This window comes from Weizmannia acidilactici (assembly GCF_008974225.1).
Classification (GTDB): Bacteria; Bacillota; Bacilli; order Bacillales; family Bacillaceae_C; genus Weizmannia; species Weizmannia acidilactici.
On the sequence record NZ_BKZR01000012.1, the window covers coordinates 1 to 56,538 of the forward strand.

General features: G+C 46.8%; 59 protein-coding genes and 3 pseudogenes (1 of these 62 only partly in view). 15 read left to right on the top strand and 47 right to left on the bottom strand.

Translation table 11 applies throughout. The features are described from left to right. Positions 1 to 35 precede the first annotated feature (35 nt). The 4 genes and pseudogenes from GBH70_RS06060 to GBH70_RS06075 all read right to left on the bottom strand — a co-directional run bounded on the left by GBH70_RS06060 (position 36) and on the right by GBH70_RS06075 (position 2,737). A complete protein-coding gene (locus tag GBH70_RS06060; RefSeq protein ID WP_151680198.1) occupies positions 36 to 1,286 on the bottom strand; it encodes a L,D-transpeptidase family protein in 1,251 nt (416 codons plus the stop codon). 213 nt (positions 1,287 to 1,499) lie between these two features. Beyond that, positions 1,500 to 1,727 (bottom strand): annotated as a pseudogene (locus GBH70_RS17120) (DUF1871 family protein); the annotation flags it as partial. A 103-nt stretch (positions 1,728 to 1,830) separates the two neighbouring features. Beyond that, positions 1,831 to 2,031, bottom strand: coding sequence for a hypothetical protein (locus GBH70_RS06070; RefSeq protein ID WP_151680199.1), 201 nt, complete (start codon positions 2,029 to 2,031; stop codon positions 1,831 to 1,833). Positions 2,032 to 2,137: 106 nt separating this feature from the next. Next, positions 2,138 to 2,737: a peptidylprolyl isomerase gene (locus tag GBH70_RS06075; protein WP_151680200.1), complete on the bottom strand. Its 600-nt coding sequence runs from the start codon at positions 2,735 to 2,737 to the stop codon at positions 2,138 to 2,140. Positions 2,738 to 2,893: 156 nt separating this feature from the next. Between GBH70_RS06075 and kapB the strand changes: the two genes are divergently transcribed. Together kapB and GBH70_RS06085 are read left to right on the top strand one after the other, a co-directional pair. Then, the gene (gene kapB / locus GBH70_RS06080) at positions 2,894 to 3,265 is read left to right on the top strand and encodes a kinase-associated lipoprotein KapB (protein ID WP_151680201.1); all 372 of its coding nucleotides are present in this window, start codon (positions 2,894 to 2,896) and stop codon (positions 3,263 to 3,265) included. 237 nt (positions 3,266 to 3,502) lie between these two features. Beyond that, complete coding sequence (locus GBH70_RS06085; protein WP_151680202.1) at positions 3,503 to 4,720, top strand: MFS transporter; 1,218 nt, start codon at positions 3,503 to 3,505, stop codon at positions 4,718 to 4,720. 59 nt (positions 4,721 to 4,779) lie between these two features. Here GBH70_RS06085 and GBH70_RS06090 read toward each other — a convergent pair whose 3' ends face one another. Beyond that, positions 4,780 to 5,169, bottom strand: a complete 390-nt coding sequence (locus GBH70_RS06090) for a hotdog fold thioesterase (protein WP_151680203.1) — start codon at positions 5,167 to 5,169, stop codon at positions 4,780 to 4,782. Between the two features lie 102 nt (positions 5,170 to 5,271). Between GBH70_RS06090 and GBH70_RS06095 the strand changes: the two genes are divergently transcribed. Next, positions 5,272 to 5,637, top strand: a complete 366-nt coding sequence (locus GBH70_RS06095; protein WP_151680204.1) for a YuzC family spore coat inner layer protein — start codon at positions 5,272 to 5,274, stop codon at positions 5,635 to 5,637. Positions 5,638 to 5,678: 41 nt separating this feature from the next. Here the strand turns inward: GBH70_RS06095 and ymaG are convergent, their stop codons facing one another. Genes ymaG through GBH70_RS06110 form a run of 4 tightly spaced genes read right to left on the bottom strand, consistent with a single transcriptional unit; the run spans position 5,679 to position 9,881 of the window. Beyond that, positions 5,679 to 5,849, bottom strand: a complete 171-nt coding sequence (ymaG, locus tag GBH70_RS16685; protein WP_172967512.1) for an inner spore coat protein YmaG — start codon at positions 5,847 to 5,849, stop codon at positions 5,679 to 5,681. Positions 5,850 to 5,909: 60 nt separating this feature from the next. Next, on the bottom strand, positions 5,910 to 7,031 hold the full coding sequence (locus tag GBH70_RS06100) for a GerAB/ArcD/ProY family transporter (RefSeq protein ID WP_151680205.1): 1,122 nt from the start codon (positions 7,029 to 7,031) through the stop codon (positions 5,910 to 5,912). A 16-nt stretch (positions 7,032 to 7,047) separates the two neighbouring features. Beyond that, a complete protein-coding gene (locus GBH70_RS06105) occupies positions 7,048 to 8,259 on the bottom strand; it encodes a Ger(x)C family spore germination protein (protein ID WP_151680206.1) in 1,212 nt (403 codons plus the stop codon). Further along, positions 8,256 to 9,881, bottom strand: a complete 1,626-nt coding sequence (locus tag GBH70_RS06110; RefSeq protein ID WP_151680207.1) for a spore germination protein — start codon at positions 9,879 to 9,881, stop codon at positions 8,256 to 8,258. The genes GBH70_RS06105 and GBH70_RS06110 overlap by 4 nt, the downstream gene beginning before the upstream one ends. A 131-nt stretch (positions 9,882 to 10,012) precedes the next feature. Between GBH70_RS06110 and GBH70_RS06115 the strand changes: the two genes are divergently transcribed. Continuing rightward, positions 10,013 to 10,249 (top strand): hypothetical protein, encoded by a 237-nt coding sequence (locus GBH70_RS06115; RefSeq protein ID WP_151680208.1) that lies wholly within the window; start codon positions 10,013 to 10,015, stop codon positions 10,247 to 10,249. Positions 10,250 to 10,358: 109 nt separating this feature from the next. Here the strand turns inward: GBH70_RS06115 and GBH70_RS06120 are convergent, their stop codons facing one another. The 4 genes from GBH70_RS06120 to GBH70_RS06135 all read right to left on the bottom strand — a co-directional run bounded on the left by GBH70_RS06120 (position 10,359) and on the right by GBH70_RS06135 (position 14,532). Continuing rightward, complete coding sequence (locus GBH70_RS06120; RefSeq protein ID WP_151680209.1) at positions 10,359 to 11,861, bottom strand: leucyl aminopeptidase; 1,503 nt, start codon at positions 11,859 to 11,861, stop codon at positions 10,359 to 10,361. Positions 11,862 to 11,934: 73 nt separating this feature from the next. Further along, on the bottom strand, positions 11,935 to 12,573 hold the full coding sequence (spsC, locus tag GBH70_RS06125; protein ID WP_151680210.1) for a stationary phase survival protein SpsC: 639 nt from the start codon (positions 12,571 to 12,573) through the stop codon (positions 11,935 to 11,937). A gap of 245 nt (positions 12,574 to 12,818) precedes the next feature. Beyond that, positions 12,819 to 13,136 carry a YuiB family protein gene (locus GBH70_RS06130; protein WP_151680211.1) on the bottom strand — a complete coding sequence of 106 codons (318 nt, stop codon included), beginning with the start codon at positions 13,134 to 13,136 and terminating at the stop codon, positions 12,819 to 12,821. Positions 13,137 to 13,311: 175 nt separating this feature from the next. After that, positions 13,312 to 14,532 (bottom strand): NAD(P)/FAD-dependent oxidoreductase, encoded by a 1,221-nt coding sequence (locus GBH70_RS06135; RefSeq protein WP_151680212.1) that lies wholly within the window; start codon positions 14,530 to 14,532, stop codon positions 13,312 to 13,314. A gap of 358 nt (positions 14,533 to 14,890) precedes the next feature. Between GBH70_RS06135 and GBH70_RS06140 the strand changes: the two genes are divergently transcribed. Next, positions 14,891 to 15,886, top strand: a complete 996-nt coding sequence (locus GBH70_RS06140) for an NAD(P)/FAD-dependent oxidoreductase (RefSeq protein ID WP_151680213.1) — start codon at positions 14,891 to 14,893, stop codon at positions 15,884 to 15,886. A 266-nt stretch (positions 15,887 to 16,152) separates the two neighbouring features. Here GBH70_RS06140 and GBH70_RS06145 read toward each other — a convergent pair whose 3' ends face one another. Both GBH70_RS06145 and GBH70_RS06150 read right to left on the bottom strand, forming a co-directional pair. After that, positions 16,153 to 16,515 carry a HesB/IscA family protein gene (locus GBH70_RS06145; RefSeq protein ID WP_151680214.1) on the bottom strand — a complete coding sequence of 121 codons (363 nt, stop codon included), beginning with the start codon at positions 16,513 to 16,515 and terminating at the stop codon, positions 16,153 to 16,155. 33 nt (positions 16,516 to 16,548) lie between these two features. Continuing rightward, entirely contained in the window at positions 16,549 to 16,899 is a 351-nt protein-coding gene (locus GBH70_RS06150; RefSeq protein ID WP_151680215.1) for a YuzD family protein, read from the bottom strand. A gap of 182 nt (positions 16,900 to 17,081) precedes the next feature. Between GBH70_RS06150 and GBH70_RS06155 the strand changes: the two are divergent. Further along, positions 17,082 to 17,300, top strand: a pseudogene (locus GBH70_RS06155) (NifU family protein); the annotation flags it as partial. Between the two features lie 54 nt (positions 17,301 to 17,354). On the opposite strand, the gene yutH reads toward GBH70_RS06155, so the two are convergent. Next, positions 17,355 to 18,362: a spore coat putative kinase YutH gene (gene yutH / locus GBH70_RS06160; RefSeq protein ID WP_151680217.1), complete on the bottom strand. Its 1,008-nt coding sequence runs from the start codon at positions 18,360 to 18,362 to the stop codon at positions 17,355 to 17,357. A 152-nt stretch (positions 18,363 to 18,514) separates the two neighbouring features. Between yutH and GBH70_RS06165 the strand changes: the two genes are divergently transcribed. After that, positions 18,515 to 19,018, top strand: a complete 504-nt coding sequence (locus GBH70_RS06165; RefSeq protein WP_151680218.1) for a phosphatidylglycerophosphatase A family protein — start codon at positions 18,515 to 18,517, stop codon at positions 19,016 to 19,018. A gap of 152 nt (positions 19,019 to 19,170) precedes the next feature. Here the strand turns inward: GBH70_RS06165 and GBH70_RS06170 are convergent, their stop codons facing one another. From GBH70_RS06170 to lipA, 4 genes are all read right to left on the bottom strand, one after another. After that, positions 19,171 to 19,935 carry a TIGR01457 family HAD-type hydrolase gene (locus tag GBH70_RS06170; RefSeq protein WP_151680219.1) on the bottom strand — a complete coding sequence of 255 codons (765 nt, stop codon included), beginning with the start codon at positions 19,933 to 19,935 and terminating at the stop codon, positions 19,171 to 19,173. A 37-nt stretch (positions 19,936 to 19,972) separates the two neighbouring features. After that, positions 19,973 to 20,413, bottom strand: a complete 441-nt coding sequence (locus GBH70_RS06175) for a DUF86 domain-containing protein (protein WP_151680220.1) — start codon at positions 20,411 to 20,413, stop codon at positions 19,973 to 19,975. 213 nt (positions 20,414 to 20,626) lie between these two features. Then, positions 20,627 to 20,911 (bottom strand): YutD family protein, encoded by a 285-nt coding sequence (locus GBH70_RS06180; RefSeq protein ID WP_371862175.1) that lies wholly within the window; start codon positions 20,909 to 20,911, stop codon positions 20,627 to 20,629. 154 nt (positions 20,912 to 21,065) lie between these two features. Then, positions 21,066 to 21,983, bottom strand: coding sequence for a lipoyl synthase (gene lipA / locus GBH70_RS06185; protein ID WP_151680222.1), 918 nt, complete (start codon positions 21,981 to 21,983; stop codon positions 21,066 to 21,068). 167 nt (positions 21,984 to 22,150) lie between these two features. Here lipA and GBH70_RS06190 point away from each other — a divergent pair. Further along, positions 22,151 to 23,131: pseudogene (locus GBH70_RS06190) on the top strand (M23 family metallopeptidase); the annotation flags it as partial. A gap of 202 nt (positions 23,132 to 23,333) precedes the next feature. Here GBH70_RS06190 and yunB read toward each other — a convergent pair. The 18 genes from yunB to GBH70_RS06280 all read right to left on the bottom strand — a co-directional run bounded on the left by yunB (position 23,334) and on the right by GBH70_RS06280 (position 40,851). Beyond that, on the bottom strand, positions 23,334 to 24,062 hold the full coding sequence (yunB, locus tag GBH70_RS06195; protein WP_151680223.1) for a sporulation protein YunB: 729 nt from the start codon (positions 24,060 to 24,062) through the stop codon (positions 23,334 to 23,336). A 153-nt stretch (positions 24,063 to 24,215) separates the two neighbouring features. Next, on the bottom strand, positions 24,216 to 24,524 hold the full coding sequence (locus GBH70_RS06200; protein WP_151680224.1) for a YunC family protein: 309 nt from the start codon (positions 24,522 to 24,524) through the stop codon (positions 24,216 to 24,218). Between the two features lie 55 nt (positions 24,525 to 24,579). After that, entirely contained in the window at positions 24,580 to 25,956 is a 1,377-nt protein-coding gene (locus GBH70_RS06205; RefSeq protein WP_151680225.1) for a bifunctional metallophosphatase/5'-nucleotidase, read from the bottom strand. Between the two features lie 217 nt (positions 25,957 to 26,173). Next, positions 26,174 to 27,571 (bottom strand): Fe-S cluster assembly protein SufB, encoded by a 1,398-nt coding sequence (gene sufB, locus GBH70_RS06210; protein WP_151680226.1) that lies wholly within the window; start codon positions 27,569 to 27,571, stop codon positions 26,174 to 26,176. Between the two features lie 6 nt (positions 27,572 to 27,577). After that, positions 27,578 to 28,024, bottom strand: coding sequence for a Fe-S cluster assembly sulfur transfer protein SufU (gene sufU, locus GBH70_RS06215; protein ID WP_151680227.1), 447 nt, complete (start codon positions 28,022 to 28,024; stop codon positions 27,578 to 27,580). After that, positions 28,014 to 29,243: a cysteine desulfurase gene (locus tag GBH70_RS06220; RefSeq protein WP_151680228.1), complete on the bottom strand. Its 1,230-nt coding sequence runs from the start codon at positions 29,241 to 29,243 to the stop codon at positions 28,014 to 28,016. The genes sufU and GBH70_RS06220 overlap by 11 nt, the downstream gene beginning before the upstream one ends. Beyond that, on the bottom strand, positions 29,243 to 30,553 hold the full coding sequence (gene sufD / locus GBH70_RS06225; RefSeq protein WP_151680229.1) for a Fe-S cluster assembly protein SufD: 1,311 nt from the start codon (positions 30,551 to 30,553) through the stop codon (positions 29,243 to 29,245). Before sufD ends, GBH70_RS06220 begins: the two co-directional genes overlap by 1 nt. Before the next feature lie 19 nt (positions 30,554 to 30,572). Then, on the bottom strand, positions 30,573 to 31,358 hold the full coding sequence (sufC, locus tag GBH70_RS06230) for a Fe-S cluster assembly ATPase SufC (RefSeq protein ID WP_151680230.1): 786 nt from the start codon (positions 31,356 to 31,358) through the stop codon (positions 30,573 to 30,575). A gap of 323 nt (positions 31,359 to 31,681) precedes the next feature. Beyond that, entirely contained in the window at positions 31,682 to 32,053 is a 372-nt protein-coding gene (locus tag GBH70_RS06235; protein ID WP_151680231.1) for an SCP2 sterol-binding domain-containing protein, read from the bottom strand. 135 nt (positions 32,054 to 32,188) lie between these two features. After that, complete coding sequence (locus GBH70_RS06240; RefSeq protein WP_151680232.1) at positions 32,189 to 32,503, bottom strand: thioredoxin family protein; 315 nt, start codon at positions 32,501 to 32,503, stop codon at positions 32,189 to 32,191. A 65-nt stretch (positions 32,504 to 32,568) separates the two neighbouring features. Then, positions 32,569 to 32,952, bottom strand: a complete 384-nt coding sequence (gene gcvH / locus GBH70_RS06245) for a glycine cleavage system protein GcvH (protein ID WP_151680233.1) — start codon at positions 32,950 to 32,952, stop codon at positions 32,569 to 32,571. 87 nt (positions 32,953 to 33,039) lie between these two features. Next, positions 33,040 to 33,393, bottom strand: a complete 354-nt coding sequence (locus tag GBH70_RS06250; RefSeq protein ID WP_151680234.1) for an arsenate reductase family protein — start codon at positions 33,391 to 33,393, stop codon at positions 33,040 to 33,042. A gap of 290 nt (positions 33,394 to 33,683) precedes the next feature. Further along, positions 33,684 to 34,544, bottom strand: a complete 861-nt coding sequence (locus GBH70_RS06255) for a DUF421 domain-containing protein (protein WP_151680235.1) — start codon at positions 34,542 to 34,544, stop codon at positions 33,684 to 33,686. A gap of 14 nt (positions 34,545 to 34,558) precedes the next feature. After that, positions 34,559 to 34,765 (bottom strand): DUF1657 domain-containing protein, encoded by a 207-nt coding sequence (locus GBH70_RS06260; RefSeq protein WP_151680236.1) that lies wholly within the window; start codon positions 34,763 to 34,765, stop codon positions 34,559 to 34,561. A 102-nt stretch (positions 34,766 to 34,867) separates the two neighbouring features. Then, positions 34,868 to 35,074, bottom strand: a complete 207-nt coding sequence (locus tag GBH70_RS06265; protein ID WP_151680237.1) for a DUF1657 domain-containing protein — start codon at positions 35,072 to 35,074, stop codon at positions 34,868 to 34,870. A gap of 285 nt (positions 35,075 to 35,359) precedes the next feature. Then, on the bottom strand, positions 35,360 to 37,144 hold the full coding sequence (locus GBH70_RS06270) for an acyl-CoA dehydrogenase FadE (RefSeq protein WP_151680238.1): 1,785 nt from the start codon (positions 37,142 to 37,144) through the stop codon (positions 35,360 to 35,362). Between the two features lie 99 nt (positions 37,145 to 37,243). Then, positions 37,244 to 38,422, bottom strand: a complete 1,179-nt coding sequence (locus tag GBH70_RS06275) for an acetyl-CoA C-acetyltransferase (protein ID WP_151680239.1) — start codon at positions 38,420 to 38,422, stop codon at positions 37,244 to 37,246. Between the two features lie 44 nt (positions 38,423 to 38,466). Continuing rightward, positions 38,467 to 40,851, bottom strand: a complete 2,385-nt coding sequence (locus tag GBH70_RS06280) for a 3-hydroxyacyl-CoA dehydrogenase/enoyl-CoA hydratase family protein (protein WP_151680240.1) — start codon at positions 40,849 to 40,851, stop codon at positions 38,467 to 38,469. A 211-nt stretch (positions 40,852 to 41,062) separates the two neighbouring features. On the opposite strand from GBH70_RS06280, the gene GBH70_RS06285 reads away from it, so the two are divergent. The 3 genes from GBH70_RS06285 (at position 41,063) to GBH70_RS06295 (ending at position 41,899) form a co-directional block, all read left to right on the top strand. After that, positions 41,063 to 41,194 carry a YuzL family protein gene (locus GBH70_RS06285; protein WP_151680241.1) on the top strand — a complete coding sequence of 44 codons (132 nt, stop codon included), beginning with the start codon at positions 41,063 to 41,065 and terminating at the stop codon, positions 41,192 to 41,194. A 73-nt stretch (positions 41,195 to 41,267) separates the two neighbouring features. Beyond that, positions 41,268 to 41,525 (top strand): hypothetical protein, encoded by a 258-nt coding sequence (locus GBH70_RS06290; RefSeq protein WP_151680242.1) that lies wholly within the window; start codon positions 41,268 to 41,270, stop codon positions 41,523 to 41,525. Between the two features lie 38 nt (positions 41,526 to 41,563). Then, entirely contained in the window at positions 41,564 to 41,899 is a 336-nt protein-coding gene (locus GBH70_RS06295) for a spore coat protein (protein ID WP_151680243.1), read from the top strand. A gap of 36 nt (positions 41,900 to 41,935) precedes the next feature. Here the strand turns inward: GBH70_RS06295 and GBH70_RS06300 are convergent, their stop codons facing one another. Beyond that, a complete protein-coding gene (locus GBH70_RS06300; RefSeq protein WP_151680244.1) occupies positions 41,936 to 43,084 on the bottom strand; it encodes an FtsW/RodA/SpoVE family cell cycle protein in 1,149 nt (382 codons plus the stop codon). Positions 43,085 to 43,365: 281 nt separating this feature from the next. On the opposite strand from GBH70_RS06300, the gene GBH70_RS06305 reads away from it, so the two are divergent. Continuing rightward, a complete protein-coding gene (locus tag GBH70_RS06305) occupies positions 43,366 to 43,686 on the top strand; it encodes a thioredoxin family protein (protein ID WP_151680245.1) in 321 nt (106 codons plus the stop codon). A 332-nt stretch (positions 43,687 to 44,018) separates the two neighbouring features. On the opposite strand, the gene GBH70_RS06310 is transcribed toward GBH70_RS06305, so the two are convergent. Next, positions 44,019 to 45,443 (bottom strand): phospholipase D family protein, encoded by a 1,425-nt coding sequence (locus GBH70_RS06310; RefSeq protein ID WP_151680269.1) that lies wholly within the window; start codon positions 45,441 to 45,443, stop codon positions 44,019 to 44,021. Positions 45,444 to 45,486: 43 nt separating this feature from the next. Between GBH70_RS06310 and GBH70_RS17980 the strand changes: the two genes are divergently transcribed. After that, a complete protein-coding gene (locus GBH70_RS17980) occupies positions 45,487 to 45,738 on the top strand; it encodes a DUF5670 family protein (protein WP_503827269.1) in 252 nt (83 codons plus the stop codon). A gap of 66 nt (positions 45,739 to 45,804) precedes the next feature. Here the strand turns inward: GBH70_RS17980 and GBH70_RS06315 are convergent, their stop codons facing one another. Continuing rightward, positions 45,805 to 46,677, bottom strand: a complete 873-nt coding sequence (locus GBH70_RS06315; protein ID WP_172967511.1) for a TetR/AcrR family transcriptional regulator — start codon at positions 46,675 to 46,677, stop codon at positions 45,805 to 45,807. Positions 46,678 to 46,956: 279 nt separating this feature from the next. Here GBH70_RS06315 and GBH70_RS06320 point away from each other — a divergent pair, with 279 nt between their 5' ends. After that, on the top strand, positions 46,957 to 50,061 hold the full coding sequence (locus GBH70_RS06320; RefSeq protein ID WP_151680247.1) for an efflux RND transporter permease subunit: 3,105 nt from the start codon (positions 46,957 to 46,959) through the stop codon (positions 50,059 to 50,061). A gap of 84 nt (positions 50,062 to 50,145) precedes the next feature. On the opposite strand, the gene GBH70_RS06325 is transcribed toward GBH70_RS06320, so the two are convergent. The 3 genes from GBH70_RS06325 to GBH70_RS06335 all read right to left on the bottom strand — a co-directional run bounded on the left by GBH70_RS06325 (position 50,146) and on the right by GBH70_RS06335 (position 52,311). After that, positions 50,146 to 50,412 (bottom strand): hypothetical protein, encoded by a 267-nt coding sequence (locus tag GBH70_RS06325; protein ID WP_151680248.1) that lies wholly within the window; start codon positions 50,410 to 50,412, stop codon positions 50,146 to 50,148. 13 nt (positions 50,413 to 50,425) lie between these two features. After that, on the bottom strand, positions 50,426 to 51,457 hold the full coding sequence (locus GBH70_RS06330) for an EAL domain-containing protein (protein WP_151680249.1): 1,032 nt from the start codon (positions 51,455 to 51,457) through the stop codon (positions 50,426 to 50,428). Positions 51,458 to 51,546: 89 nt separating this feature from the next. Next, positions 51,547 to 52,311 carry a C39 family peptidase gene (locus GBH70_RS06335; RefSeq protein ID WP_151680250.1) on the bottom strand — a complete coding sequence of 255 codons (765 nt, stop codon included), beginning with the start codon at positions 52,309 to 52,311 and terminating at the stop codon, positions 51,547 to 51,549. Positions 52,312 to 52,530: 219 nt separating this feature from the next. Between GBH70_RS06335 and GBH70_RS06340 the strand changes: the two genes are divergently transcribed. Next, positions 52,531 to 54,027, top strand: a complete 1,497-nt coding sequence (locus GBH70_RS06340) for a catalase (RefSeq protein WP_151680251.1) — start codon at positions 52,531 to 52,533, stop codon at positions 54,025 to 54,027. 86 nt (positions 54,028 to 54,113) lie between these two features. Here the strand turns inward: GBH70_RS06340 and GBH70_RS06345 are convergent, their stop codons facing one another. The 3 genes in view from GBH70_RS06345 to GBH70_RS06355 are tightly spaced (at most 55 nt apart) and all read right to left on the bottom strand, a layout consistent with a single transcriptional unit that may run on beyond the window. Next, positions 54,114 to 54,692, bottom strand: a complete 579-nt coding sequence (locus tag GBH70_RS06345) for an undecaprenyl-diphosphatase (protein ID WP_151680252.1) — start codon at positions 54,690 to 54,692, stop codon at positions 54,114 to 54,116. Further along, entirely contained in the window at positions 54,685 to 55,428 is a 744-nt protein-coding gene (locus GBH70_RS06350) for a polysaccharide deacetylase family protein (RefSeq protein ID WP_151680270.1), read from the bottom strand. Before GBH70_RS06350 ends, GBH70_RS06345 begins: the two co-directional genes overlap by 8 nt. Positions 55,429 to 55,483: 55 nt before the next feature. After that, positions 55,484 to 56,538 carry the 3' portion of an MGDG synthase family glycosyltransferase gene (locus GBH70_RS06355; protein WP_151680253.1) on the bottom strand. It continues 178 nt past the right edge of the window, so the window shows 1,055 of its 1,233 coding nt (coding positions 179–1,233); its start codon lies off the right edge, out of view — the gene reads right to left on this strand; it ends in the stop codon at positions 55,484 to 55,486.

A 56,538-nucleotide genomic window follows, 5' to 3' on the forward strand; every position in this document is an offset into this window, starting at 1 on the left:
AAATCCTGCCCCTGTTGCACAGGGACAGGATTTTTTTAATACACAATTACCGGTTCGTTTTGTTCAAGATTGTCATAAACGGATTTCATCACACTTGGCGGCGTGTTCACGCATCCGCCTGATCCGTGCTTCAAGTAGGCATCCATCGCCCAGTTTGTACGCCAGCTTGCATCGTGGAAGCCGACGCCGCCGAGTGTGAACGGAGCCCAGTATTTGACCTTGATAGAGTAATGCGGATTTCCCGCCTCGCTGCCTTCTAGGACGGACGGCGATTGCTTATACTCGATATACCAGACCCCTTTTGGCGTATCTTCATGCGTGTCATGCCTCCCGGTTACAACACGGGTTGTCACTTTCAGCTTTCCATCCTTATAAATCCAGATCCGCTGGTCATTGATTGACACTTCCGCATATGTATCGCCAATGCCGTTATTCGTTAAAACGTGGTACCCGACACCGATCGTGCTGTAGCCTTCCCCGTAAATATAATAAGCTTTTACCGATTTTCTGCCGTTTTGGAAAGCTTTCGCGATCCGTTCCGCTTCTTTATCGGTATCGATCGCCCAGCCGTATGACTGCCCTTTCACCGAAATGACAGAGCCGGAATGCGTTTTAAACGTATAGTTTTTATGCAGCGTCGATTTCTCCTTGTTCAGTTCCTCCAGTTTTGTTTTGATGCCGGATGTATCGATGGTGAGTTTCATATTTTTCGATACCGAAGCATTTTTGATCAGATCGCTTGCTTTAAACGGAAAATTCTTCTCCTGCAGCACGTAATTGACCGTCTGCTGCGATAGTTCCTCAAGCTTTTGCTTTTCCTGTTTTACTGTCTGGCTGTTTTCGCGGACCGGCTGGAGTCGGGCGGCTTTCAAATGGATTTCGCTGTTGTATTTTTGTTTGTCATATTCTTTTAAAATTTCCGCAATATCATATTGGTTTCCTTTTTTGCTTTTGGATACGCTGATTTTGCCATCTTCCATATAGGCCTGCGCGTCTTTCGGAGCCTGTAGATTTTTGTTCAATTGCTTCAATTGGTTTGATACTTCCTGCTTCAAGGTAACACTCCGGTAACGGTCCGCCCGCTCAGGCATGATCGTGTAGTTCTTTTCTTTAAAGGACGGGACAAATGTGCGCTGTGAATGGAAAACGCGTTTCACCTCCGCAAGATCACTGTCTGTAAAGCTTGCTTTTGTATCTTTACCGTCCACCAAAACTTTGTTTCCGACATACACTTTATTTGTTAAATCCATGGACTTTAATTTTTTCAAGGCCTGTTCAGCGGTCAAACCGCCCACTTTGACGCCGTTGATTTTGATATGCGGATTGAAACGGGTGGCCTGGTAATAGCCCGCCCCGCCTAAAAGTACGAGAATAAGTGCGGCAATGCTGCCAACGAGAATGGCTGTCTTCCTGCTTATGGCCGATCACCCCAATAAAAATAATTTCTATTACGAATAGATTGCGTGATTTACATATAACATATATGAATCGGCCGGATTTCACAAGAAGTTTTTCTCATTTAAGAAAACGTTCACGGCCCGCATGAAGTTTGCTGTATAAGTAAAATGCAGGTTTCCGCCATTTTTCTGCACTGGGCGAATTACTTCTTCAAAAATTTCGTAGATCGACTGGAGTTTCCCAGCGAGCACCTCTAAATCTGACAGATCGTGAACTGCCTGAATGCAATCTGCAATTTCTGTTTCATACGCGTCCGGCCCGTAACCGAGCGGATCCCATGAAAATCATTCACGTAATTTTACATTGGTTTCATGCATGTTCATGTCCATCACCTGAAAACAATGCTATGGGCTTTTTCCTATAAAAAATGCACTAATGCAGAAAGCGGTTTTTCTTCAGGATTTCATCTTCTATTTTTTTCGCTTTCTCCATCTGCTTCCGGTTAACCTTTTGAATGGCGAAAAAGGCGAGCACCGCGAGTATCACAAAAAAGGACAGCGAAATAAAAGCCGGAATGTAATATTTTTTATCGTGCGGAAACTCAACTAAAAACCCAAAAATAAAAGGAACCACGGCATTTCCCCCTTTGGCAGCGATTACCCCCATTATAACAGCCAGTGTACCCGATTGAAAACGCTAAAACAGCGCCGCATTCAATTGCTGCGGCGCTTCCCTTTTTTTACCGGACTGTCATTTTTTCAATCATGACATCGTGCAGCGGCTTATCGTACATGCCGGTCCGGACACTTGCAATTTCGTCCACGACATCCATGCCTTCAATGACCTGGCCGAACACGGTGTGGCGGAAATCAAGCCACGGAGTGCCGCCTTTTTCCATATATGCTTCCACGATCTCAGCCGGATAGCCTGCCTGTTCCATCTGCCCTTTCAAACTTGGATCAACCGTTTTGCTTTGGACGATGAAAAATTGGCTTCCGTTCGTATTCGGGCCGGCATTGGCCATCGACAACGCGCCGCGGATATTAAACAGACGTTGCGAAAATTCATCTTCAAAAGGGGCGCCGTAAATGCTCTCGCCGCCGGTCCCGTTTCCTTCCGGATCGCCACCCTGGATCATGAACCCGTTAATCACGCGATGGAACGTCAAGCCGTCATAATATCCGTTTTTGCTGTGCTGAACAAAATTTTCAACCGTCTTCGGCGCGAGTTTCGGAAATAATTTGATCGTGATCGTCCCCATATTCGTCTGCATGTCGACGACCGTTTCGTTTTCCTGCACTTCCGCCGTTAATTGCGGATATATCGTTTCTTCTGTCATAGATTGATAAACCTCCATCCGTTTCATTCACTGCTCTTGTTTAACTTTACTAAAATCAGCCCGAAAAGTCCAAAGGAAAAAACGGATTTTTTTCTTTTGCTTCTTTCCCGTATTTTTCCCATAATGATATATAGAAAAAAGCAAGGGGGAATTGGAGTGGACATTGGCGATTTCATCGTAACAACAAAGAAAACGGGAAAATATATCGGGGAAATTACGCAAGTATTCCCCGACCATTACGTGTTTAAAACGCTGGCCGTTTTGAAACATCCCGCCCAGGGGGATCTGCATCATCCGAATGAAGGGGACGTGCCGTTTTTCCATGAGCGGAAAGCGCTTGCCTACGGGGAACAGGCGAATATCCCGTTGAAAACAGCCAAACCTTACAGCGGCGAAATCCCGGATTACACCGAGTCGTTAAGAACGGCTGTCCACGGGCTCGTGGAAAAACTCGAAAAAGAAGATACACTCTACAGCCAAAAAAGCATCGCAGCATTAAAAAACTTGATGAAAGAATATGGGATTTAAGCTGGCAGCCGGGATCTTTCGGAAAGGTCCCGGCCTTTTTTATCGTTGCCCGCGGCTTCTTCGTATATCGGGAAGTAAAATAAACATGATTTTTGTCAAAAATCCTTCAAGTTTCCGCAAGACGGTTTTGTTGAACTTTCCGACATAGGTTTTATAATAATATTTAGGTGAACGAAATATTAATACAATACACTTTTAGTGTGCTTATATATATGAAGGAGGCGGTTACCCATCCAGATGACTCAGGAAAAGCGTAACTTGTATATTATGCTCGTTTGTAATTTTCTCGTTGGCGCAAGCATGACGATGATTATTCCATTTTTATCGCTATATATTAAAACGTTCGGACATTTCAGCGATGTGTATGTCCAACGGTGGGCCGGCTATATTTTCGGCGTCACCTTTTTGGTCGCTTTCATCATGTCTCCGGTATGGGGCAGAATCGGCGACAAGTACGGCTTTAAACCGACACTCGTCATTACCGGCTTCGGCATCGCCGCAAGCATTTTTTGCATGGGGCTGGCCAATAACGTTATCTCCCTGTTTATCACCCGCTTTTTTATGGGGATTGTGACCGGTTTTATCCCGACTTCGATGGCTTTGATTTCCGCGCAGACACCGAAAGAAGAGGCAGGGAAGGTGCTCGGCACATTGCAGATGGGCAATGTTTCCGGCAGTTTGTTCGGACCGATGATCGGTGGTTCAATCGCCGACAGCTTTGGCTTTAAATATACGTTTATCATCACAGCCGCCACCATTTCTATTGCCGCGCTCGGCGTTGTATTCGGCATTAAAGAAAAACGCCGCGAGCCGGTACAGAAAAAAGCGGCGCACGTTTCTTCCATCGACGTGCTGAAACGCATTGTCAGCCACCGCATTTTGATTACCGTTATGGTGATTGCCCTTTTGATCCAGATGGCCAACTTCAGCGTCCAGCCGTTACTGGCACTGTATGTAAGCCATTTAACAAGCGCCGGCAATGTCGCGCTCCTTTCCGGCATGGCGTTTTCCGCAACCGGATTCGGTAATCTCCTTTTGACAAGGCAGTGGGGGGCGCTTGGCGACAAATTCGGGCATGCAAAAGTGCTACTTGTTTTGCTTGTTTTAGCCTGTGCCTTTATGGTTCCGCAGGCGCTTGTGAACAATTTATGGGAACTCATTATTTTGAGATTCCTGTTTGGGATGGTGGTCGGCGGCATGAACCCGAGCATCGTCGCATTTATCCGCCTCGAAGCGCCGCTCAGTATGCAGGGGGAAGTACTCGGTTATAACCAAAGTTTCCGTTTCCTCGGCAATGTGACGGGGCCGCTGCTTGGCGGTTATGTATCCGGCATTTCTGGCATTTCGTCCGTTTTCTATGTCACCGGGATATTGTTTATTTTTGCGTTTGTGCTCCTCTTTTTCAGCGTAAAATCCGAGCAGCGCCGCCAGCTGCAGGAAGGGCTCAACCAATGACCGAAAAGTCAGCATCATCTATTTAAAAGGCTGCAGGCTAAGCATACCTGCAGCTTTTTTCATTTTTCTTTTTTCGGCACAACCGCAATCGTGCACCGCGATAAGCAAATCAAATTTTCTTCTTCATCCATGATTTTAATTTCCCACACTTGGGTGTTTTTGCCCCGGTGCACAACTTCTGCAACGGCCTTCACGGTGCCGTCCCGTTTGGAGCGGATGTGGTTCGCATTGATTTCAAGTCCGAAGCAAACCTCTTTTTCCAAATCAATCAGCATGGCTGCCCCGAGGCTTGCCGCCGTTTCCGCCAATGCGACAGAAGCGCCGCCGTGCAGGTACCCGAGCGGTTGCCTCGTTTTTTCGTTCACCGGCATGGTTGCCACCACTTTTCCCGGCTCCATTTTTACAAGTTTGATCCCTAAAGCACCGATCAATGTGTTTTCCAGTTCCAATTTCTCGTTCCTCCTTTGTTTCGGATTGTCCATACATCTTCCGCGCCTTCTTTTCATAATATGTAAAAAATTTGTTTTCCGCCAAAGAAAGAAGGTGAGAGTATGTACCCCAATCCGTATCATCGTTACCCTTCCATCCTTTCATACTATTCCATGCCTTTCCGCCAATATCCTGCCGTACGCCCGAAAAAATTTATGGATACCGCTTTGCATATGAATGAACTTTTATCCGATGCACAGCTGGTTACAAACCGCATTTTACGATCTGCCCCTTTTGCCGGCCAGCTGATGGAAGCGGCACAAAAGTCCAATATGGCACAGATCGGGCGCCTCCTTGCAGGAACGGGCATCAAACATACGCCGCGCGTTTTCTATTCGCCGGACGGACTCGTGCTTGAATTTGCCCATCAAACCGGCCACGATCCCGAGCCATGTTGTGCCATTCAGATGAAAATGCGCTGGTCATAACAATTAACCCCGCTTTCAATAGACAAAGCGGGGTAAAAAATTTAATACGGATAGTAAGGAAATGGCGGGTAGGCATATGGAACCGGCGGATACAGAAAGAACGGGCGCGGCCTCACCAGTGCGCCGCCAAGCAGCCCGCCGAGAAAACCTCCTAAAAGCGGGGCCCCGAAAAACGGCGCGAGACGGGAAGGATAATGTACATGTGAATTCATTCAACTACCTCCTCTCTTTCTTGTTTTAATTTATGCATCCCGCTTAGGTTGGACTGGGCGCTAGGCAGGCGATGCTTTTTGCTGTTTCTTTTTCTTACGCCTTTCTTTCCATAAAATAATAAGAAGGCTGAGCAGCGGAAATGCCACTTGCGCCGGAAAATGGAACAGGATAGGAACGACTTTGAGCCCTTCATTGATATGTTCCGCATAAGTAGATGCGATCATAAGAGAAGCGCACAGCATAATGAAGCCGAGCGGATACACGGTTTTCTGGTAACCATCCACTTTAAATAGCTCCGTAAAAATAACACATGCCGCATAAAAGAAAAGGGTGACTTTAAAAAAACCGCCAACAATTAGCGCAATCATAAAAAATACGTCGAGCCTTTCCAAAAAATGGGCAAACTGTATTTCCCGGATGGTCGAAAGAAGCGGAAACGGGGAGCGCTGGATCGTCTCTGCGCCAATCACGGAAATATTGATCAGCATGGAAAATACCAAATTCGTCCCGCTTAGTAATATTGCGGACAGCCCGGCAATTTTGACTTTCTTCGAATGGTTTACAAGTGGGAGAATGCTGAAAAATACAATCGTTTCCCCAAAAGGGACATAAATCGTTTCCGTGATCATCGATTTTAACACGGGCATGACTCCGCTTTCAAGTACCGGCTTCAGATGATTCAGATTAATGAGCCGGGATACGATGATCAACACAAATCCCGTGATCGCCATGATATAGTAAAATATGAAAAAAATTTCCCCGGTTCTTGCGATCACTTCAATTCCTTTTTTTACGGCATAAATGATGCAAAAAGCCATAATGGCGTTAATAATAAACAGCGGAAATTCCGGATAGGAAGTAATGATCAGCATTTCCCCGAAATCGCGCAGTACCCTGGCCGACAAATACAAAAAATATATGCCAAAATTAAACCCGAATATCCATCCAAGAAACTTCCCATATACGGCTTGCAGGCTTTGGACCGGGGATAGATCCGGGTAAAAGGTAAAGATTTTATAATAAAGATAAAACAGGAAAAAGCCCATGCACATGCCGCCGAGAATGGCCAGCCATGCATCCTGTTTTGCGCCGCTCCCAATTGCAAGTAGAAGCGCGCTGCCAAGTTCAAACATAAAAATCATCACAAATAATTGGTAAGGTGAGATTTTTGCTTTTTCCATATATCACCAGGCCTTGCTATTTTAAATTTGAATGGAACGGATCCGTCCTTAGTTCCGAATTGCTGATGATCACATTCGAATGCACGTTTACTTTTAAGTTGGCAAACCCTTTTTCATTCCAATGGTTCTTCATTTTTTTCCATTGCTTCGGATACTGCTGGTGGATCATTTGCCCAAACCCGAATACATCACATTTTTCCTGCTGCATATAGCGGATTCCCTCGTAAATTTGCTGCTCGGCTTTCTTTTCATAAGCTTTTTGAAGCCGGCCGATCATTTTCATATCCATTACTTTCATGGGCACATCCACTTCATAAAGCTGCCCCTGAAATGTAATATCGATATTCATTTCCGGTTTGCCGTTTTTCATCACCGGCTTTATGTCTACATTTGTTTTTATTGTCCGGATATCAACCGCATCCGGATGATGGTTCCAGTCGAGCGTTAGGGAAGTGATATTTGTCTTCTTGAGCAGCCATGTAATGACGCGTGCTTTGTTTCCGTCAACCCAGCCAATCAATTTGCCGTTTTTTATGATGCCGATTGCCGAGCTCATTAAATATGCCGATAAAGCGGTCTGGTTTAAGCTATCCTGCATTTTCCCTTTTTCCGGATCCCCGATTAGTTTAATGCTGCCAACTGCCGCTTCTTTTCCCTCTGTGGTAAAATCAGAAATGAGGTCCGACATACTTATTTTCAGCCTCCCCCCAGAACCTTCCTGGGCATATTCCAACGTTTTGTTGATTTTATTTGCCGGAACCCGGTCAATTGGGGTTAATACTTTAAGAATATCTTCCGCTTTACAATTACGAGCAATGACAAAAGTGGCTGTATTGCGGAATTCTTTGTACCTGTCCAGGACATCAAGGACGGGATAAATCCCTTCCTTGGCTGTTTCTTCACCAACCATTAATACGTTTGCATGCGAAAAATATAATCTCCTTGAAATTTCCTGTCCCCCGTTTCGGAATGCTTCTTGGACTGTTCTGCCTGTAGCCTGGTAAATGGTGACGGGCGGCCCCTGTCCCCCGCCCAATTGCATGCCGTTCGGGATGTTTAAAGAATTGACAATTTGATAGGTGACCAAGTATTTGCCATTTTCAAGGCGGTCGACTCCGATCGCGCTGACAAAGGCAATATCCGTCAATTCTTTATGGCTCCAGCAGCCGGTAAGCATAAAGATAGAAAGCAGCAGCACCGCCGCCATTTTTATTTGTCTTTTGATCATGAAGGCTCACCATTTTTTTTTGGCGGCATCGGTCGTTGGTTTTCACCTTGCCGGACAATATTTTTCTGGCTGAGGAGCCGCGGCCTGGCGCTCATCGACCATATCGGCGCACGGAAGACGGTATCTCCGATATTCTGACGCACAAGCGGCGCAATCGGGGTTGTATACGGAACGCCGAACGACCTTAAGCTGCACAAATGCACGACCAGGGCGATCATACCGATAATAATGCCGTAAAAGCCGAACGTCGCAGCCAAAAGCATAAATACGAAACGGAAAAGCCGCGCTGAAATCGCAATTGAAAAAGAGGGTGTTGCAAAACTGGCAATCGCCGTAATCGACACGACAATGACCATTGCTGCCGAAACAAGCCCGGCCTGGACGGCTGCCTGCCCGATCACAAGCGCGCCGACAATTGAAACGGTCTGCCCGATCGGCCGCGGCAGGCGGAGCCCGGCTTCCCGCAAAATTTCAAAGGTAATCTCCATGACGATCGCTTCTACAAATGCCGGGAACGGAATCGCTTCCCGCTGCCCCGTCAAAGTAAAAACGAGCTGCGTCGGGATCATTTCCTGATGGAAGGTGGTGGCCGCCACATATGTGGCCGGCCCGATCAGTGATATTAAATATCCGAGTACACGCAGAAAACGGATGGCCGTCGCAATGTCAAAACGCATATAATAATCATCCGCCGACTGGAAAAATTGAATAAAAACGGCAGGAGCGACTAATGCAAACGGGGAGCCGTCGACAATAATGGCAAAACGGCCTTCCAATAAGTTGGCAGCAACGACATCCGGCCTTTCCGAATGGTAAATAGTCGGAAAAATCGTAAACGTTTTATCTTCAATCAGCTGTTCAATATAGCCGGATTCTAATATCGCATCGATTTTAAGCGTTTGCAGCCTTTTGCGGGCTTCTTCGACCACTTTATCGTTTGCGATCCCTTTTATGTACATGAGCACCACGTCGGTCCGGGTGACTTCGCCAATTTTATATGACTCAAGCCAAAGATTCGGATTTTTAATCCGTTTGCGGATCAAAGCCGTATTAACGCGCAGCGATTCCGTAAACCCTTCACGCGGCCCGCGGACGGTGACTTCCGTTGACGGTTCTTCAATGGAACGCTGCTCGCCGCCCCTTGTGCTGATGCTTAATCCGCCATAAACCCCGTCAATGAGCAGGATCGTCTGGCCGCTTAAAAGCTCCGCAAATAAATCATTCCAATTCATGACCGTCTTGACCCCGCCGATTTTGATGGCATGCTTCATTAAGTCATCCAGGACATTGTCGCTGTCTAAATACGGATCAATTTTTGGATTTGCCATCAGTACTTCAAGCAAATTTTCATTGATCATCAGTGAATCATCAAGACCGTCGACACAGATGACAGCAGCCGGCACATTTGCCTTACTTCCCATTTTGATTTCATGGATGACAATATCGGAACTGTTTCCGGTCGTTTTTTTCAACTGTTCGATCTGCGTTTTCAGATCCGTTCCCATCGTTTGTGCCGGAATATTTGCTGCAGTGCCGCCCGTATCTTCCCCGTGCGTTGGATTTTCCTGTTCACCCTGATTCTTTTTTACAGATTTCAAATATTTGCTCCACCAAAACGGCATACCGATTCCCCTTCTTTTTCCGGATTCCCGCCATGAATGGCCGCTTACGGCGGGGTGCAAACTAATTTAAAAAACAGCTCGCTGTTAGTATGTTTCCGTTTGAACCAAATTATGAAAGGGATTGAAGATCCGTGAAATTGGCGATTTTAATCGGCATCGTTGCGTTTTTTCTGTATGCATTCATTGCTGGGATTGATTTTTATCTGAGTCGTTCCCTGTTTGTAGCACTTAGCCATCCGTTTGAATTATTCGGCTCTTTTTCTTCAATTGAAAAAATTATGCTCTCCCTATTCATCGTTTTGCTCGTCTTAAAAATTACAGCAGGCCTTTTAATGCAAAAGGGGATTGTGAAGAAAAATTATTATTAAAAAGGCTATGAAAACGAACCATGTTGATGGTAATATCCGCTTTACGCAGCGGCAATCGCTTAACAGAACATTAAAAAAAGGAAAGCTTAAGCTGCTCTCCTTTTCATCATTAGATTCTTGCCGCCATTCTTTCGGCCAGAACAGCCAAGGTCCTCACCATCACACCGGTTGCGCCGGCAGGACCGAGTTCCGTGTCTTTGCCGGTTGTTGCTGTTCCGGCAATATCAAGATGGACCCACGGCGTATTTTCTGCAAATTCGCCGATAAAAGCGCCCCCCATAATCGCATGGCCTTCCCTGCCCGGCGAATTGTTTAAATCGGCAATTTTACTGCTTCTGACCCTTTCTTTGTCCGCTTCCGTAATCGGCAGGCGCCAAATGAATTCACCCGCTTCACGCGAGGCTTCCAGCACTTGTCCGAAAAACGCGTCATCATTGGCCATGGCGCCGGTTTTATCCAGCCCGAGCGCCGTGACCACACCGCCTGCCAACGTTGCGACATCGACAATATAATCGGCGCCGTGGTGTTTTGCGTACGTCACCGCATCAGCCAAAATCAGCCGCCCTTCCGCATCGGTATTCAACACTTCAATCGTTTTACCGCTCAGGCTTGTAATCACATCATCCGGTTTAAAGGCGCCTCCGCTGACCATATTGTCGGTAGCAGGAATCACGGCAACGACATTTTGCGCAGGCTGCAGTTCCCCGATCACTTCCATTGCGCCCAAAACGGCCGCCGCCCCCGCCATATCAGTTTTCATGCCGACAATGCCGGTTTTCGTTTTCAGCGAGTAGCCGCCCGTATCAAACGTCACGCCTTTTCCGACAAGGCCGAGCACATCTTTCCATTCTGTTTTTCCTTCGTATTTCAGGACAATCATTTTCGCAGGTGCATTGGAACCTTGATTTACGGCCAGCAGCGCCCCCATCCCGAGTTTTTCCATATCCGTTTTCTCAAGGATTTCCAATTCAAAACCATATTTTTCGGCAAGACGCCGGGCGAATGCCGAAAGTTCCTCTGCCGTCAATAAATTCGATGGCATATTGACAAGCGTCCGCGCCGAGTTTACCGCTTTTCCGTACACATAGCCGGCGTGCAGGGCAGCCATCAATTCTTCTTCATTGCAGCCGGAATACACAACTGTTTTTTCAATCTGCACATCCGGAATGTTCGGCTTGCGTTTATAGCCTGGAAATTGGTATACCGCCATTGGCAGGGCTTCGCCGAGCGCAGCAGCCGTACCCACCGGCCCGATTTTCTCTGTTATGAACGTGTCCAAAAAAATCCCGGCCGATGACCACCTCATTTTCCGGACATGTTTAAACACTTTCCCGAACGCTTTTTTCAAGCCTTCTTTTTTCATTTCTTTCGGTTTGCCAAGCCCGATAAATAACAGCCGCTTTACAGGAAGCTTGCCGAGTGTGTGGACGGTGGACAAGCTGCCGAAGTGTGCCGAAACATCACCCGATTTCACCAGTTCCTTCAGTTCCCCTTCAAAAATCTTGTCCAGTCCGGAAAGCCGTCCGCCGAATTTATCCGGGATTTGTTTAAGTCCGATAATCAAGCAGTCTTCGCCACATTCAAAAGGATTTCCGTTATCGATGGTAAACATATTCATCACCTCTGTTCCATTATAACGGCCCGGAATGCGGAAACATAAAAAAAAGCGCAACCGGCGATTTGCGCTACTCTTCCGTTTTCGATTTGATATACTGCTGTCGGAAAACCTGCATCGCTTTGTTTTCGTTCATTTCGGCAAGTTCCTTTTCAGTCAGGGTGCCGTCCCCCATTTTAATGATATACACATTCAGCGTCTGCTTTCCCCACTTCCGGTAGACATCCGAAACAGTCTCAAAGTAGAGGTCGAGCCGGTCCCCTTTAATCGCCGAGCCCGTATCCGCCACAACGCCGAAATCATAGCCCGGAATATAAAGAACCGTGCCGATCGGAAAAACGGACGTGTCCGCTGCAATCGTCGAATATAAATCCCGCTTCACCTTCACCCCCGAATACGTAATGCCGTATCCGGGATGGCCAGGATTTTTTCCGGTGGATTCCGCCCCTGCCGTGTATCCTGTTGCGGTTACTTTCTTTTTCGGGTAAACGCTCCAGTCGTATGCGTCAAGCGAAGGCAGCGGATGTTTGACCGCTTTTTTTGCCAATCCTTTATCCAAAGGTTTTAGGTTTTTCCACACCGGTACTGCCGGCGCTTCTTCGCGGAGCCCTGCCGCTTTAACCCCTGAAATGGATTGGAAGGTGGATAATATCGCCCATATGAACAAGATCGCCATCAATAAGCGGATCATCCATTTTTTTATGTCCAATGGTTTTCACTCCTCCTACAAGTATTGTTTCCAACCCCTTTTCGGAATATGCGGCAGCCCGCACGGAAAAAAGTACTGATATAGGAAATCACCGCGAAATTCGCGGGATTCCTGCGGGAAAAGCAGTCCAGGCGGGTCCCCTTAACACGGAATCGTGAACGAAAGCCTAGATGGCCCCGCGGAATGCGGATGAATTTCAAGGTGATGGAATCATTGGCGCAAAAAAACTGCCCTTAAAGGCAGTTTTAAAACATGCGGTATCCGTTTTTTCTGAGCATTTTAATGGCAATGCCGGCCAAGAGCGCACCGGCCAAGCCGCTTGATAAAATCAGGGCATCGGATAAATGGATCGAAGCAAGATGGCGGCCCAGCTGCCGGAATGCCGGCCCGGGATTTGTAAAATACTCCAAAAACGCCACCCGGTTAATCATCATGAGCGCAATGAACGGATAAATAAAACAGAGGATCCATGTCATGCGCAAAAGCATATTGGCGATAAAACCGATGCCGAAAAACAAAACGAGAAAAAGGACCATAGAAATCATCAACACCGGTATACTCATAAAATCCCCCCGCATTATCGTTACATACAGTTTACGGAATAGAGTGAATTTAGTCAATATTGTTAAGGGACAGGGCAATGCCGCCGTTACCGGCACCGGGAAGCGGGGAACGGTTCTTTCCGCAAACCTCCGGTCTCCGTCTGGCCTCTCGAATACTTTAAAGCGTTTCCTTTTTCTATATAAAATTAAATTTTCCTTTCTTTAACACCAGCCTTGGACCGCCGATCAAAAACAGAGCGCGGTCATCGACCACTTTTTTCATAAATGATGCGGAAGTGCCTTTCAATTTTTTGCCGAATACGATGCCGATTGCATTGTCTTCCCCGAGCGAGCAGACTGTGCCCTTATCGTTGAAGACAAATGCTTCGAGCTCCTGTTCTCCGCGGATCTTTTTCACGAGATTGCGCGCGCACACTTCACCGTGCTGCATTGCAATTTGGGCGGTCGGCGGATACGGCCGGTTTATTGCTTTGTTTATGATCATAGCACAGTCCCCGATCATAAAAATATTTTCGTATCCCGGGACAGTCAAATCCGGATTCACTTTCACCCGGCCGCGCACATTTTCAAAGCCTGACGCATCAATAACCGCATTGCCGCGCACGCCTGCGGACCAGATCACCGTACCGGCATTGATTTCATACGGCTCTTCACCTTTTTTGCCGACCCATACCCCTTCCCGCGTCGCTTTTTTCACCGCCGTGCCGATATGGAACTCGACGCCTTTGCTTTCCAAATAGGATAGGGCATAATCGACAAGCTCACGGTCAAACTGCGGCAGCACGACAGGATTCGATTCGACGGAAACAATCCGCACTTTTTCGCGCGGGATCCCATATTCTTTGCAAAGCTGCGGAATCCGGTTGACGAGCTCGCCGAGAAACTCAATCCCCGTAAAACCCGCACCACCGACGACAATGGCCAGCCGGCTGTCATCCTTCACTTTTTCAGACCGGTACGTCGCAAATTGGCGTTCAATATGCTCCCGAATCCTTTGGGCAGCGCTTACATCTGTAATCGAAAAAGTGTAGTCTTTCAAGCCTTCAATTCCGAATGTTTCCGCGTTTGAGCCGAGCGCCATCACAAGATAATCATACGCCACTTCCCCGTCATTTTTCAGCACAACTTTATTCTCGTCTTTCTTTACCCGGACGACTTCCCCTTGAATGAATTTCACTTTGTTCCCATTCAGCACATTCTTGATCGGATAACGGACCCGGTCATGGTGTAATGTGCCGGCGGATGCTTCATGGAGCCATGTTGTTTCGTAATGGTAATCGTCTTTATTAATGAGAACGATTTCAGCTTCGGCTTTGGAAATTTGTTTTTGCAGCCGCGTCACCGTCATTAAGCCGCCGTATCCGGCACCCAAAATCACAATTTTTGGTTTCCCCATTTTTCTCACTTCCATCTTTATATTTTGAATAGGCAATGCCTATATCACAAGCGATGTAAGCCTTGATGGTTCTATATCTTAACATAATTCTTTGTGATTTCGATCACGTTGTTTTTCGTTCGATTTGTCACAAATTGTACATAGAAATGTCACAAAAAATACACGTTTTTCCCTACTCAATCATATGCTTTTTGCACTGATTTTTCAATCAAAAACTGTACTGAAATAATAATAAAAATATTCAAATATATTTACTTTTCTCCTCATTTTCTTATTGTTTTTTAACGGTTTCCGCCTGTGCGCCTGTACACGAAATGTGCTATGATGGTAAAGAATGAAGAATATTGGAGGGGTTTCGTTGAAGGAAGATCAAACCGTTTACGATATAACGATCATAGGCGGGGGGCCGACCGGCTTATTTACGGCATTTTACGGCGGATTGCGCAAAATGTCCGTGAAAATTATCGAAAGCCTGCCACAGCTTGGCGGGCAGCTGGCCGCGCTTTATCCCGAAAAATATATTTATGATGTTGCCGGCTATCCGAAAGTAAAAGCCATTGATCTGGTGAACAATTTAAAAGAGCAGGCTTCCATGTTTAAGCCAACCGTCTGCCTCGGCCAGTCCGTGGAAAAGCTTGAAAAAGGCGAAGACGGCCTTTTTACGCTGACAACAGACAAAGAGGTCCATCATTCAAAAGCGGTCATTATCACTGCCGGTGTCGGCGCATTCCAACCGCGCCGCCTGGAAGTCGAAAATGCAGCCCAATACGAAGGAAAGAACCTTTATTATTTCATTAACGGCATAGACCAGTTTGCAGGCAAAAAAGTTGCGATTTTAGGCGGCGGCGATTCTGCTGTGGACTGGGCGCTTAGCCTCGAACCGATCGCCGAAAAAGTGACGCTCATCCACCGCCGTGATAAATTCCGCGCCCATGAGCACACGGTAGAACAGTTGAAACAATCGCGCGTGGATATCAAAACACCGTTTGTGGCAAGTGAAGTTATCGGTGACGGGGAAAAGATTTCGCAGCTTGTCATTGAAGAAGTGAAAGGCGATGCGAAAGAAACGCTCGATATCGATGCTCTTATTTGCAATTACGGCTTTGTTTCCTCACTCGGCCCGATTAAAGACTGGGGCCTTGAAATCCAGAAAAATTCGATCGTTGTCAACTCCAAAATGGAAACGAACATCCCAGGCGTTTATGCTGCGGGCGATGTTTGCACGTTTGAAGGAAAAGTGAATTTGATTGTGACCGGGTTCGGGGAAGCGACAACCGCCATCAGCAACGCCAAAACCTATATTGACCCGAAAGCGCGCGTCCAACCGATGCACAGCACATCTCTGTTTGAATAAGCAACGGGGCTGTCCCAAAAGTCGGTAGATTGACCTGGGGGCACCCCCTTTTTTATGTAATGTCATGTTATCTGAGAATGTTGATGATCGCGGAATTCACTCGCTCTCCGCACGCGCCGCGGGCCTCCCCGCTCGATACCTCACTGCGGGGTCTCTTCTTGTCCGCTTATCCCGCATGAGTCTCAGAAATTAGCGGCCCTCAACATTGATCAATAACATAGCCTTACAAAAAAAGAAGCGCATCATGATGATACGCTTTTCCCCCATTAGCATTTTTCAGGCGTGCCTGCCTTTGTTGCCGTTTTAAATGAAGAACCACAACCGCATGTGGCAATGGCATTCGGGTTATCGATCGTAAACCCGCCGCCAAGTAGCGACTGTTTATAATCGATCACCGTGCCGGTTAAAATCGGGGCACTTTCATTGTCGACGAGGATCCGGATGCCGTGCTGTTCGCTGACCGTGTCCCCTTCTTTTATGTCATGGTCGAGCGACAGTCCGTACGACAAGCCGCTGCAGCCCCCGCCGTTCACCGCCACGCGGAAATAAGCGCCCTGTTCATCGTTTTGCTCCATCATATCTTTAATTTGGTAAGCAGCCGCTTCCGTAATGGTTACCACTTCACTCATGATCCGAACCTCCTTTAATTCGATTATAAACATTTATACCGTACGAAACAACGATTGCGCATTTGAGGGAGTATACCCGTATTGTTCCATTTTGGCGTAAATCTTTTTTAATGTGGGATTACCTTCCGCGGCCACTTCGCCTTCAATGACGACAACCGGGTAAAACAAGTCCTCATCGAGCACTTTTTGCGCAAAAGCTTTCTCATCCGGGTCATCGCCAGGGCTGAAAATGTCGATGTACCGCATGTCGAACGGCTGGCCCGGGTATTTGCGCGACAACGCCGCCCCTAGCCATTCAAACGTATCTTTTGATGACGGGGCGCCGACGCAGCTTGCACAAACTTGTTCCGCCCCGTATACTTGAATCGTCACCTTTTTTGCCAATGGTCCCACCCCTTTTCTCTGCCGCACGGTTTTAACGGAGTCTTTATCTTTATTGTACACAACAGCGTTGCAAAAGGAAAACACTATATCCCGTTTTTTAATATTCTTTAATAGATTTTTCCGCAAATCCTGATTATAATGGGAATAAAGAAAGGAGCGATCATATGCCTGCAGATACGATTACAGAACAAGTTCAGGAAGTATTGGATAAACTGCGCCCATTTTTGCTTCGCGACGGCGGGGACTGCGAGCTGATCGACGTGGAAGATGGCATTGTTAAACTCCGCCTTCTGGGGGCTTGCGGCAGCTGCCCGAGTTCCACCATTACACTGAAAGCCGGCATTGAACGCGCATTATTTGAAGAAGTTCCTGGCATCGTGGAAGTCGAGCAAGTATTTTAATGGGCACATCAGGATAAGGGCGGTTTCTATAAGGAGCCGCTCTTTTTATAACTGCTAACTTTTCAGCCACGCAATCCGGGGGATGTTGTACTTTCTTGCCGGGACTTCCGCGAGCTCGTAAAATTCCGCCAAAAAAGCTTCATACTGCCCTGTGCCCCGCAATATTCTTTCCAGCTTTTCCTCATGCATTTTTTGCTCTTTTTCCGAGCGGGACAGGAAATACGCTTCCACACATTCAAAATAATGGAGCGGAAACAGAAGGCGCGCATACACAAGCCGCCATGCAAACGGGGAAAGCGGCGCAAGCGACTCGTACTGCCGCAAGAAAGCCCGGACATCCGGCCGGTATGTGTGCTGTTTTTGGAGATACTGCCATCGAATCCATTCGGCAATATCCCGTGCAGCATGGTCAAACACCCAGTCAAACGGGTGATGGATGATATATTTGCGCCCCCAAACCCCGTCTGAAAAACGTTCATGGCATATGGTGCCCGCATCGTTCTCCGCCGATTGTTCATCCAATTCCGTATCGACAACATACTGGATCGCATTTTCGCAAAGCCCCATGTAATAAGGGAAAGACTCCACAAACATCTGTTCAAACGGATGGTCCGGGTGTTCTTCCACTGTCCGGTACCACGCCTGTTCCATCTGTTCTAGGCGCTGCTCCCAATATTTTTTCCATTCCCCCATCCGGTTGGTTTCTGTGATATTCGCGGGAATCGTCCTGCCGCGCAGGTGGAATTTCGCCAGTTTGCGCCCCGTCCGCATATTTCCGAACGCTTTTTTATAACGGTTTTCCAGTAAAACATAATCATATTCTTCATCCGTTACGAGAAATTTCTGTTCTTTTGACGGATAAAAAGCGGAAGCATACCGGTCCCCGTTCGTCACGAGATGGTGGGACATTTCATATAATTCAACAAGAACGTTTTCAGGGATGCCTGTAACGGGAACAAGTGTATAGAGGTTGCCGTTTGCTTCATAGCGCACCAGTTTTCCGTCAAAAAAAGAATGTTCAGCGTCAATCCCGTAATATTTTTTCAGTATAGCTTGAGCCAAAACCGTCCCCCCTTGAAAATGTACCGCGCCTGCTCTTGCCTTTTTCATTATATGTGAAGGAACGTGTATTCTTGCTTGATCTCATAAAATCAATTAGAATGATCATGCTAAAGAAAACAATGAATTGATAATGGAAACATAGAGGTGAGAAAATGGAAAACCAAAAAGAAATGAATGTTTCAGAACAAATTGCGCGCCAATGGCTGAAAGAGCGGGGCGTTAAAGTCGAAGATATCGCGGAACTTGTCCTTTATTTGCAAAAAAAATATTTTCCGGATATGACCCTGGAAGACTGCATCGAAAGCGTCAATGCAGTGCTTTCCAAACGCGAAGTGCAAAATGCGATTTTAACCGGCATCCAGCTTGACATACTGGCCGAAAAAGGGATGCTCGATGAACCGCTGCAAAGCACGATTGCGGTGGACGAGAGCCTTTACGGCATTGATGAAATTATGGCTTTATCGATTGTAAACGTGTACGGTTCAATCGGATTTACGAACTACGGTTATATTGATAAGCAAAAGCCGGGCATTTTGGCGAAACTTAACGACCATTCGGATGGGACGTGCAATACGTTCCTCGATGATATCGTCGGCGCCATCGCCGCTGCAGCCGCCAGCCGCCATGCACACCGGGCGGCGCATGTCCAGCCATGAAAAAAAGCGGTGGGGCACAATCATGCCCCACCGCTTTTTCTGTACATTTTTGATTACCGTGAAGTTCCCCTGGACACCTAGCGGGAAGGGTAAATTTCACGATCATGAACATGATTAGAGCTTTTCCGCTAAAATGATTAAAACCTGCCCTTTCACACTTTCCACTGGTCGAGGGAATCAATCGTGTAAGTCGGCTGGATTTTTTTCGTTTTCAAAATTTCCTTTGTCGTTACCCCAGTGTGGACAAGCAGCGTGTCAATGCCGGTGCGGATGCCCGCCAAAATATCGGTATCATAGTTGTCCCCGACCATAATCGTTTCCTCTTTTTTCGCGCCGAGATAGGCAAGAGCCTGCTCCGTAATAATCGGTTCCGGTTTTCCGATAAATACCGGCTTGGTCTGCGTCGCCACCGTGAGCACCGACGTTAAAGACCCGTTCCCCGGCAAAAGCCCGCGCTCGGTCGGGATCGCAATATCACCGTTTGTGGAAACAAATTTCGCCCCGTTGCGGATGGCAATACAGCCGATTGCCAGCTTTTCATAATTGATGTCTCGGTCGATGCCGAACACAACGTAATCCGGATGGTCTTCTGTCACCTTAAACCCTTTTTCTTTGATTGCGGCCTGGATCCCTTCTTCGCCGATCACATATACCGAAGCGTCCGGCTTTTCATCATAAATGTACTGGGCGGTTGCCATCGAAGTCGTAAATACCTGCTCCGTTTCCGCCGGGACGTCAAAACCGCGCAGCTTTTCCGCAACCTGGGCAGGCGTCCTCGAGGAGTTATTCGTGACAAACAAATACGGGATGCCCTTTTGCTGCAACCGCCGGACAAAATCGCCGGCTTCCTCTATTTTTTCCGTACCGCGGTACATCGTCCCATCCAAGTCAATCAAATACGCTTTATACTCTTTCATGTTGCAATTCCTCTCTCTATTATGTTGCTTTCCAAAATTATTCGCTTTTAAAGGCGTTGACCGGGCCGAGTTCATTCGCCAAATAGGACCGCACATCTTCCGGAAACTGTTCAAGCGCATTGAGGCTTTCTAAAAGCACCAGCCCGAGCTTTTTATAATCAATGCGCGTATATTCACGGACAAGATGCTTCCGCAACGAAATCACTTCTGTCAGCTGCTTCGCCGATTCGGCAGAAATGACGTTTTCATCGTGCAAAATGTCGATAATGTCTTCATAACTGCCCGGATCACGCATAATGAAGCCGTCAATCATCGCATTCCCGGCATCGAGAATCGACTCGATGATGGTTTCGGCGATCCTTTCCAATGCCGCCTTTTCAATATCCGCCTGCCAACCCGGCTGTGCCTTGAACAGTGCCAGCCGTCCTTCCATAAACCGAAGCGTCTCTTCTATTTTATCGCGATCCACAAAATACATATCGTCACCTTCTATCGAATCTATTCAACATTTTATCAAAAGGCTGTGTTCGTGATCAATGTTGATGATCGCGAAATCCGCTTCGCTCATGACACGTCCGCGGTCCTCCCCGCCCGATACCCCAACACGGGGAATCTCAGAAATGGGCGGATCAACAATTAAATAAACAGATCCTCTCAGAAAGAAGCGCCATTTGGAATGATGGCGCCGTTCCTATTTCAAATCGACTTTTTTTGCGACAAAATATGCGCACCCAAAGTTACAGTATTCATAAAGATATTCCGTGAGCGTACTGATTTTTGTATCGAAAGTGGATTTCGGGTTGCGGTCGTCGAAAAACCCGCGCAGCCGCAGCTGGCCGTAGCCCCAATCCCCAACGATATAATCGTACTTTTCTAAAATCTCGCTGTATCTGCTCCGGAATGCCTCTTCATTATAGCCGTTCCGGTAATTGGTGATAATTTCGTATGTATGGCGATGGATGGTTACCAATTTCATCCCTCCATTTTTTCCAGCCGCCCATGCGGACTTCTTCCCTTTCAATTATAGCGAAAACTTGTGCAAATTCTAAGCCGGACAGGTAAAAATTTTGAGGAAAGATCCGGAAGAAACAGAAAAGCTGCGCCCTTCCGGATGCGCAGCAAAGATTCCCTTATACTTCCTGTGTCTCTACGTTCCCTAAAATATGCTTCGCTTTTGCGACGGCGTTCACCTGTTCATCCGCATGGTAGGAAGAGCGGACGAGCGGGCCCGATTCGCAGTGGCTGAAGCCTTTTGCAAGCGCAATTTTCTTTAATTCCGCAAATTCATCCGGATGATAGTATTTGACGACTTTCATATGTTTTTTCGTCGGCTGCAAATACTGCCCGATCGTCAGAATGTCCACCTTGTTTGCACGCAGATCGTCCATTGCTTCCGCCAGCTCTTCCTTCGTTTCACCGAGGCCGACCATAATGCTCGATTTCGTCGGGATATCCGGCTGCATCTCTTTCGCGCGGCGCAAAAATTCAAGCGAACGGTCGTATGTTGCGCGGGCGCGGACTCTCCTTGTCAGCCTGCGTACGGTTTCAATATTATGATTTAAAATATCCGGTCTTGCATCCATAAGCGTTCTCAAACTTTCGTAACGCCCCTGAAGATCGGATGGCAGCACTTCAACCGTTGTAAACGGGTTTTTACGGCGGATTGCGCGGACTGTTTCGGCCATTATTGCAGCCCCTCCGTCTTTCAAATCATCGCGGGCCACCATCGTGACGACAACATGCTTCAGGTTCATCTTTTGTACCGATTCAGCAACACGTTCCGGCTCCTGCCAGTCAAGTTCGGAAGGCAGACCGGTTTTTACGGCGCAGAAACGGCATGCTCGCGTGCATACATCGCCCAAAATCATAAAAGTGGCAGTCCGCCTTGTCCCCCAGCATTCATGGATATTCGGACATCTTGCCTCTTCACAGACGGTATGTAAATTTTCCGCGCGCATCAATTTCTTTAATCCCGTATAGCTTTCATTTGTATTTAACTTAATTTTCAGCCATTCGGGTTTGCGCAAAACGTCTTCCTGTTTCTTCATTTTCTCATCTCCCACTCGTTCACCCGAGTTTGTTCTTTTTCACTTTAACATATTTGGCACATTTTTTAAAAGAAAACGCAACCGGTTTTCCAATATTTTATATTTATGAAAATACTCCTCCTTTCCCACACTAAACTTATGAGATAGACAGAAAGAGGGGTTTCAATTTGCGATACATTTTGCTTTTTTGCATCGTGATAGGTCTCGGATTTTCTGCAATTCCCGCCTATGCAAAAGAACGATCCGACGGGGAAATGTATAAAAAGCGGATGGAACTTTACAAAAATATGGAAACGTTCACGCAAATCCCGTGGTATGTTTTGGCTGCCATTGACCAATATGAACGGAGCATCCGTTTTGCCCGTTCCGATTTGCCAAAACCGTCCGGACTTATTTCCATTTATTTTTCCCCTGAAAAATGGGCGGGGATTGCGAACCCGGACCGAAATGACAACCGGCCGCTTACGATTACCTTATTTGGGGGGATCGGTAAAGACGGGGACGGCGACGGCAAAGCTGACCGCAACAATGATTTAGACGTCCTGTACACGATGAGTGATAATTTGCTAAAGTACGGCACGGATGACGATAATATCGAGATTGCGCTCTGGCATTATTACAAACGGGATAAAGCGGTACAGCTGATTACGGAAAAAGCAAAAATTTACAATACGTTCGGCACGATCGAGTTAACAGACCAAGCTTTCCCGCTCCCGCTAGGGTACAATTACAACTACCGGAGCACATGGGGCGACCGCAGGGGCTGGGGCGGCCGCCGGATCCATGAAGGCACGGACATTTTTGCCGATTACGGCGTCCCGGTGCGCGCCACCTGCTACGGGGTTGTCGAGATGAAAGGCTGGAATAAATACGGCGGCTGGCGCATCGGCATCCGTGATTTAAACAATACGTACCATTATTTTGCCCATTTGAGCGGCTATGCAAAAAATATCCATGTCGGCCAGGTCGTGAAACCCGGCATGGTAATTGGCGGCGTCGGCAGCACCGGCTACGGCCCGCCCGGCACATCCGGCAAATTCCCACCGCACTTGCACTACGGCATGTACAAAGACAACGGGCGCAGCGAATGGTCTTTTGACCCGTACCCATATTTGCAGAGATGGGAATATCTCGAGAAGCAGAAAAAACAACGGTGCGGGTACTGCAATCATTTCGCCAGCACATATAGCGCAGGCGCTGCATATTGCACCGGGAGCTGGCCCGCACATCTGGCACCGGGCAATCAATACGGTTTGGAATGGGGGAGGGAGCCACTACCCATCACATTTGTGTACCGGGTGAAAAATACTCAATCAACAATGAGGCGCTACAATGCGGCTGCAGCGCCTGTTATTTTGAGCTTTTCGGCGGTTCGATCAACGGCGCCGCGGTACTGCCATTTCCGTTGTAAAACTGCGGTACATCGCCGTTGTAATTTCCCATTGCCAGCGGTACATCACGCGTATACGTAATGACATCAGAAGCAAATGGAATAATGACCTGCATTTTGATTTTTAACTGCACATAAATATAGAAAAAAGCGTTGTTAATCCCGTACTCTTCTTTTTTTACCTTGATATTGGAACTCTCAACATCGCCAACCATTTGAAAAGTGACCGGAATATCAGGACCGATGTTCCCGAGCAAAGCAATATTGGTCACTTTTCCAAGCGGAACAGAAAAAATTTCGGCTTCCGATTTTTTCTTTCCATTGAGCATCCCGTCATTTGAAATTTCTTCAAGAGAAGTAATATTCCCTTTTTCCACTTCTTTAAACTGGCGGATGATCTGGTTTTCAATTTCTGACTGGACAAGCGCCAGTTCCTGCGGATCAATCGTATCCAGCTTGCTGTTTTTGCCGCCTCTTACATGGTCTTCAATCGCCTGATTTGTAACATAAGCGGCAAGTTTTTTCGTTTCCGATTCGGCGTACCGCATTAATGTCGGTTTAATGCCTTCGTCAATAATAATGATACTGACGATGGTGGCCACAGTAAAAAACACGCAAGAAAGTAAAAGTACATACCGTGTCGGCAAAGGCCCCCGCCGCCGGAATTTAGAGGTGCGGAATTTTCCCATCAAAAATCCCCCCTGCAAGCAATTCTATGCTGCTTTTGGGGGGATTATGATGGTTTTCCGTCCTGATTGGTATGATGCTGTCCTTTAAGATAACCTTGATAAAGGACATTTCGGCACACAGCCCGCACGCTTTTTTTGTCTATTTCTGCCGCATTAAACCATTTTCAACAGGGCGTCTTTCCCGCGCATTCCCGCTGTTACGCCGATTTTTTCCGCTTCATATGTGACCGACTCAAGCGGCGCTTCCAATAATTGTTCAATTGTTTTTACGCCGACCGCCCTGCCGGCAATAATATGGCGATCCTTTAACTTTTCATTCAGCAGGCCGACATCAAGCGCCCCGCACATAATATAGCCTTTTTCGTTTGAAACCGTTAATAAGGTCGTTTTCGGCAGCCGGACAGTTGTCGCGATAAACGTATGCCCTTCGATTTCAACCGGTGATACGGTTACCAATTCCATTCGCCCCTTTCTCAAGTCTTCTTCCATACTTTATGAAAAGGGCCGTGAAAGGTTCCTATGGCCGTACCTTGTAAAGTTCCACCAGTTTCCACTCGAGCACATCCCGCAAAAACTCCGGCATGAAATAATGAATTTCGGCCTCCCGGATATGCGGAAAAAAGTTTCCGAACGTATACATGTCAATCGTGCCCAGCTTATAAATACGGTCCGGGGCAACTGGCTGCCCGTTAATGTATATTTTGCGCAGTGCATGGTTGAACTGAATTCTCCGGTATACAAACTGCCCCATGATTTTCCCGCGGAAGCCGAGCCCTTTCAATTCAAGATGTGGCCATTTCGGATCCAGCGTTGCCAAAAGCACCTCCTGAAGCTGGGCGCCCGTCAGTTCGATCAGGCACGGGTTGATCGGATGCGGGAGGATGCGGTGCAGGTCGAATTTTGTTACCGGTCCTTGTTCTAGGCTGCCAAGCACCAGGCCGGCATTTAAAAAAGCGCAGTCCGCGCCGCACCATTCCATCACCGCTTCGCAAAGCAGTCCCGCGAGGCAGTTATCTCTGAACCAGTCCGATTCCAATGTTTCCGGCAAATACACAAGCTTTTTGTCCAATAATTTTTTTCCCTCAAAATAATAATGTTCAATTTCGCTTGCTTCATCATGCGGTTCCTGAAAGTTGCCGGTCGGCAAAGCGCGCGCCGAGCGGTGAACGATTTTTTTGGCGCCCGGATCGATCTCCAGCTTCACATGGCCGAGATAATAACCGTATTTCCCAGCAGCTGCCAGCAGTGTCTGCCCGTCCGTTTCTCCTTTTTCCAGCACATGGTGCGTATGCCCGCCTAAAATGAGATCGACTTCCGGATATAGCTTTGCAACGATGAGGTCTTCGTGAATCCCTAAATGCGAAAGTACGACAATAATATCCGCCTGTTTTTTTAAAAAATCAATCTGCGTTTCGAGTTCTTTAAGCGGGTTGGAGATTTGCCAGCCAAGCAGCCTGTACAATTTATAAAACGGCGCTGTCACCCCGGTAACACCGATTCTTACGCCGCCTTTTGTAGTGTAAATTTTCCGCGGCACTGTCCACTTTGGCCGTTTAAAATTATCATCGTACAAGTTGGCAAGGATAATATCGAATTGGGCCTCCTGGTACAGCGTGTCCAAGGCGTCGTGCGGCATCGTAATCCCTTCATTGTTGCCGATCGTGGCAGCCAGGTATCCAAGTTCGTTCAAGAGCCGGACGTTCGCTTTTCCCATCGTCCCTTCTGTATATGGATGACACCTGTCCACATGGTCACCGAGGTCAAAAAGCAGCATTTCTTCATTGTTCCGGGCATGCTGCTCCTTTTTCCGTTGTAAAAAATGCCGGATCTTCGGCCAGTTTTCAAAATGACTGTGAATATCATTTGTATGGTATATATGTAAAATTTCGTTCATTGCCGGTCCCCTTATCATGGTGAGGGTAATGTACAGACAGCCGTTTGAAACAGCCGCCCTGTATCCTATATGCTTATGGATTTTATTTTATCACGATTTTAAAAACGGTGCGGGCTTTTGGATAACGTATTTGCAAAACCCCTCCTGAAAATTGCCCGTAAAGCAAAGAATGAAAAAACATCCGCTACAGACTTACTGCAGCGGATGTTTTTTACTGTTAACCAATGGAGCCTTCCATCTCGAATTTGATGAGGCGGTTCATTTCAACGGCGTATTCCATCGGCAGTTCTTTTGTAAATGGCTCGATGAAGCCCATGACGATCATTTCCGTTGCTTCCTGTTCGGAAATACCGCGGCTCATCAAATAGAAAAGCTGTTCTTCCGATACTTTCGATACTTTTGCTTCGTGTTCGAGCGAAATATTGTCGTTCAAGATTTCGTTGTACGGAATCGTATCGGATGTTGATTGGTTATCCATAATGAGCGTGTCGCACTCGATGTTGGCGCGGGCGCCGTCCGCTTTCCGGCCGAAATGCACCATACCGCGATACGTCACTTTGCCGCCGTGCTTCGAGATCGATTTTGACACGATCGTAGAGGAAGTATTTGGTGCCAAATGGTACATTTTTGAGCCGGCATCCTGGTGCTGGCCTTTTCCGGCGATTGCGATCGACAGTGTCATGCCGCGCGCGCCTTCCCCTCTCAGCAGCACGGATGGATATTTCATCGTTAATTTCGAGCCGATGTTCCCGTCGATCCATTCCATCGTCGCATTTTCATCACACACCGCACGTTTCGTAACGAGGTTGTAGACGTTGTTCGCCCAGTTTTGGATCGTCGTATAGCGGCAGTATGCATTTTTCTTGACGATGATTTCAACAACGGCGCTGTGGAGCGAGTTCGTCGTATAAACCGGTGCCGTGCACCCTTCGACATAGTGGACGGACGCGCCTTCATCGACGATAATCAATGTCCGTTCAAACTGCCCCATGTTTTCCGAGTTAATCCGGAAATAAGCCTGCAGCGGCGTGTCGACTTTTACGCCAGGCGGAACATAGATGAAGGAACCGCCCGACCATACAGCCGAGTTCAAAGCCGCAAATTTATTGTCTGTCGGAGGAACGACTGTTGCCCAATATTTGCGGAAAATATCTTCATTTTCCTTTAACGCGGAATCCGTGTCTTTGAAAACAATGCCGAGTTTTTCCAAATCCTGTTTCATATTATGGTATACGACTTCCGATTCGTATTGCGCAGAAACGCCTGCCAAATATTTTTGTTCCGCTTCCGGAATACCGAGTTTATCAAACGTATTTTTGATTTCCTGCGGCACTTCATCCCAGGAACGGCCGGCATGTTCGGTCGGCTTTACATAATACGTAATGTCATCAAAGTCCAGCCCGGAGAGGTCCCCGCCCCATTGCGGCATCGGTTTGTTGTAAAAATGCTCCAGGGATTTCAGGCGGAAATCAAGCATCCATTGCGGTTCCTCTTTCATTTTTGAAATTTCTTCCACAATTTCTTTCGTTAATCCGCGATTCGCACGAAAAATGGAAACGTCTTTATCCCGAAAGCCGTACTTATAATCTCCGATTTCCGGCATTTTTTTAGCCATCAGCCATCATTCCTCCATTCCTTTTTCTTCTTTGACCCCTTTTTCCATCGCCTTCCATGCCAACGTCGCACATTTGATCCGGGCAGGGAATTTCGAAACGCCGTGCAAAGCTTCAATATCACCGAGGTCAATATCATCTTCGTATTCTTTTCCCTGCACCATTTCCGAGAAAATATGGGAAAGCTTCACCGCTTCCTCCACCGTTTTTCCCTTTATCGACTGCGTCATCATGGAAGCGGACGCCATCGAAATTGAACAGCCCTCGCCGGTAAATTTCGCGTCTTTGATGATGTCGTCTTCCACTTTCATCGTCAAATGGATCCGGTCGCCGCAAGTCGGGTTATTCATATCGATCGTCAGGCTTCCATCTTCCAAACTGCCCCTGTTTCGCGGATTTTTATAGTGGTCCATAATCACGCTGCGGTACAGCGCATCAAGGTTATTAGAAGACATTTGTGAAATACTCCTTTGCTTTGACGATACCGGCAACCAGTTTGTCAATATCTTCTTTTGTATTGTATAAATAAAAGCTTGCACGCGCAGTGGCGGAAACATTGAGCCATTTCATCAAAGGCTGTGCGCAGTGGTGACCGGCGCGGATCGCGATTCCTTCCGCATCGAGCACGGTCGCCACGTCATGCGGGTGCACATCTTTCAAATTGAACGTGACGAGCCCTGCCCGCTGATCGGCTTTTTTCGGGCCGTAAACCGTAATGCCTTCCACTTTGGAAAGCTGATCCAGAGCATAGGCGCTCAAATTGTGTTCATACGCCTGGATTGCATCGAGCCCGATTTCCTCGAGAAAATCGATGGCTTCCCCGAGCCCGATCGCTCCGGCAATGATCGGCGTGCCCCCTTCAAATTTCCACGGGAGTTCTTTCCATGTGGAATCATAGAGGCCGACAAAATCGATCATTTCCCCGCCGTACTCGAGCGGTTCCATATTTTCAAGCAGCGCTTTTTTCCCGTACAGGACGCCCACACCGGTCGGGCCGCACATTTTATGGCTGGAGAAGGCTAAAAAGTCGCATTCCAGATCCTTCACATCGATTTTCAGATGCGGCGCGCCTTGGGCGGCATCGACAACCATATAAGCACCGTGGCTGTGTGCGATTTTCGCAATTTCCCTGACCGGGTTAATCGTTCCGAGCACGTTGGAAATGAGCGCCACGGCAACCATTTTGGTTTGGTCCGTAATCGTTTTTTGCACATCTTCAAGCCGTAATGTGCCATCTTCTTGCATCGGCATATATTTTAAAACGGCGCCTTTTCTTTTCGCAAGCTGCTGCCACGGAATCAGGTTGCTGTGGTGTTCCATATACGTAATGACGATTTCATCGCCTTCCTGCACATGGTCGTTCCCGAAACTGTGCGCAACCAAGTTTAACCCGGCTGTCGTCCCTTTCGTGAACACCACTTCTTCCGTCGACTCAGCGCCGATAAATTTGCGGACTTTTTCGCGCGCGCCTTCATAGCGGTCGGTCGCTTTTGTCCCGAGTGTATGGACGCCGCGGTGGACATTCGAATTGTATTCACGGTAATACTGATTGACGGCTTCAATGACACGGAGCGGCTTTTGTGAAGTCGCAGCACTGTCTAAATAAACAAGCGGATGGCCGTTTACTTCCTGGTCCAATATTGGAAACTGCCGGCGAACTTCTTTGATATCCATTATCGCACTTTCCTTTCAATGACTTCCGTCAATTGTTTTTTTACACTTTCAATCGGCAGCTGCGTGACAACCGGAGCGAGGAAGCCGTGGATGATCAGCCTTTCCGCTTCGCTTCTTGTAATGCCCCGGCTCATCAAATAGTAGAGCTGCACAGGGTCAACGCGCCCGACAGATGCGGCGTGACCGGCCATGACATCATCTTCGTCAATGAGGAGCATCGGGTTGGCGTCACCGCGCGCTTTTTCGCTCAGCATCAACACACGCGATTCCTGTTCCGCATCCGATTTGGACGCGCCATGCTCAATTTTGCCGATGCCGTTAAAGATCATCGTTGAGGCGTCTTTTACAACGCCGTGTTTTAAAATAAAGCTTTCTGTATTTTTTCCGAAGTGGGCTATCCTTGTTGTATAGTTTTGGATTTGTTTTCCGCAGCTCACGACAACTGTTTTGGAATGGGAAACGGATCCGTCGCCCATCAGGTTGGTTGTATTGTCGGAAATCGTATTGCCGTCGTTCATCATGCCAAGCGCCCATTCAATCTGTGCATCGCGTCCGGCGTAGCCCCGGCGGTTCACATAAGTGGTGACGCCTTCCGCAAGCGCGTCAACCGCACCATATTCGATTTTTGCGTTCGCTTCGGCAATGACTTCCGTAACAATATTGACGATGCCTTTTGCATTGTCGTTTGTCGAAATATAGTTTTCAACGTAAGTAACCGCACTGTTTTCATCCGCCACCACCAGCACATGGTTGAAAAGCGGCGCCGTTTCATGGTCGTGCACATAAATGGCCTGAACCGGTTCTTCCAGCACTACATTTTTCGGCAAGTATAAAAATGTCCCGCCGTTCACCAAAGCTGCATGGAGGGCGGTCAAACGGTGTTCATCCACTTTTACTGCATCTGTCATGAAGTACTTTTTCACGAGGTCAGGATGTTCTTTTACGGCTGTAAAAATATCTGTCAGGATGACCCCTTTTGCTTTTGCGCCTTCCGACAGGGAAAGGTAGGCCCGCGTCTGGTTATGCTGGATATAGAGATTCTTTTTCGCATTTTCGAGATCCACGAGCGCTTTTACTTTCTCAGGCAGTTCATTTAAAGAACTGTACGCCGGGCTTGCCACACTGAAATCCGTAAACTGTGTAAAATTCCATTTATTCAGCTTCGTCTTATCCACTTCCGGCATCGGAGCGGTTTCGGCCCGGCCAAGTGCATAGAGGCGGAGCTCCTTAAACCATTCCGGTTCGCCGTTTCGGTCGGAATAAGAGCGAACATCCTGTTGAGTCATCGATAATTTTGTTTCTACCATCATGTCTGCTGCTCCTCCCTGCTTAAGCTTCCTGGCCGACAGTTTCGTCTTCGATCCCAAGCTCCTGCTTAATCCATTCGTAACCTTCCGCTTCAAGTCGGGTTGCCAGTTCAGGGCCGCCGGATTTCACGATGCGCCCTTGCATCATAATATGGACAACATCAGGTGTAATGTAGTTGAGCAAACGCTGATAGTGGGTAATGATGATGCAGCCGAAATCATCGCTGCGCATTGAATTAATTCCTTTAGCAACAATTTTCAGCGCGTCAATATCAAGGCCGGAGTCGATTTCATCCAGAATTGCGATTTTCGGTTGAATCATCAGCAGCTGCAAAATTTCGTTCCGTTTTTTCTCGCCGCCAGAGAATCCCTCATTTAAATAGCGCTGCGCCATGTTCGTATCCATTTCAAGAAATTCCATCTTCTTATCCAGTTCACTGATAAATTTCATGAGTGGAATTTCGTTACCTTCCCCGCGGCGGGTGTTGATTGCCGAGCGCAGAAATTCCGCATTGGTGACGCCACTGATTTCGCTCGGATATTGCATCGCTAAAAACAGGCCTGCCCTTGCGCGTTCATCTACTTCCATTTCTAGCACATTTTTCCCGTCGAGCGTGATGCTGCCTTGTGTTACAATGTATTTCGGATGTCCCATAATGGCGGACGACAACGTTGATTTCCCGGTCCCGTTCGGCCCCATAATGGCATGGAACTCACCGCTGTTTACTTCCAAATTGACCCCTTTTAAAATTTCCTTTCCTTCTACTTCGACGTGAAGATCTTTGATTACAAGTTTTGATCCTGCCATTAAAAATTCCTCCGTTGATTGTATATTTCGTACAGTTCATTCTCAGTTCATTCTCAATTTATTCTCATTATTATTTTATAGCAAATGAAAACTATGCGCAACTAGTAAAAACCTGTGGATAAACGGGCAATACCGAAGTTTTTCCGTTCCCGCTTATTCTTTAATAATAGCACAAACTCGACTTGACATAAAATTCTTGATTCAGATTTATTGAATTTCCTTATATTTTCATCGCTGCCCTGTCCATGCCGCGAAAAATGGTTAAAAAAAAGCCGGGATTTTCCCAATTCCCGGTTCATTTTGTGATTCTCATTTTCATCCTGTTATTTGATAATCATAAGCGGCTGCCGTTTTCCCAAATCAGGATGGGGGCTGCCTGCGAGCCAAAAAAGGGACTCAAGCAACAAAAAATGCCGGTACGCACCCTTAAATTGGAGTTCGTCCATTTTCAGAAAGGTGCTGAGACGGTCCTTTCGGGATAACAGCAGTGGAAAGTTTTTATCCGGCATCACCAGTTCAAAATCCGCTTTACATGCGCCGGCTTGCAGCTGCTCCGCCCGCTCCTTGCAAAAAGAGACAAAGCAAACATCCTTTTCCGAGCGGAAAGACACCACAAACGGCGCAGCCGGCAAAAGCATCCGCAAATGTTTTTTTCGTACAAGATTACATAGAAAAGCCTCGATGATCTGTTCCATCTAGACACGCTCCATCCGTCCGTTTTACTTTACTATTTCCGTACGGACCGTGCCTTTCCTGCCATAACCGTTCAACAAATCGCCCGCTTTTCCCCCTGTTTTTGACGGTAAATGAGGCGATACCGTCGAACATTGTCAAATTAAGTGGGAAGATAGTTTTTCAAACAAATGTGGAACGGAATGGAAAGCATACACTTTTTCTTTCAAATTTCCTTTTTCAAATAGGAGCAGGCATGGCACACTTTCGATTTGGTATATTTCCGCCATTTTCGGCACATAGTTCAAATTGGCTTTCGCATAGGTAAACTGTTTGGCAGCCTGCTCCACAATGTCCAACATTTTCCCCGCCAACTGGCATGTCCCACATAACGGGGTGTAAAAATAAAGGGCCAATTTTTCTTCCTGCATAATCCGTTCGCTTAAATGTTTTTCTTTTGTCCAGTCATCCATAAGCACATCCATTCCTTTATCATTACGAAGGCACCGCATCCGGGATGCAGTGCCTTTTTCATCTGTTACGCTTCTTGAATCATTTTCTCATATTGTTCGGCCGTTAACAATTCATCCGCTTCGCTCGGGTCGGACGGTTCAACAACGATCATCCAGGCTTTTTCATACGGGGATTCATTGACAAATTCAGGGTTGTCGTTCAAATCCGCATTGACTGCAACGACTTTTCCACTGACCGGGGCATATAATTCCGAAACGGTTTTAACGGATTCCACGCTCCCAAAAGGTTCATTGGCTGTCACTTCATCGCCTTCTTCCGGCAATTCGACAAACACAATATCCCCAAGTTCAGATTGCGCAAAATCGGTAATGCCGATCCGGAAATTCCCATCCTCTTCTTTGACCCACTCATGATCTTCCGAATACCGCAAATCCTCTGGTACCGCCATCACATATCCCTCCGTTGTATGTATCTGTTCAAAAATTCAACCTTTCAAGTCTAAAATTACATAAAAATACAGCTTAAATCAATCATTTTATAAGTTTTTTTCATAATCTTCTTCATTAAAGCCGAACAGCGCAAATGCATCGCCGGCCAAAATCGGACGTTTGATGAGCATGCCGTCAGATGCAAGCATTTCGAGGAGTTCATCTTCGGATAAAGCCGGGATTTTATCTTTCAAACCGAGTTCACGGTATTTTTGCCCGCTCGTGTTAAACAGCTTCTTGATCTCAAGCCCGCTCTTTTCATAATAGTCTTTGAGTTGCGCTTTGGAAGGCGGGTTTTCCACAATGTGCACGGCTTCATAAGCAATTTCGTGTTCGTCCAGCCATTTTTTCGCTTTCCGGCATGTGCCGCATTTCGGGTACCAGTAAAAAGTCAGTGCCATCTTGTTCACTCCTTGGCAAAATATCGTTACCTGTATGTTATGCGATTTTGCCCGGATATGCAAAGAAAGAAGCAGAGCTGCAGGCTGCTTCCCGGGCTTTTTGAATAGACGTGACATTCACTTCGTTTTCCGTTTGCGGACCGCTTTTTTCGCAGAAGTCTCGTGAATTTCGCGTATATCAAAACGGGGATTTAGAACGGACACTCTTTTAACAAGGGGTTTTGGGGATAAGATTTGCCACGCCAGCACATTCATGAGCAACCTTTTTCATGCGGAGTTCTTTTGAGTTTTTAGCTTTTCAAATAAGGTTCAAGCATATCGATCGCTTCCTGTAGCTTCTTGGCATTTTTTAAATACATTTTTTTCGCTTCATCTGAATCCGTCTGTAATGCGAAAGATTCCAGATCAGACTGGCTTTTTTTTATCATTGACATTAATAATGGTTTTTGTTGAGACGTTGGTAATTTCAATTGATCATCATAAACATCCACGGTTAATTGCCCGTAAGAATCGACTTGGGCCATAAATACATTGTCAAGGGCTACACCAAGCTTATCCAGTTCTGTTTTTAACCATTGCCGGGTTTTGTTTGCTTCCGCAAGAGGATCATCTAAAATTTTCCCATCCATGATAACCGTCTGGGGAACTTTTTCGTTTGCTACTTTGAGATTCAAATCTTTTGGGATTAACGGCCGGTTCTCTTTTTTCAAAAATACGCTTAGATCCCCATTTGGTTCTAATACTGCGAACTCTACGTCTGCTGCGTTAAATACATTCTTTTTCCTTAATAATGAATTTAAATCATCAATGGTATAGTGTTCTTTTCTCAAACTATCTTCCATAATTTTTCCATCTTTAATAAAGACGACTGATTTTCCTTCCGCAAAGTCCCTGAATTTTTTGCTTTTTAAAGAAAGAACGTCAACACCATAGGTTATGCCGCAAAAAAGCACGAGTACAATTAATCCGTGGATAATATTTCCATCTACACCTGTGATTACTTCAGCAGCGACGCTTCCGATTGTAATACCTGAAATATATTCAAAAAAAGAAAGCTGGGAAATTTGTTTAGATCCCAATATTTTTGTCATTAAGAATAAAACGGCGATAAACAAAATGGATCGTAATACAATCTCAAACCATTCAGGCACATTGATCACCCCGATTAATTTGGTTTATATTGTGGTTCTTCGCGTTCCATTTGATGAATGCGGATTTGCAAGTCTTGTTTTATTTCTCCGACTAACAGCATCGCCTGATGAAAAGCTTGTTGGGCTTTTTCATCCATAGCATTTAAAGCCAGGGTTGAGAGTTGGGTCTCAATCCCCTTAACAGTCGCTAAGCTTTGCTTTACATTGGAGTATACAGTCAATTATCCTCCCCATCCTTCCCTTGTCTTTAATTTGATCTAAAAGTAAGTTTTTATTTGAAAAAGGTTGGCAAAAAAGCCAACCCGCAACTTCAAAGGACGACATTATTGTTGCTTATACTGGGGTTCTTCAGTTTGAATGGCCTGAAGACGCGGTTCTAAGCTATCAATAATTGCTTGCGTTTGTTGTGCTGCATTTTGGTAAAGTTGTTTCGCCTGTTGATTTTCAGTCTGCAAAGCAAATTGTTCAAAACTTGCCTGTGCACTTTTTAACCCTACTAAAGCTTGAGTAACTTGAGTTGCGACTGTCATTTTTGTATCCCTCTTTCGTCAAAATGATCGCTTGCGTAATGTATTATTTCTTCATTCGTTAGCAATATATGTGGTAAAATTTGGCGTAACACAGCGATCTTTTCTCTACATCGAAACATCAGGAATCTCAATTTTAGAAGATAGAAATTATTTTAATAACTGATGCCAATAAATTATAAAAAATGGTTATTATTCCAACAGTCTCTGATAACATTGCTTTGCATTAAAAAAGGGGTGCCCCCGGGTCAGCTCACTGACTTTGGGGACAGCCCTTTTTCTTTCATATTACAGCACATAACGTTCGGCTTCGATGATTTTGTCGGCGGCTTCGCGTTTTTTCGAAATGACGTTTATCGGCGTGTGGCGCGTTAATTTGCGGAGCGCGGACAGCGTCATTTGCAATTGGTCGCCCTCCAGGCAGGCTGCAAGCGATTCTTTTGCAATTTGTTCTGACTGGTTGAACGCTTCTTGTGTGAAAATTTGCGTGTACAACAGTTTTTGTTGATGTTTGTCTACGCCTTCTTTGTTGATCGCTTTTTCTGTCCGGAGCACGCAGGACTCGGCTGCATATACATTCGAAACGAGGTCGGCCACATTGGCGAGCAGTTCCTGTTCGTTTTCGAATTTCTTACCGAAAGTTTGCAGCGCCGTTCCTGCCACAAGCAGCGCAATTTTTTTCATGTTCCTGACCAAATATTTTTCCTGTTCAAGCGGCTCATCGCCCACCTGGTCCGGCATCATCATCATCAATTCTTCCTGCAGGCTTTGCGCTTTCTCGAGAAGTGGCAGTTCCCCTCTGAAAGCTTTTTTCACATACGTACCCGGCACGATCAGGCGGTTGATTTCGTTCGTTCCTTCAAAAATCCGGTTGATGCGGGAGTCGCGATAAGCCCTCGATACTTCGTATTCATCCATGAATCCGTATCCGCCGTGGATTTGCACTGCTTCGTCGACAATATAGTCAAGCACTTCGGATGCAAAGAATTTGTTCAGCGAGCATTCAATCGCGTATTCTGCGATCGCATTGGCCACCGCGCGCCCGTCTTTTTCTTCTTCCGGCGTAAAGTGGCTCATTCTTTCATCGAACAATCCGACTGTGCGGTATACAGAGCTTTCGGCTGCATACAATTTCGAAGCCATCGTGCCGAATTTTTCTTTCGTCAGGTTAAACTGGGAAATCGGCGTTTTGAACTGCTGGCGGCCGTTCGCATATTTTACGGCAATTTCCAATACATATTTGCTGGATCCGACTGCGCCGAGCCCTAATTTATAACGGCCGATATTTAAAATGTTGAACGCGATCTTATGCCCTTTGCCGATTTCGCCGAGCACATTTTCCACCGGAACCTGCACGTCCTCAAGAATAAGGGTTCTCGTGGAAGACGATTTGATCCCCATTTTCTTTTCTTCCGCACCGGTCGAAACGCCCGGGAAAGTGCGTTCCACGATAAAGGCCGTGAATTTGTCGCCGTCCACCTGCGCATAAACGGTGAAGACATCTGCAAATCCCGCGTTCGTGATCCATTGTTTTTCCCCATTTAAAATATAGTGGGTACCGGCTTCGTTTAATCTCGCCGTCGTTTTGGCGCTGCGTGCATCCGATCCGGAGCTTGGCTCAGTTAAGGCATAGGCGGCAATCCATTCTCCCGTTGCCAGTTTCGGCAAATATTTTTTCTTTTGTTCTTCGTTTCCAAATAAAACGATCGGAAGCGACCCGATGCCGACATGGGCGCCGTGGGAAATTGCAAATCCGCCGGCCTTGGCGATTTTTTCGGAAATCAAAGCGGAGCTCACTTTATCAAGGGCAAGGCCGCCGTATTCTTCCGGGACATCGGCGCTTAAAAGCCCGAGTTCGCCGGCTTTTTTCAATAATTTGACGGAACGGTCGAATTCATGGTTTTCCAAGTATTCCACTTGCGGTATGACTTCATTGTTCGTGTAGTCTTCCGCCGTTTTGGCAATCATTTTTTGTTCTTCGGAAAGTTCTTCGAGCGTAAACACTTGTTCCGGTGTAATGTCGTCGATTAAGAAACTGCCGCCTTTTACAAATTCTTCAGTTTGGTTTGCCATTTCAAATTCCTCCCTTTTCGTATTTCAAATTCGAATGCGGGATGCGGCTCCGGCCCCTTCAAGGGATCAAACTTGCCGAAAGTTTCCGGACCGCCCCTTTTATGAAACGAGTTCAAACACGCCGGCTGCGCCCATGCCGCCGCCAATACACATCGTGACGACGCCGAACTGCACATTTCTCCGCTTCATTTCATGCGCAAGTGAGAGGGTTAATTTTGCGCCTGTGCAGCCGAGCGGGTGGCCAAGGGCAATAGCGCCGCCGTTGACATTGACAATATCTTCGTCAAGGCCGAGCTGGCGGATGACCTGGATCGACTGTGAAGCGAATGCTTCGTTTAATTCAAACAGCCCGATATCCTCAAGGTTTAAACCTGCCAGTTTCAAAGCTTTCGGTACGGCTTCCACCGGGCCGATTCCCATGATTTCAGGGCGGACACCTGCAACCGCAAATGAGCGAAATTTCAGAAGTGGCTTCAGGCCAAGGGATTCGGCTTTTTCTTTATCCATTAGCATGACCGCGGCGGCGCCGTCGCTTGTTTGCGACGAGTTGCCGGCCGTAACGGTGCCGTTTACCGAAAATGCCGGACGCAGTTTTGCGAGCGTTTCCAAGTTTGTATCCGGACGGACGCCTTCATCCTGCGAAAATACAACCTTTTTTTCAATGAGTTCGTTATCGTCGTTCACCGTACGGATCGTGACATCGACCGGGACGATTTCCTCATTAAATTTGCCTTCCGCAATGGCTCTCGCCGCTTTTTGGTGGCTACGCACGCTGAACGCATCCTGGTCTTCGCGGCTGACGCCGAATCGTTTCGCGACTTCTTCAGCCGTATGCCCCATACTCATATAATATTCCGGCGCCGTTTCCGCGAGCCTCACATTCGGGCGGACAACATGCCCCATCATCGGGACAAGGCTCATCGATTCCGCCCCGCCGGCGATAACCGTATCGGAATGGCCGAGCATAATCCTTTCCGCGCCGTAAGCGATCGCCTGCAGCCCGGATGAGCAGTAGCGGTTAATCGTGATTGCCGGCACCGTTTCCGCGAGCCCCGCCAAAACCCCGATATTGCGCGCCATGTTCATGCCTTGCTCCGCTTCCGGCATGGCGCAGCCGATAATCAAATCATCAATATTCCCTTCATAGTTGCCGGCGCGTTTTAACGTTTCTTTTACGACCAACGCGCCCAAATCGTCCGGCCTGACTGTTGCCAGCGTCCCTTTTTTTGCTTTGCCGACCGGCGTTCTCGCACCTGCCACAATGACAGCTTCCCTCATCGATTTCCCCTCTTTCCGTGTTTTTGCCAAAAAATTAGTTAAAATTAGTTTCTTAACGGTTTTCCTTTTAGCAGCATGTGCTGCATCCGCTGCTGTGTTTTCGGCTGGGCGATCAAGCTTAAGAAGGCTTCCCTTTCCAAATCCAGCAAGTATTGTTCATCTACTTTTGTCCCAAATGGCACTTTCCCGCCCGAAAGCACGTATGCAATCTTTTTCGCGATCTCCAAATCGTATTCAGAAATATAACCGGACAGATACATCTGCTGCGCCCCAAGCAAAAGCGCCGCATAACCTGTTTCCCCGACGACCGGGATTTTTTCGCGGACAGGCGGTCTGTAACCGGATTCAACCAAATGCAGCACCGCCCGTTTTGCATCGTAGATCAGGTGGTCCGGATTGGAACTGATGCCGTCCGTCTGATCGAGGAAGCCGTTTTCGCGCGCTTCTTCGGCGGATGTGGACACTTTTGCCGTCGCGATCGTTTCAAAGACTCTGTTGGCAACATTTTGCAGGTCAAACTGCACACCTTTCGGGATATTTTTCAAGTGCTTCATGTACAGCTCTTTATTGCCGCCTCCGCCCGGAAGCAGCCCGACCCCGGTTTCCACAAGGCCCATATACGTTTCACTTGCCGCCTGGATGTGCGCCGTGTGCAGACAAACTTCAGCACCCCCGCCGAGCGCCATCTGGAACGGCGCGGCGACAACCGGCTTCCGGCTGTATTTGATTTTCATCATCGTATTTTGGAACTGGCGGACGACCATATCGAGTTCAAAAATGTTGTCATCCTGCGCTTCCATAAGCATTAACGCCAGGTTCGCCCCGACGCAGAAGTTTTTGCCCTGGTTGCCGATGACAAGCCCTTTGTAATTTTTCTCCACTTCATCTATCGCAAAATTGATCATTTGCAAAATATCGAGCCCGATGGCATTGCTTTTCGAATGGAATTCAAGCAGGAGCACCCCGTCGCCGATATCAATCAGGCTGGCGCCGGCATTTTCTTTGATGGTTTTACCTTGTTTTTTCAAAGCTTTCAGGCTGATTTCTTTCGGGTTCGTTTCCACGGCTTTGTATTCGCCGTTATCGTAATAGAAAACAACGCCGTTTTCTTCTTTGTAAAAAGAGGTAAAGCCTTTATCGAGCATTTCTTTTACCCAGCCCGGCACCCGGATGCCGTCCAGCTCCATTTTCTGCACGGATTTTCCAACGCCAATCGCATCCCATGTTTCAAACGGCCCGTAGCTCCAGCCGAACCCCCATTTCATCGCCCGGTCGATCGAAACGATATCATCGGCAATGGTGCCGGTCAGTTCCGCCGTATAAGCGAGACACGGGGCGAGGATGTTCCAGAGCAGCCGGCCGGCGCGGTCATCTGCGTAGATGATGGTTTTTATTTTATTGGCAGCGCCTTTTACCTGCTGGGCCGCTTTTAAAGAAGCCGCTTTCATTTTTGTGCGCTCTCCGTATTCCATTGTTTCAGGATCCAGTTCATAAATGTCTTTGCCTTTTTTCACATAAAAGCCCTGACCGGTTTTGCTGCCGAGCCATCCTTTTTCAACGAGTTTGTGCATAAAATCCGGTACTTTAAAGATTTCTTTTTCTTCACCGCCGACTTTTTCATATACGTTTTTTGCAACATGGACAAACGTATCGATGCCGACGACATCAAGCGTCCTGAACGTCGCGCTTTTCGGGCGCCCGATAACCGGGCCCGTAATGGAATCGACTTCCCCGATCGTATAACCACCTTTTATCATTTCGCGGACAGTGACAAGCAGGCCATATGTGCCGATGCGGTTGCCGATAAAGTTTGGCGTATCCTTTGCGATGACGACGCCTTTTCCGAGCACGTCTTCACCAAACTGTTTCATAAAAGCAACGACTTCCGGATCGGTATCGGCCGTCGGAATCACTTCCAGCAGTTTCAAATAGCGCGGCGGGTTGAAAAAGTGGGTGCCGAGGAAATGCTTTTTAAAATCTTCGCTCCTCCCTTCCGCCATTGCTTCGATCGAAATTCCGGACGTGTTCGAGCTCACGATCGTGCCCGGCCGGCGGTATTGGTCGACTTTTTCAAACACGGATTTTTTAATGTCCAAACGTTCCACAACCACTTCGATGATCCAATCCGCTTCTTTTAAACGGCCGATATCATCTTCCAAATTCCCCGCTTCGATCAAAGACAGGCTTTTTTTTGAAGTGAGCGGGGCCGGTTTCTGCTTCAGCAGTTTTTTGAGCGCGGTTAGGCTGAAGCGGTTCCTGACATCTTTGTCTTCCAATGTTAACCCCTTTGTTTTCTCCTCTTCTGTCAGACCGTTCGGGACGATATCCAGCAAAAGTGTTGGGATCCCGATGTTTGCCAGATGTGCGGCAATTCCAGATCCCATTACGCCGGAACCGAGAACGGCCGCTTTTTTAATGTTATACCGCATAATGCATCCCCTTTCGACAATCGTTTGAATGAATACTCATTCATTATACTTTTTAAAAAAATAACGCTTTCAGCTTTTCTAATAATAATATATACGAATTTTTCCGTCCTATCAATCACTTATTCTCAAAAAATGACCATTTTTTAAAATTTTTTATGTTCCGCGCCGATTTGGACAAGATAAACCCGCAAGCCGATGAGGAGGTGGAAACATGGCAAAATTAAAGAAAAACCCATCTAAAGCAGGCGTCAGTGCAGCAAGCGTAAAAGGCAACGCCGGACCGACAATCAAAGCGGACGGCGGTGGTAAAGTGAACAGCCAGAACAACCAGTACAAAAAATAGCAGCCCTGCCCTGCATAAGATGCGCTACTCTTTCAAACAATAGGAAAAGACATGTAATAAAGGAGGAACAATCATGCAACAGCAGCCTTTTTCACAGCAGCAAAACGCGCAAATGAATTACAGCGCTCCACCACAGGTAATGTCGACAAAAGATTTGGCATATGTGAATGATATGCTGGCATGGAATCTGCTTGCAATGAAAAAAGCGCATGATGCCGCCATGCGCTGCCGGGACATTGAATTAAAAACGGTTTTTGAAGCGTGCGGGCAAATGCACCAGCGCCATTACCTGCAGATCATGGGGCATTTGAACAACCACCTGCAGCAGTAACAGGCGGCCCTTAATCCACTAGATGAGGAGGCATGAAGATGGACAACCAGCAAAAAATTCAAAACCCGAAAACGCAGGTCCCCGAAACGCCGGAGATGAACGACCGCGACCTCGCTAATGACCTGCTTTCCATGGAAAAATACATGACGGCTTCCTATAATACGGCAATGAATGAAGCGAGTCACGAAGCGCTGTACCGCGATCTCCTTTCCATTTTCACGGAAACACAAAACCAGCAGCGCAAACTGTACGAATTGATGTTCAAAAGAGGATGGTATAGTCTTGAAGCGGCGGAGCAGCAGAAACTGCAGCAATCTTACCAGCAGCATCAGGGCTACGCGTCGCAGTTCCCGTACGGAGGCCAGGTGCAGTGATCAAAAGCAGGCGGGGCCATAAGCCCCGCCTGCTTTTTAATTCTCGCTCGAAAACATATATTTTTTATAATGGTAACGGATGGAAAAAATAAACCCAACCGAGAGCATATTGCCCATCAGCGAGCTGCCCCCGTAGCTGATAAACGGAAGCGGAATCCCGGTGATCGGCAATACCTGGATCGTCATGCCGATGTTTTCGAATACGTGGAACGTAATCATTGAAATGACGCCCGCGCAAATGTACGTGTAAAAATCATTTTTCGTTTCAAGCCCAGCTTTGATAATATGGTAAATTAACATAAAAAACAAGCCGATGACGATGCTTCCGCCAATGAAGCCGAACTGTTCCCCGATGACGCTGAAAATAAAGTCCGTCTGGTTTTCCGGAAGATTGACTTCCGTCGTGCCGAGCCCTTTCCCAAATGTCTGCCCCGACCCGATCGCCATTAAAGACTTGATCAAATGGTAACCGTCCGTCGTAGAATAGTTGTACGGATCAAGCCAGGCATAAATCCGGCCGAACTGGTATTGGCGGACGCCGAGGTAGGTTTCAAGTATCTTCGGGTTCCAGAGGACAAAATAAAAAATGACCGCAACAAGTGCCGCACCGCCGCCGAAAATCGGAAGGAGCAGTTTCCACGTGATCCCCGACACAAAAACGAGCCCGAAAAAGATGGCAATAAACACCAAAGTGGTTCCCAAATCCTGGGAAATAGTCAGCATCAGCGGCACAAAAAGACATAAGCCGAGCTTGATAAACAGCCAAAAATCGGATTTTACTGTCCGGTTCAGCACTTTTTGGTTATGGTCCGATATGAGCCGGGCCATTGCCAAGATCAAAAACGGCTTCATGAATTCCGACGGTTGGAACGAACCGATGACCGGAAACACGAACCAGTTTTTTGCCCCTTTAATCACAGGGGCAATGGAGGCCGGCGCAATCATCAGCAAAACCAATAGAAGAATGCCAAGCCCGTAGCCGTACCAGGAAATTTTTTTCAGCTGTTCTGAATCCAGTCTGATGACAAGCGCAATCAGGCCGACGCCAATCATATAGAAAAGCGCTTGTTTTAATACAAAGCTGTGATTGGCAGTGTATATCGACACAAGGCTGACAATGCAGAACAACATCAGCGTCAGGACAAGGCCGTAGTCAATTCTGGAATTATTATCGTGTGAAGCCATTCAAATATCACCTATCTGCGTGCTTTAATGTCATAGCAAAAGAAAGCAGCCGGCCTGTAAAATCTATTTTTTAATGCATAAGGCAGGCGCGCAAAACGGAAACACTCATCGTTTTTTTCATACAAACTTTATTATACATCATACCGGCATAAGCACAATCATTTTCCTTTTGGAAATATTTTTGAGGAGGCCGGCATCAGTTAAAAAAAATTGAATCCTCCTGTTCTGCCGATTAAAATAGTAGGAAAGCGAAAAAATATCGATGGAGATGGTTATGATTTATGGAACCGATCAAAAGCACAGAAGCGTTTAAAAAAATTACCAGGGGAAGCGATCCGGTCATCGTAAAATTTTATGCGGATTGGTGCCCGGATTGCAAAGTAATGAATATGTTTATCGGGGATATCATCAAGGATTACCCGCAATACAAATGGTACGAAATCAACAGCGACGAGTTCCGCAGCATTGCGGATGAAAACCAAGTAATGGGCATCCCGAGCCTGCTCGTGTTTCAAAACGGCGAGAAAAAAGCGCACCTGCACAGCGCGAACGCAAAAACACCCGAACAGGTCCGCGAATTTTTGGATTCCGTTGCATTATAAAAAAAATCGGCCGCGTGCCGATTTTTTTGCTGAGGGGCATCTCCCGCTTTGTACAGCTGCGGTCGCTATCGGCCGACGGTTCTGTCCTATGCAAGGCGGGTAATAGCCCGTCCCGCGCCTTGTTTCCTTTATCTTAGCCGAAGACAGTGAAATCCATCCCCCTGGCCGAGGCCCCTCCGTTTTTTATTGGCTCTGTTACATTATATTGTTGATTCCTGCGGGATAGCGGCAAGAAGAAACCCCTCGTGCTGAGATATCGAACGTGGCCCGCAGACGCAGGGAGCGAAGCGGATTTCGCGATCATCAACATTGATTACGAACATAACCTTTTATTAATATGTTGTCAATTTCAACATTTCCTGGAGCCGGTAAATGCCTTTTAAAAAATAGGTGGTGAAGCCTTTATGTTTTTCGTACGGAACGGTGAAGGCACCATCCTTATTTGTCCATAGCCGCCCGAAATAGCGGCTGATGTCTTTTGTGACGGTTGCGTTATTAGGGGCTTTTACAAACAAATCCGTCTCTAGGTTGTAATCATCCAAATTCCTTAGCGTCAAATTGGTCGACCCGCCGAAAAACAGCGATTGTCCGGGCTTTTCGATCCATATGAGTTTTGGGTGGAATTGCTCGAGCCCAGTATTGTACCAGCGAATTTTGATTTTCCCGTCCGTTTTTTGCGCCAGCTCCTGCGCTACAGGCTGGTTCGGCAGCCCGATTTTTTTATGGCCGAACGCATTTAAGTTCGGGTCCAAAATGAGCCGGATGGAAACCCCGCGTGCCGATGCCTCCTCAAGCGCATCGACCACTCTCCTGTCCGCCAGATAAAACATCGCCATTGAAATTGTATCACCTTTTTTCGTGGCGTTCAGTTCCTTCATTAATCGGCTGTACACTTTCCCCTCGGTTAACAGCTGTACAGCAATATCGCCTTTTTCCTCCTTTTTCCCCTTATACGCAGGTAGTTTTGGCCCGTCCGACATATCGGAAGCCGACTGCTCCGATTTCAGTACATCGCTTACGATCGACCCTTTTACGAGAAAAGCGATATTCGAATGCCAGCCACTTGCATCATGGGGATTTCCGGAAGCAATGACCGCACCTTTTTCGGTTGCAAACGTTTTGCGGTGGTTCGCCTTAATATTGAACAGTTCCAAATAAGAACGGAGCGCCATTTTCGGCGCATTATCCCCGAAAGCGTTCGGCAACCAGCCTTTTCCGCCCTGCCCGAACCATTGGAAAAACATGTGCCATATCCCGGAATAGAGCGGCGTCGAGTCGCGCAGCGGATCGAGATTCGTATATACTACCTGGATGCCGTGCTTTTCGAGCCTTTTTAAAACAGGGGCTTCGTGCGATCCATAAGAAGTGTTGATCGGGTCAGAAATGATAATGATTTGGATTTGCGGCTCTTTTTCTTTTTTCTCAATGAATTGATCGGCCAATGTTTCGCTCAATAGCGGCACTTTCATTTTTTTATCATGGTAACCGTTAAAAAGGAAAAAATCGGCCACAATAAATTGATGGGCATCATCGATCATCCGATAAATTTCGGGATAAATGGATTGTTCCACTTTCCTTTTTCCTGTCCCCTTTTCCCGGTACGTCAAATCGGCAAGAAAGCGGATATCGCGCCCATTGATATCGTATGTTTTGCTTGCATACGAAATGCCTTTTGGCAGCGGTTTATAAGTATTATACAAAATCACGGCCGCATAAATGGCAAGCAGGATGAGCACAAAAGCGGACCAGTATTTCATTTTGCCTTTTTTCACACGAATCCTCCCCTTATTTGTTCATATCATGCCCCGGGAAAGAAGGGGCCAAACATGGGGCGTTTTGGAAAACGGCAGCATTGGGTACTTTAGAACGATCACGCTTAGAAAGGAATCGACTGGATATGATTTGGACGATCATCGGCATTATATTGACGCTCTAGATTTTAGGTATATTTTCCATATTGCAAGTGCATTTATCCATCTCCTCCTTGTGCTTGCCGCTATCATACTGCTGGTCAAAATTTTTACCAGCCGGCACAGCAGAAGAAGCCATTGAATGGCAGATCATATAAAAAGAAGGCCTATAGCCGCAATTTTCAAACACGGCTTTAGGCCTTCCTTTTTAAGGTAAAAGCTTAATTCCCAATGCTTCTGCAATTTTTTCACCGTACCGTCTCAATTCCGCGATCCCGTAAAAAAGGGACAGCATGCCTTGAAAAACGTATTTTCTTTTCTTTTCCTGGTACAATTCCTCTTTTAACATCAGGACAGCATTTTGCAGATCCTGCTTCTCCTCAAGTGGCAGATCAAGCTCCGCAATCTTCCTCTTCATTTCCGCAAGCAGGCTGCATATTTCGCCGGTTTCATCATTCACCGGATAAAGGTCTTCAATTTTGCGACGGACAAGGGGCGGCCGCCGTTCTTTCAAAAAGCCTTCAGCAGCGTAATCCAATTGATCCATAATAAATTCTGCGAGCTGTTCCAGATCCACCTCTACGCCATCAATGACCGTGATTTTCATGTATGCATGAACAATGCCCCCGTACACGAGAATAGCGTCCAGCACATATGGTTCAAATGCTTCCCCATATATTGAAAGCATCAGTTCTTTATAGTACTTTTGTATAGCGTAATTCTTTTTCTCGAAAAATACCCTTAAGCCCTCGTTTATAGAATGGTTTTGTTCCCGCTGCAGCATGACGATAAAATCGCGGTGCCGGATGCAAAATTGAAACAGGGAAACCAGCTGCCTTTTTTCCTTTTCCCTCGGCGTGGCTTTTTGTTTCTCGATTTCCTTCAATATTTTTGAAAGTTCATCAAAATAGTATTGGAAAATTTCTATTAATAACTCATCTTTTGAAGAAAAGTACGTATAAAAAGCCCCTTTGGAAATCCCGCAAACATTCACAATGTCCTGGACCGTTGCCGTTTGGTAGCCTTTCTCCGCAAATAATTTGATTGCCGCCCGGATTAATTCCTCTTTTTTCTGCTTCATCTTCATCACCGCATAGAATAATCAACCGAAACAAATGACATCCATCAATTTCAGCCCTGTAACCTAGGGAAATTTTGTTTTGCCCTTGCTTTGTTAGGAAAGTGGGCAAAATATCATCTCCATAAATATTACCCTGCCTTCTACATTATTTTCACAAATTTTATCTAAAAAAGGTTGAAATCAAAAATAAAGTCAGTTATATTATAACTGGAATATGACCAGTCAGTCAAATCATTCTGACTGGTCATCAATCATTTTCAAAGGAGTGTCGCAACTACCGTGAAACATATTATCCAGTTCTGCCTTAGCAACAAGTTTGCCATTTGGCTCATGACACTGATTGTTACAGGCGCAGGCATTTACGCCGGAATGAATATGAAAATGGAAACCATTCCGAATATCAATGCCCCGATTATGATGATCACGACAACCGATACCGGAGCAACACCGCAGGAAGTGGAAGATAAAATCACCACGCCAATCGAAGAAAAAGTGAAAGACCTTACCGGTGTCCAAACCGTGACCACTTCATCAACCGAGGGCAGCTCCCAGATCCAGCTCGAGTATAAATACGGGCAGGATATGGACCAAGCGAAAAAAGATATCCAGGATGCGCTCGAAAAAGTGGATCTGCCGGATAATGTCGACGCTCCTGCAGTACAAAGGATCAGCATCAACGATTTCCCGATCCTTTCTTTAAGTGTTTCAAATCAGCATAAGTCTTTTCAAGATTTAACAAAAATAGTCGAAGAAGATCTTGTTCCAGAACTCCAAAGCATTGACGGTGTATCTGATGTTCAGACTTCGGGGCAGTATGTCCAGGAAGTCCAATTGACCTTTGACCAAAATAAGCTGAATGCACTGGGGCTTACTGAAGATACTGTAAAGCAGGTGATCCAAAACTCAAATATTACAGTTCCGCTCGGTTTAATTAACTTCGGGAAACAGGACAAATCGGTTGAAATCGACGGGAATGTAAAATCCCTTAAATCTTTTGAAAACATGAAAATCCCGTATACCCCAACATCCGGCACAACCGGCAGCTATTCCGCATCTGCCGCTTCCGGCACCCAAAGTGCGGCGCAGGCCGGAATCCCGACTGTTGCATTAAAAGATATTGCGGACATTAAAGTTGTCGGCAAACATGAGTCGATTTCGAAAACGAACGGAAATGACTCCATTGGCATTCAAATTACAAAAGCGCCGGATGCCAACACGGTAGATGTGGCCGACGCTGTAAATGAAAAAGTGAAAAAATTTAAAGTCAACTATCCGGGTATGCAGGTCTCCACAATTTTGGACCAGGCCACCCCGATCAAAGACTCAGTGAAAACGATGCTTGAAAAAGCGGTTATCGGGGCAATTTTTGCAATTTTGATCATTCTGTTGTTTTTGCGGAATGTGCGTTCCACGATTATCGCGGTTGTCTCCATTCCTCTCTCGCTACTGATTTCTTTTATCATTTTGAAGCAGCTCGGCATCACCTTAAACATCATGACGCTTGGGGCCATGACGGTCGCAATCGGGCGTGTCATCGATGACTCGATTGTTGTCATAGAAAATATATACAGGCGCCTGAACTCCCCAAGTGAAAAACTGAAAGGCAAGGCGCTGATCCGTGAAGCGACAACCGAAGTATTTAAGCCGATTATGGCCTCCACAATCGTTACCGTTGTTGTATTTTTGCCACTGGCGTTAGTAAAAGGCATGGTCGGCGAGCTGTTTATGCCATTTGCTTTGACGCTTATTTTTGCGCTTTTGGCATCGCTTCTGGTCGCAATCACCGTCGTCCCGATGTTTGCGCACTCGCTGTTTCAAAACGGGGTGAAGAAAAAAAGCGGGGCACTGCAGAAAGAGCACGGCACGCTTGCTTCTTTATATAAAAAAGTGCTGGACTGGTCGCTCAACCATAAGCTGGTTACTTTCGGTACAGCATGCCTACTTTTAATCGGAAGCTTGTTTTTAACCCCGCTGATCGGCGTCAGCTTTATCGAAAACGAAGGACAGAAAGTGGTTTATGCCACGTATACGCCGGATCCGGGCGAAACGCTGTCTGATATAAAGAAAGTTACTGCAAAAGCGGAAGACTTTTTATTGAAACGTGAAGGCGTAAAAAATGTGCAGTACTCGATCGGCAATACAACTTACAGCACGAGCAGCAACTCCGCGGTTTTTGTCATAGAGTACAAAGAAAACACGAAGAATTTTGATAAAGAACCGGAAAAAGTCATAAAAGCGATCCAAAAACTGTCTGACCAGGGGACTTGGAAAGCACAGGATTTTAACGCCGGGTCAAGCAAAGATTTAACGATGTATGTATACGGCAACGATATGGAAGAAATCAAGCCTGTGGTCAACAAAATCGAAAACGTTATGAAAAACAATCATGACTTAAAGAATGTCGAAACAAGCCTTTCAAAAACGTATAGCCAATATACACTCGTGGCGGACCAGGACAAGTTGAGCCGGCTCGGACTAACGGCCGGGCAGCTCGGCACAGGGCTGGCGCAAACAGGCAACCAGTCCATCCTTACTACCGTTGAAAAAAACGGCAAAGAACTGGATGTATATGTGAAAGCGGCGGATTCCGATTATAAGGACATCAATGACCTGACAAAGAAACAAATAACCACTTCCCTCGGTACAAAAGTTCCATTAAAAGATGTGGTCACGGTGAAAAAAGGGGAAACCCCGAATGCGGTCCAAAAACGTGACGGGAAAATTTATGCCAGTGTAACGGGGACAATTAAAACGGCAGATGTCTCGAAGGTCACGCAGGATGTTCAAAAGAAAGTGGACAAACTTGATATCCCGAAATATATCCATGTGGAAACGGGCGGCGTTACAACAGACATCAATGACTCGTTTACAAAACTCGGTTATGCGATGGCGGCCGCAGTTGCAATTGTATACCTTGTGCTTGTCATTACATTCGGCGGGGCGCTCGCACCATTTACAATTTTATTCTCGCTGCCGTTTGCAGTGATCGGCGCATTGGTTGCGCTGTTTTGGGCGAATGAAACAATCAGCGTCACTGCCATGATCGGGGCGCTGATGCTGATCGGGATTGTCGTTACGAACGCGATCGTGCTCATCGACCGGGTTGTCCATAAAGAGCGGGAAGGGCTGTCAACAAGGGAAGCGTTGCTGGAAGCAGGGGCTACAAGGCTGCGCCCGATTTTAATGACCGCTTTTGCTACCATCTTTGCGCTCGTTCCGCTCGCATTGGGATACGGCGGCGGCGGGCTCATTTCAAAAGGGCTCGGCATTACCGTTATCGGGGGATTAACAAGCTCCACCCTGCTCACGCTTTTAATCGTACCGGTTGTTTACGAATTTTTAATGAAATTCAGGAAAAAAGGTAAAAAAATAAAAGAAGCATAAGAACAGCATTCCGGCTAAAAAGGGGGCGCCCCCTTTTTAGCTGGAAAATGATATTCCTTCACCGGCTTTGTGAAGGAAAAAGCGTCACCCATTCATTCGCTTCGCTGATTCTTCGTACCTTTCCGCCGATATTTTCGGCACTTCCGCTGATTTTTCCGGAATGTCCGCCGATTTTCCTATATCTTCCGCCAATTTCGCAAAACAAATTGCGACCGTCTTGCTGCCGAAACCCACTTGTTGGATTTTTATCATGCCCCAACGAAAAAGGAACTGCCCCACAAGCCATTCACTAACCTGAGGCACCCCTTTTTTACGCAGGGCAATATTGATTTCAAGAAAAGCGGTCATCATACATGAAAGCCTTTTACATTTTCGCAGCCAGTGCCAATTCCGGTTCCGGGGACGGTTTACCGATAAAATAGCCTTGCGCATAGTGCATGCCGATAGATTTGCAGTATTCGAGCTCTTCTTTCCGTTCGATGCCTTCCGCAAGTACAAAAATGCCGGTTGCATTCGCAATATTCATGACTTCCTGCAGGAACCGCTGCTTTACTTTATTTTGATCACAATGTGAGATGAAGAAGCGGTCAATTTTGACATAGTTTGGATTTAAGATTTTTAAAGTTTCCAGCGTGGCATAACCCGAACCAAGATCATCGAGCGCCACCTCCACCTCGAGTTCCCGGTACACGTCGAGGATGCTTTTCAAAAAATGGACATTGGAAATTTTTTCAGTCTCCACGACTTCAAAAACAAGATCCTGCGGGGAAATGTCGTGCTGTTCGATCATAGTGAACGTTTGGCGTAAACAAACCTTATAATCGTAAATCGATGCTGGCAAAAAATTAATAAAGCTTTTCACGCCGCCGGGCAGTTTCCCGGCCCGGGCTTCGAGCGCCGCTTCCCTTGCGCGCAGATCCAAAAGGGAATGCAGCCCCGTTTTGTGGGCCACGTCAAATAAAAGGCCGGGCGGGATATTCCGTTTCGGAAAGTTGGTGCGGAGCAGCGATTCATAACCGTAAATTTTGTTGTCTTTCATCCGGATAATAGGCTGGAAATAACTTGTAAGGCTTCCGGAAATGATCACTTTCACAAGCAATTCATGTTTAATCCGTTCTTTCAAATAGGGCAGCGGCAAGCTTAGTGGCATGCCGCTCCGTCCGTATGGCTGGACATTGGTGAATAGTTCGGCCGTTTCAGGTATATCATTTAGCATGTCAAATAAAGCCGCTTTTGTCGAATACGGGATAACCAAATGATCGGAATGTACTTCTTCTATGCGGAAATTTTGCATAAAGTACTCAATCACAGCAGGAGTTTTTTGTATATATAAACATCCGCTTTCCGGAATATGGAATGATGCATCGTTCTGCAGTTTCAACTTCTCATTTGGCATATTAATCCATCCTCTATCCGGTGTTTTAACTTAGTTATATCAAAATATTCTTGACATTGCCACTAAATCAATCGAAAATGTGAAATTTTTCACGGCAGATAGGTGACCGCCCTTTTTCCCAATGCATTCCATGAAGCGGTAAATTGCTTTTTATCCACTTTATGCGGTTTTTTCCCGGAAAGCGGGTCATTTATTATATAGACATGGCCGGCGTCATAGCCGACGAGCACGACCGCATGCAAATCAAGCGGCGTTTTGACCACCTCATCCTTATGCTGCCACTTTTCCCATCTGTCCGGCAGCCGGTAATCCCCGGTTGTCCAAACGACAACAGGGCGCCCGTCTTCCACCTGCTGCAGCACTTTTTCGAACGGCGCGCCGGTTAAATTATACGCCCTGTGCGGCATATAGCGGTCAAGTAGCGCCGCAATTTCACGATCATATACCGCATAGCCCGGTTTTTTCCCGGAAACATCCCCGACAAAGCCATCTTCCGGATCACCCCAGCTGACAATGTCCCCGCTTTTTGTCTTTTTGAGCGGATCCGAATCTTTCTTGATTTGTTTGGCAAGCGCTGTTTTATCGGCCTTTATGCCGGCATACCGGAGAACCATCGCCAGGCTCGTCACTTCACAGCCGTATTTCAACTCGGGATTTTGCCAGATGAGCGGCACATCCAAGATTTTCTTCTCCTCTTGCTCTCCCGGGCCGGATGAGTCACCGGTTTTCAATTTTTCCACGTTCCGGTACTCCGTTTTTTCTTCCGGATACGATTTTTCTTTTGTCCCGTATCCCGGAAGAAAAGCAATGAGCATACATCCGATGCCTAACAGGGCAAACATTCGTTTCTCCATATCTTCACCTTCTTCTACTATATCTTGTTAAAGACAGTGGTTGCTTGTTCTCAATTGCCGTATCCATCTAAATGAAAAATTTATATTCATTTTTTCTCGTTTTTATTGATAATATCGTGGCTTCAAATCCTTATTTAAAATTATTTTAAATAAGAATTGATTTTTAAAATAAATATGTTATTATATAGATATCATTATTCTAAAGAGGGTGGAAGATTGATGAGCAACCAAAAAGACAGAAATAAGAAAATGACTACCGCGTTTGGTGCACCGGTTCCGAACGATACAGATTCCAAAACGGCAGGCAAAAGAGGCCCGTTATTGATGGAGGACTACTGGTTCGTTGAAAAACTGGCCCACTTCGACCGCGAAGTCATTCCGGAACGGCGGATGCACGCAAAAGGTTCCGGCGCTTACGGAACATTTACAGTGACGAACGATATTACAAAATATACGAAAGCAAAGCTTTTTTCTGAAGTCGGCAAGAAAACTGATATGTTCATCCGCTTTTCCACTGTTGCCGGTGAACGCGGCGCGGCGGATGCCGAACGCGATATCCGCGGGACCGCAATGAAATTTTACACGGAAGAAGGCAACTGGGACCTTGTCGGCAACAACACGCCGGTCTTCTTCTTGAGGGATCCGAAGCGTTTTCCTGATTTGAACCATGTCGTCAAACGCGACCCGCGCACAAACATGCACAGTGCGCAGGCAAATTGGGATTTTTGGACGCTGCTTCCTGAAGCGCTCCATCAGGTCACGATTACGATGAGCGACCGCGGTATACCGGCCAGTTACCGGCATATGCATATGTTCGGCAGCCACACGTACAGCATGTTCAATGCAAATAATGAACGCGTCTGGGTGAAATTCCACTTTAAAACACAGCAGGGGATTAAAAACCTAACAGACAAGGAAGCGCAGGAACTGATCGGACGAGACCGCGACAGCCACCAAAGGGATTTGTTTGAAGCCATCGAGCGCGGGGATTATCCAAGATGGACGATGTACATCCAGGTGATGACGGAAGAGCAAGCGAGGCATCTCCCATACAATCCGTTTGATTTAACAAAAGTCTGGTACCATAAAGATTTTCCGCTGATTGAAGTCGGTGTTGTTGAACTGAACCGCAATCCTGATAACTACTTTGCGGAAGTGGAACAGGCCGCATTTGCCCCGACCAATATTGTTCCGGGAATCGGGTTCTCGCCGGATAAAATGCTGCAGGGCCGCCTCTTCTCCTATGGCGATACGCAGCGTTACCGTTTAGGCGTGAACCATTGGCAAATTCCAGTCAACTATCCGAAAAACGCGAAAAACTTCCATCCATACCACCGTGACGGCGCGATGAGAATTTTCAACCCGGCTGAAGGAGGCTCTATTTCTTACAGCCCAAACAGCTACGGCGAATGGGAAGACAGCAAAGAACATCAGGAACCGGCACTGGATATTTTCGGTACGGCTGACCACCATAATTTCCGGGAAGATGATGACCTTTATTATGAACAGCCGGGAAAACTTTTCAGGCTCATGACGCCGGATGAACAGCAAAGATTGTTCGAAAACACGGCCCGGAGCATGCAGGGAACGACAAAAGAAGTCCAACTCCGCCATATTACAAACTGCTACAAAGCGGATCCTGCATACGGCGAGGGCGTGGCGAAAGCAATCGGCATCGCTATGAGCGAAGTCGAAGCCGCTGTGGCAGGAAAATAATGACTTAGCAAACAAACGGGCATGCCTGTTCAGCCGGACAGCCCACGTACATCTGTAATGAAAAAGCCCCGCAATGCGGGGCTTTTTCATTTATATACTTTTTTTGTAAATTTCGCGAGCACTTCATGATACAACTGGATCAATTTTTCAAAAGCCGGATTAAAGAAATGCTCCAATTTATGGATGCCATATGCCGCTACCAATGCAACAACAATACTTGCCGCGACGTCCAGCGGATAATGGTGGCCGACCCATACCCGGGAAATGCCGGTTAAAATGGCACAGACAATCATGACCGAGCCTAGTTTCCGGTTCCGCATCCATAAAGCAAAAGCGATCGCAAAGGTGCCCGATGCATGGTCGCTCGGGAACGAATCGTCTGCTGCATGCGGAATCAGGATCCGGATATGATAAGTAACAAATGGCCGAGGTTCATAGTAAACGAGCGTGATGAAATAATTGATCATCAAAGCGGCGATACCTGTTATCCCCGCATAAAGCACCATTTTTTTCATCTTGTTATTACCTAAAAGCCATACCAACAATAAAACGGCGGCAAAAAGCGGAAGAGCATCCTGTGTAAAAAATATCATCAATTGGTCTATTAAACGGTCATGCCCGGATAAATTGTGGATCATAAAAAACAATTCGGCATTCTCATTCATGAATCAATTCTCTATCCTTTCTAATACGGCCCATTTTGGCAGATGACGGTTCGGTGTTAAACATCTCGTCAATGCGGACAAACCGGAAGCCGCGTTTTTTCAATTGCGGAATCGCATGCCGCAGCCCTTTAATGGTATAATGCGGGGCATCTTCATCCGCGCCCCAGGTTACGCCGCAATCATGCAGCAAAATTACATCTCCGCTTTTTACACGGGTGGGGAGCCCCTGCGAAATTTTTTCCGATCCGCCTTTTTTGCGCCAGTCCCTGAACATCCTCGACCAGAGCACCATTTTAAACTGCCTGTGCAGGAAAAAATCAAACAGCTGGATCATCCCCCATGGCGGGCGGTAATAAGCCGGTTTTTCGCCGGTGATCTTTTCAATGATCCGCGCCGAATGTTCAAGCGCGCGCGCATTTTTCCACGGCGCCATCAGCCAGTTGCAATGGTGCACATAATTGTGGATGCCGATACAATGCCCTTCACGATGTATGCGCAAAACCAGTTCCGGATACCGTTCCGCCCTTTCCCCGACAAGAAAGAAAGTGGCCTTGACGCCTTCACGCCTTAATAGATCAAGCAGTTCCGGCGTATAGTTAGGATCCGGGCCGTCATCAAAAGTCAAAGCAATCTCCCCGTTTTTCTTCCCTTTGCGGTACACCCCGGTGCTGAACCATGTGGATAAAATATATGGAATAATAGCGTAAATGAAAAGCAGTGCAAACAAGAACATCATCACATGGACCAACAATGAAATCACCCCTTTCAAAAGCTGTTCCCCGTATGAAACGTTAATGCGGCGGATTCATCAGCAATGCTTTTTTCCGCATACGCGCATATTTTCCTTCCGCCACAAACGGCATTTGCGGGTCCGGAGCATTCAAAAGCCGTGAAACTTTAGATTGATAGATGACGGAAAGCGCCCTGAAAGCCGCTTCCCTGTTTTGGATATTCAGCGTATTTCTTTTCATTTTTTCAAGCTGTTCCTTGTTTTGGATCAAGCTGATTAAGCGGCGAATTAAATCGTGCCCGTCCGCAGCCTCCACCGCTGCGCCCGCCTGGGTTAAAAACGCTGCATTATCTTCTTCCTGGCCTGGCAGCGCCTTATACAAAATCATCGGAAGTTCCATTGCCAATGCTTCCGCCGTTGTCACCCCGCCCGGTTTTGTAATCATCACATCCGAAACGGCCATTAAATCACGCACATAATCAATATAGCCGTGTACGTACACAGCATGCCTTGTCCCTTCCAAATCGTTCATCAGCCGGACGCGGAGCTTTTCATTATGCCCGCAGACAATCAGCAGCTGCATGCGGAAAGGCACGGCGTCCAATTTTTCGGCCGTGAATAGCCCATTTCCGAATAATCCTTCGCCGCCGCCCATCACAAGCACGGTCGGCAAATCCGGATCAAGATGGTATTTTTCACACAAAGCATTTTTATTTACAGGTTTTAAGAAGCTCGGTTTGATCGGAATCCCGGTATACGAGATTTTCCGTCCCGGAATGCCAAGCCGGATCAACTGCTGGCGTACCTTGTAAGAGCCGACTAAATAATGGTCTGTATACGGATGCAGCCATGAGCTGTGGTGTGTGTGGTCGGTAATGACCGTCACAAGCGGAATGTCGGTCAGCCCGTATTCCTTTAATTTGGAAATCATGCTTGACGCAAACGGGTACGTGCTGACAATGACAGTAGGACGTACCATTTTCAGCATACGTAACGTTTTTTTCATTCCCAATGAAAAAAAGGCATTTAATGTTTTCGAAAATGTGTTAAATTGATAGGTTTTGTAGTACATATAGCCATAGAGATTCGGAAACTTTTTAATGCCTTTCATATATA

What these genes read in the sequence shown, in the direction of transcription:
- GBH70_RS06075 (WP_151680200.1), bottom strand. Translation starts at nt 2,737, where the DNA reads ATGACAGAAGAAACGATATATCCGCAATTAACGGCGGAAGTGCAGGAA.
- GBH70_RS06085 (WP_151680202.1), top strand. Translation starts at nt 3,503, where the DNA reads ATGACTCAGGAAAAGCGTAACTTGTATATTATGCTCGTTTGTAATTTT.
- GBH70_RS06095 (WP_151680204.1), top strand. Translation starts at nt 5,272, where the DNA reads ATGTACCCCAATCCGTATCATCGTTACCCTTCCATCCTTTCATACTAT.
- ymaG (WP_172967512.1), bottom strand. Translation starts at nt 5,849, where the DNA reads ATGAATTCACATGTACATTATCCTTCCCGTCTCGCGCCGTTTTTCGGG.
- GBH70_RS06100 (WP_151680205.1), bottom strand. Translation starts at nt 7,031, where the DNA reads ATGGAAAAAGCAAAAATCTCACCTTACCAATTATTTGTGATGATTTTT.
- GBH70_RS06105 (WP_151680206.1), bottom strand. Translation starts at nt 8,259, where the DNA reads ATGATCAAAAGACAAATAAAAATGGCGGCGGTGCTGCTGCTTTCTATC.
- GBH70_RS06110 (WP_151680207.1), bottom strand. Translation starts at nt 9,881, where the DNA reads ATGCCGTTTTGGTGGAGCAAATATTTGAAATCTGTAAAAAAGAATCAG.
- GBH70_RS06120 (WP_151680209.1), bottom strand. Translation starts at nt 11,861, where the DNA reads ATGTTTACCATCGATAACGGAAATCCTTTTGAATGTGGCGAAGACTGC.
- GBH70_RS06130 (WP_151680211.1), bottom strand. Translation starts at nt 13,136, where the DNA reads ATGAGTATACCGGTGTTGATGATTTCTATGGTCCTTTTTCTCGTTTTG.
- GBH70_RS06135 (WP_151680212.1), bottom strand. Translation starts at nt 14,532, where the DNA reads ATGGGGAAACCAAAAATTGTGATTTTGGGTGCCGGATACGGCGGCTTA.
- GBH70_RS06145 (WP_151680214.1), bottom strand. Translation starts at nt 16,515, where the DNA reads ATGAGTGAAGTGGTAACCATTACGGAAGCGGCTGCTTACCAAATTAAA.
- GBH70_RS06165 (WP_151680218.1), top strand. Translation starts at nt 18,515, where the DNA reads ATGGAAAACCAAAAAGAAATGAATGTTTCAGAACAAATTGCGCGCCAA.
- GBH70_RS06170 (WP_151680219.1), bottom strand. Translation starts at nt 19,935, where the DNA reads ATGAAAGAGTATAAAGCGTATTTGATTGACTTGGATGGGACGATGTAC.
- GBH70_RS06175 (WP_151680220.1), bottom strand. Translation starts at nt 20,413, where the DNA reads ATGTATTTTGTGGATCGCGATAAAATAGAAGAGACGCTTCGGTTTATG.
- GBH70_RS06180 (WP_371862175.1), bottom strand. Translation starts at nt 20,911, where the DNA reads ATGAAATTGGTAACCATCCATCGCCATACATACGAAATTATCACCAAT.
- lipA (WP_151680222.1), bottom strand. Translation starts at nt 21,983, where the DNA reads ATGAAGAAACAGGAAGACGTTTTGCGCAAACCCGAATGGCTGAAAATT.
- yunB (WP_151680223.1), bottom strand. Translation starts at nt 24,062, where the DNA reads ATGGGAAAATTCCGCACCTCTAAATTCCGGCGGCGGGGGCCTTTGCCG.
- GBH70_RS06200 (WP_151680224.1), bottom strand. Translation starts at nt 24,524, where the DNA reads ATGGAATTGGTAACCGTATCACCGGTTGAAATCGAAGGGCATACGTTT.
- GBH70_RS06205 (WP_151680225.1), bottom strand. Translation starts at nt 25,956, where the DNA reads ATGAACGAAATTTTACATATATACCATACAAATGATATTCACAGTCAT.
- sufB (WP_151680226.1), bottom strand. Translation starts at nt 27,571, where the DNA reads ATGGCTAAAAAAATGCCGGAAATCGGAGATTATAAGTACGGCTTTCGG.
- sufU (WP_151680227.1), bottom strand. Translation starts at nt 28,024, where the DNA reads ATGTCTTCTAATAACCTTGATGCGCTGTACCGCAGCGTGATTATGGAC.
- GBH70_RS06220 (WP_151680228.1), bottom strand. Translation starts at nt 29,243, where the DNA reads ATGGATATCAAAGAAGTTCGCCGGCAGTTTCCAATATTGGACCAGGAA.
- sufD (WP_151680229.1), bottom strand. Translation starts at nt 30,553, where the DNA reads ATGATGGTAGAAACAAAATTATCGATGACTCAACAGGATGTTCGCTCT.
- sufC (WP_151680230.1), bottom strand. Translation starts at nt 31,358, where the DNA reads ATGGCAGGATCAAAACTTGTAATCAAAGATCTTCACGTCGAAGTAGAA.
- GBH70_RS06235 (WP_151680231.1), bottom strand. Translation starts at nt 32,053, where the DNA reads ATGGAACAGATCATCGAGGCTTTTCTATGTAATCTTGTACGAAAAAAA.
- GBH70_RS06240 (WP_151680232.1), bottom strand. Translation starts at nt 32,503, where the DNA reads ATGGATGACTGGACAAAAGAAAAACATTTAAGCGAACGGATTATGCAG.
- gcvH (WP_151680233.1), bottom strand. Translation starts at nt 32,952, where the DNA reads ATGGCGGTACCAGAGGATTTGCGGTATTCGGAAGATCATGAGTGGGTC.
- GBH70_RS06250 (WP_151680234.1), bottom strand. Translation starts at nt 33,393, where the DNA reads ATGGCACTGACTTTTTACTGGTACCCGAAATGCGGCACATGCCGGAAA.
- GBH70_RS06265 (WP_151680237.1), bottom strand. Translation starts at nt 35,074, where the DNA reads ATGACAGTCGCAACTCAAGTTACTCAAGCTTTAGTAGGGTTAAAAAGT.
- GBH70_RS06270 (WP_151680238.1), bottom strand. Translation starts at nt 37,144, where the DNA reads ATGGCAAACCAAACTGAAGAATTTGTAAAAGGCGGCAGTTTCTTAATC.
- GBH70_RS06275 (WP_151680239.1), bottom strand. Translation starts at nt 38,422, where the DNA reads ATGAGGGAAGCTGTCATTGTGGCAGGTGCGAGAACGCCGGTCGGCAAA.
- GBH70_RS06280 (WP_151680240.1), bottom strand. Translation starts at nt 40,851, where the DNA reads ATGCGGTATAACATTAAAAAAGCGGCCGTTCTCGGTTCCGGCGTAATG.
- GBH70_RS06285 (WP_151680241.1), top strand. Translation starts at nt 41,063, where the DNA reads ATGGCAAAATTAAAGAAAAACCCATCTAAAGCAGGCGTCAGTGCAGCA.
- GBH70_RS06290 (WP_151680242.1), top strand. Translation starts at nt 41,268, where the DNA reads ATGCAACAGCAGCCTTTTTCACAGCAGCAAAACGCGCAAATGAATTAC.
- GBH70_RS06295 (WP_151680243.1), top strand. Translation starts at nt 41,564, where the DNA reads ATGGACAACCAGCAAAAAATTCAAAACCCGAAAACGCAGGTCCCCGAA.
- GBH70_RS06300 (WP_151680244.1), bottom strand. Translation starts at nt 43,084, where the DNA reads ATGGCTTCACACGATAATAATTCCAGAATTGACTACGGCCTTGTCCTG.
- GBH70_RS06305 (WP_151680245.1), top strand. Translation starts at nt 43,366, where the DNA reads ATGGAACCGATCAAAAGCACAGAAGCGTTTAAAAAAATTACCAGGGGA.
- GBH70_RS06310 (WP_151680269.1), bottom strand. Translation starts at nt 45,443, where the DNA reads ATGAAATACTGGTCCGCTTTTGTGCTCATCCTGCTTGCCATTTATGCG.
- GBH70_RS17980 (WP_503827269.1), top strand. Translation starts at nt 45,487, where the DNA reads ATGCCCCGGGAAAGAAGGGGCCAAACATGGGGCGTTTTGGAAAACGGC.
- GBH70_RS06315 (WP_172967511.1), bottom strand. Translation starts at nt 46,677, where the DNA reads ATGAAGCAGAAAAAAGAGGAATTAATCCGGGCGGCAATCAAATTATTT.
- GBH70_RS06325 (WP_151680248.1), bottom strand. Translation starts at nt 50,412, where the DNA reads ATGATGACCGCTTTTCTTGAAATCAATATTGCCCTGCGTAAAAAAGGG.
- GBH70_RS06330 (WP_151680249.1), bottom strand. Translation starts at nt 51,457, where the DNA reads ATGCCAAATGAGAAGTTGAAACTGCAGAACGATGCATCATTCCATATT.
- GBH70_RS06335 (WP_151680250.1), bottom strand. Translation starts at nt 52,311, where the DNA reads ATGGAGAAACGAATGTTTGCCCTGTTAGGCATCGGATGTATGCTCATT.
- GBH70_RS06340 (WP_151680251.1), top strand. Translation starts at nt 52,531, where the DNA reads ATGAGCAACCAAAAAGACAGAAATAAGAAAATGACTACCGCGTTTGGT.
- GBH70_RS06345 (WP_151680252.1), bottom strand. Translation starts at nt 54,692, where the DNA reads ATGAATGAGAATGCCGAATTGTTTTTTATGATCCACAATTTATCCGGG.
- GBH70_RS06350 (WP_151680270.1), bottom strand. Translation starts at nt 55,428, where the DNA reads ATGATGTTCTTGTTTGCACTGCTTTTCATTTACGCTATTATTCCATAT.